The sequence below is a fragment of the Gordonia sp. SGD-V-85 genome (assembly GCF_001456905.1).
Classification (GTDB): Bacteria; Actinomycetota; Actinomycetes; order Mycobacteriales; family Mycobacteriaceae; genus Gordonia; species Gordonia hongkongensis.
This window is the reverse complement of sequence record NZ_LNQO01000006.1, coordinates 169,191-226,051: the sequence shown is the minus strand read 5'-3', so window position 1 is coordinate 226,051 and position 56,861 is coordinate 169,191. Positions and strand designations below refer to the sequence as shown.

Genomic DNA, 56,861 nt, shown 5'->3' with positions numbered 1-56,861 from the left:
ATCCGAGCGGGACACCGGCCGGATGACGTCGAGGGCGCCGACGAGATCCTCGGTGCGCAGCGACGGCGCGGACTTCTCGGCACTCGCGCGCGTCGCGGCGCGCAGCGCGGCCTCGCGGGCCAGCGCGGCGAGATCCCCGGCGACGAAACCGGGGGTGCGCGAGGCGACCGACGTGAGGTCGAGGTCGCCGTCGGTCGGGACGTTCGACAGGATCGCCGAGAGCAACCGCGCCCGGGTCGCGGCGTCGGGGAGGCCGATGACCAGTTCCCGGTCGCAGAGCGACGGGTCGCGCAACCGGGCGTCGAGGCGTACCGGTTCGGCGGTGGTCGCGATGAGTGCGATGCGGCCGTCGGCGATGCCGGAACGCAGTTCGTCGAGGATCAGTGCGGCGACGGGCTCGGGTTCGGCGGGTAACAGCGCGTCGACGTCGGTGATCAGCAGGACCCCGGCGGCCGCCCGGGTGCGGGCCACCGCGTCGGCGACCGTCCGCAGGCGGGTGTTGGCCTCCGTCGCGCCGACCGTCGGGCCGTCGATGGTCACCAGCGTGCGCGACGCGCACACCGAACGGACGAAGGTCGCCTTGCCGCCGCCGGCCGGGCCGGTGACCAGGACGCCGAGACGCGGTGTCGCACCGAGGGTGCGCAGCACCTCCGGCTCGTCGAGGGTGATGGTGAGCCACTCGGTGAGCTTGGTGATCTGGGAGTCGACGCCGACCAGCTCCGACACCGGCCGGACCGGGATCTCGGGCTCCCGGGCGGGCTCGCGGACCGGGCTGGGCGCGGCGGCCGGCCGCGGGCGGGAGTCGGACTCCGACACCATGCCGAGGGCGCCGGGGATCCGGGGTGAACCGGGACCGGTCCGATCGCCCAGCGGTGCCACCTCGCCCGCGGTGGTCGACCACAGCACGGCGGTGTTGGTCTGCACGCTGACCGGCGCCGACACCCGGCCACCCGCCGGCGGGCCGGGCTCGGTTGCCGTGACGGTGAGCAATTCGGTGGTCCAGGTGATCCCGACCGACCTGGCCAGCGCACGCGTGGCCTCGGTGGCGGCGAGCTCGGGACCGAGGTCGCGGGGGAGGAGCGAGACGGCGTCACCGACGGACAAGACCTTCCCCAGCAGCGCGCGGCGCAGCGTCGACTCGGTGATCGACTGGGTGGCCAGCGCCGAACCGCTCACCACCACCCGGCTCGCGCCCTGCACCTCAACGGGCGCCAGCACGACCGTCGAGTTCTCGCGGACACCGGCGTTGGAGAAGGCGATCTCGTCGAGGAGGGCGACGCCGGTCGGCGCGGAGGCCTCGGTCGCGGCCACCACGGCGGCGGTGACCCGTGCGCCGGTGATCGACACCGCGTCCCATTCCCGCAGCGAGAGGGCCGTCAACACCTCGGGATGCACGCGGATGATGCCGCGCCGCGCCTCGGCCGCCGAGGGATTGTGCCGCGCGGTCAGCGTGAGGGAGGCCGGTGTGCTCATTCGGACTCGCTTTCGGTCGTCTCGCCGGGCGCGCCGACCACGGACCGGCCGGGGCCGGTGGGACGGTTCAGGCCCATGCGGCCGAGGGAGTTGATGACCGGCCGACGGCGTCGACCTCCGGGCGACGTGGCACGCAGGGCCCGACGCTGCGCCCGACGTTCGGCCGGCTTGTCGTCCCAGTGCTCGGGCCGGGAGGCGACCCAGCGGCGCGCGCGCCACGCGTACGGGATGTGCAGGACGTATCCGGCGATGGCGATCATCATCAGCACGTACGGGAAGGTCACCAACAGTGCCGCGGCCGCGGCGACCAGCACCAGCAGGCCGGTCACCGCGCGAGCCGGGATCGATGCGGTCTTCAGCGAGGACGTCGGGACGCGACTTACGGCCAGGAAGGCGACGAAGATCAGCCACCCGCCGACGGCCGGCAGCGACGTCCACCACCCGTCGCCGAACTGTTGTTCCAGCCCGATGGGCAGGAGCGCGCAGATCGCCGCGGCGGGCGCGGGGACACCGACGAAGAAATCCTTGGTGTACGCGGGTGCCTCGTCGTCGTCGAGCAGGGTGTTGAACCTCGCGAGGCGCAGGACGATGGCGCAGCAGTAGATCAGCGCGAGCACCCAGCCGAGGTCATGCCCGTCGATGAAATAGAAGTAGATGATCATCGCCGGGACCACACCGAAGTTGATCGCGTCGGCCAGCGAGTCGATCTCGGCGCCGATCCGGCTCGTGGCTCCCATCAGGCGTGCGACCCGACCGTCGATGCCGTCGAGGAACGCGGCCGCGACCAGGAGAGCCATCGCGGTGTCGACGTCGCCGTTGATCGCTGACCGCATGGCCGTCAGGCCCGCGCAGATCGCGAGGATCGTCAGCGACGACGGGATGACGATGCGGCTGGCCTGTGCCTGGCGCCGCAGACGCCGGCGCTCCGGCTCCCGCGGAACCGGATGTGTCTGTGCGTGCCGGCTGGCCGAGCGCGCGGTCGGGTTGCGCGCGGTGCGCGAGCCGGGGCGTCGCCGGCCGGGGTTCGTGCCGGGTGAGGTCATGTCGGTCGGGTTCACCGGGCCGGAGTTCACTGATCCAGGTACGCGAACGGGGTCTCGCCGCCGACCGCGCGCTGGCCGACCGAGACGCGGGGCCGGGTGCCGGCCGGGAAGTAGACGTCGACGCGCGATCCGAATCGGATGAGCCCGTAGGTCTCGCCGATCGTCAGCGAGTCCCCGACCGACGGCTCGCACACGATCCGACGGGCGACGAGACCGGCGATCTGCACGACCGCCAGCTCAGGGCCGGGCGTGCCGCCTGCGGCGGTGGTGCGGATGGTCATCGTGGTGCGCTCGTTGTCGCGGCTGGCCTCGGGGAGGTCGGCGGAGACGAACGCGCCGGGCGTGTGGGTCACAGTGGTCACCGTGCCCGCGATCGGCACGCGCTGCACGTGGACGTCGAAGATCGACAGGAAGGTCGAGACCCGGGGCAGCGGCTGTGTGCCCAGGCCGGACTCGGCGGGCGGGACAGCCTCGTCGACCAGGGCGATGGTCCCGTCCGCGGGGGCGACCACCACGCCGGGTTCGGTCGGGGTGACCCGCTTCGGATGCCGGAAGAAGGCTGCGCACGCGGCGGCGGTCAGCGTGGCCGGTCGGGCGATCCAGCGGTGTCGACGCCCGAGGAGCGCGACGGCTGCAGGCGCGGCGACGAACGGCACACCCGCCGGATGGATCGGAGGGATGGTCTCTCGGGCCAGATCGAGAAAATGGGCGACACGGCCGGTGTCACCGGAGCCGTCCGGACGCGGACGTCGGGCCACGATCAACCTCCTCTGGCCTGTGTCCAGGCCGGATAAATGGTGCGCACCGCATCGCCGGGTGCATCGGCGTCCACTCTAGAGCGCCGCGCCCGGAGACCTCGTCGTCAGCGCAGGACCAGCACGTCCACCAGGGTGCCCGCCTCGACCGCCTCGACGTCGGCGGGGACGTCGATGAGCGCGTCGGCCTCGGCGAGGTAGCGCAGGTGATGGGACGCCGGCGGGCCGATCGGGTCCACCCCGACCACCCCGTCGCGAGGCCCGGCGTCGAGCACGCCCCGCAGGAACTGTCGTTTGCCGCGGGGTGAGCGGATGTCGGCACCGAGACGAGCTCGGATTCGTTCCCGGTCGGCGGGCAGTGCCATCGCGGCCCGCAGCGCGGGCCGGATGAAGACCTCGAAGGACACGAGTGCACTGACGGGATTTCCCGGCAGCGTGATGATCGGCACGCGCCGGCCGCGGGAGGAGGGGAAGTGGCCGCACCCCTGGGGCATGCCCGGCTGCATCGCAACCTTCACGAACTCGACGGTCCCGGTCGCCGACAGTGCGTCCTTGACCACCTCGAAGGCGCCGGCGCTGACACCGCCCGAGGTGATGATCAGATCGGCGTCGTCGGCGACCTCGTCGAGCCGCGCGGCGAAGTCCGCGGTGTTGTCGGGCACGAAGTGCAGGTGACGGCCGGCCGCGCCGGCCTCGATGACCGCGGCGGTCAGCATCGCGCCGTTCGACTCGTAGATCTGCCCGTGGCGCAACGGTTTTCCGGGTTCGACGAGTTCAGAACCGGTGGACAGCACGACGACCCGCAGCCGCCGGGCGACGGTGATCTCGGCGAGGCCCAGTGCGGCGAGCAGGCCGATCTGCGGTGCGCCGATCACCGTGCCGGCCGGCAGCGCCCGGGTGCCGGCCTCGATGTCGGAGCCGCCGCGCCGGATGTGCCTGCCGCGCTCGGGTGCTGCGGTGAACGTGACGGTCGGCGCCGCGGCCACCGGGCCCACCACGGCGTCGGTCAGTTCGACCGGGACGACCGCGTCGGCGCCCGCGGGCATCGGGGCGCCGGTCATGATGCGGTGCGCGGTGCCCGGCTCGAGAGTGAGGTCGTCGGTACGGCCGGCGGGGATGTCCGCGGCGACCGGCAGGGTGACCGGCTCGTCGGCGCTCGCGTCCGCGAGATCGTCTGCGCGGACCGCGAATCCGTCCATCGCGGAGTTGTCGAAGCCGGGCAGCGACAGCGGGGCGTCCACGTCGGTGAACGTGGCGAAGCCGAGCGATTCCGGCACGGCGACCTCCGACGGTTCGGCGGGGCCGAACAACGCCGCGACGATGCGCTGATGCTCTACGACGGTACGCATCCGCTCAGCATGCCAGGTGTCGACGGAGACCATGGCGTCGTCCCGGCAGGTGACCGGGCCGTCCTGCGACGCCGCTGGGCGAGGACTACATTCGTGCGCATGGCGCTGGGTCTGCTGTTCGACATCGACGGGGTGATGGTCACCTCGTGGCAGGCGCTGCCCGGCGCGGTCGAGGCGATCGCCGATCTCGCCGACCAGGGCATCCCGCGGATGTTCTTGACCAACACGACGTCCCGCTCGCGTGGCGAGATCGCCGAGGCGCTCAACGAATGCGGTTTCGAGGTGAAGCCGGACGAGATCCTGTCGGCCGCCAAGCTGACCGCCGAACACGTCGCCGCCACCTATCCGGGCAAGCGCGTGTGGGTGCTCAACCAGGGCCCGATCGCCGAGGACATGACCGGCGTGGAGTTGACCGACGACCCGGCGTCGGCCGAGGTGGTGGTACTCGGCGGTGCCGGTTCGGTCTTCACGCACGCCACGCTGTCCAAGGTCCTGGAGATGATGCTCGACGGGATTCCGGTGATCGCGATGCACCGGTCCATGACCTGGTCGACGGCGGACGGCTTGAGCATCGACACCGGGGTGTACCTCGAGGGTCTCGAAAAGGCTTCGGGCGCAAAGATCAAGGCGATCGGCAAGCCCTCGCCGGTCGGTTTCCGGGCGGCCACCGAGGTCCTCGGTCTGGAGCCGACCCAGGTGGTGATGGTCGGCGACGACATGCACAATGACGTTCTCGGTGCCCAGGCGGCGGCGCTGATCGGGGTGTTGGTCCGTACCGGCAAGTTCCGCGAGGAGGCGCTGCATGCGTTGCAGCGTGACGAGTTCGGGCCCTACCCCGACCACATCATCGACTCGGTCGCCGACCTCCCCGAGCTCATCGGCAAGCTCGGCGGAGCCTGATCCCCGCGCCTAAACCCGAGAGACCGACACAACCATTGCCCCCTGAGGTGCGAGGAGCGAAAGCGACGAGCCACGAAGGGTTGGCGACGCATCGCACAGGACCCTTCGTGACGGCCTCCGCAAGCTCCGGCCTCCTCAGGGAGCAGGGGGCGAGCGTCTCCCCGCTCCCTGAGGAGCGAGCTTGCGAGCGTCTCCCCGCTCCCTGAGGAGCGAGCTTGCGAGCGTCTCGAAGGGTCAGTTGGACTCGGCGGCGCGCTTGATCTTGCCCAGCGTCTCGGCCATCCCGAGCTTGAGCTCCTCTTCGAACGACTCGGCGCCGCCGAAGAGCTTGTCGACGAGTACCGACGACACCTTGGTGGTCGACCCGTTGACCTCGCGCCGCTCGGTGACCGTGACCCCGGCGTCCTTCGGGGTGATGGTGTAGCTCCAGATGGTGTGGTTCTCCGCGACCCGGAAGCCGAGTTCCTGGTTCGGGGTGAACCGGACGACCTTGGAGGTGGTCGGCCACACCAGCGGGCCCCGGCGGTTGATGTTGATGGTCTTGGTCCCCAACCCGACGGTGCCGCCGCGGATGATCATCTTCTTGCACTGGGGGCTCCACTCGCCCATGCGCTTCAGATCGGAGATCACCGACCACACCTGTTCGGGCGTGGCGTCGATGTCGATGGATTCCTCGATGAGTGCTGCGGTCATGGTCGCTCACCCTATGTGCTTGTTGGCCGAGGGTCAATAAGCATGTTCGGGTGCCCGAGTCAACCCCGGAAAACGCGTGGACCAGCGATGTCGCGCCGAACTCAGACCAGCAGGGTGATCCCGATGACGGCACCGATGGCCAGGAAGACGGCGGCGGTGATCCACCCGGCGGGGTGTTCGTCGGCGGCCCGGCGGCCGGTGGTCACGGCGTCGTCGGGGGTCTCGTCACTGCGCGGCGCGCCGTCGAAGAGCAGCGTGCCGAGCTTCCCGGGTGTGAGCCAGTCGATCAGCACGAACGACCACATCATCACCGCGATCGCCAAGACCGTGTACGCGACGGTGTAGAGCAGCGCGCGCCACAGTTCCAGGAGTTCGGTGTCGATGACCGAACAGACCAGCACGATCGCGAGGCCGATGACCATCGATGTGGTCAGCAGCACCGCGTTGCGGTTGTGCTCGATCCACACCAGCTGCCGCAGCCGGCCCGGTGTCACCAGGTCGAGGGCGGCGAAGCCGAGGACGAGCACGGCGATCCCCACCAGGCTGAACGATGCCCCCGCGGCCAGGTTGTCCCGCAGCAGTTCCATCCGGCTCCCTCTCGCCTCGCATCGACATCAGCGGGCTGCCGCCCGACTGCAACACCTCGAGCGGGCTGCCGCCCGAAAGGACTTCAGCGAAGGCCTGCGCGCGAGAACGCGCAGGGCCTTCGCTGAAGGACAGTAGCCGGTATCAGCCGACGCTGAGCATGTCGTAGGTGTCGATGTTCTCCGCCAGGCGGGTCACATGGTCCGACGCGTCGCCCAGGGTGTGGCTGATCGCCGTCAGACGGCTCACGTAATGGGCGATCGGGTACTCGGCGGTCATACCGATACCGCCGTGCATCTGGATCGCTTCCTGACCGATCAGGCGCGCCGAGCGGCAGATCTGCAGCTTGGCCCGCGACGCGATGATGGGATCGGCGATCCCATCCGCCAGCGCCGACGTCGCGTAGAGGCTCAGGCTGCGAGCGAGTTCGAGCTGGACGTACATGTCGGCGGCACGGTGGGTCAGTGCCTGGAAGGCCGACAGCGTGACGCCGAACTGCTTGCGCGACTTGAGGTATTCGACGGTCAGGTCCAGGCTCCGCTCCATCGCGCCGACGGCCTCGGCGCACAGTGCGGTCTGGATGCCGACCTCGGCGTCGGCGATGGTCTGCGACGCGTCGCCGGTGCCCAGTCGCGTCGCCTTGACGTCGCTGAACTCGATCTGCGCGCCGCGACGGCGGTCGTGCGTCCGGTACGGCGTCCGGGTGATGCCCTGGGCATCGGCGTCGACGAGGTAGAGGCCGACGCCGTTGTCGTCGCGCGCCGACACGATCAGCTTCGCAGCGCAATCGCCATGTCCGACAAGGCTCTTGGTGCCTTTGAGGACGCCGTCGGCCGACGCGGTGGTCTCCACCCGCGCCTCCGGCCAGCGGTCGCCCGGCTCGGTGTGGGCGAAGGCCATCAGCAGTTCGCCCGACGCCAGCGCGGTCCGCAGCTCGGCGCGGGTCGCGTCGTCGGCGAGGCCGAGGAGCGAGCCGGGGACGAGGACCGAGTCGAGGTAGGGCTCAGGTGCCAGTGCGCGGCCGAGTTCGGTCATGACACTGGTGAATTCGACGGGGCCGGCGTCCATGCCGCCCTCGTCCTCCGGGAAGGTGAGGCCGAGGATGCCGATCTCGGCCAGCGACTTCCACACCTTCTCGCTCCAGCCGAGATCGGTGTCGGTGACCTTGCGCAGCGTCTCGACGTCGTAGGTCTTGGTGAGGACCTCGCGAACGGTGTCGCGCAGCATCCCCTGCTCTTCGGAAAGCTCGAAATCCATGGTGTTCCTTAGTGAAAGGTCGAAAGGTGCGGGGTCGGCGCTCAGAGGCCGAGGACAGCCTTGTCGATGATCTGGCGCTGGACCTCCGACGACCCGCCGTAGATCGTGACCTTGCGGTAGTTGAGGTAGGTCGGGGCGGCGAGCTGGGCCCATTCGGGGGCGCTCACCTCGGCGCTGCCATTCGGAGCCGAGGCGTCGAGCTGGGCGACCGGGAGCGAGTCGGGGCCCGCGATGTCGGCGAGGAGTTCCATGGCGGCCTGCTGCAACTGGCTGCCGGTCAGCTTGAGCAGCGACGATGCCGGGTTCGGCTTGCCGTCGGCCGACGAGGCGGCGACGCGCAGCTGGGTGAGCTCGAGGGCGAGCAGTTCGTTCTCGACCTCGGCCAGGCGGGCGGCGAACAGCGGATCGTCGAGGAGGGTGCCCTTGGCGGTCCGGGTCTGCTTGGCGAGTTCCTTGGCGCGGGCGAGCTTGGCCTTGGTGTAACCGACGCGGGCGATGCCGTTGCGCTCGTTGCCGAGCAGGAACTTCGCCTGGGTCCAGCCGCTGTTCTCCTCGCCGACCATGTTCTCGGCGGGCACGCGGACGTCGTTGAAGAAGACCTCGTTGACCTCGTAGCTGCCGTCGATGAGCTGGATCGGGCGGATCTCGACGCCCGGCGTGTCCATCGGGAACAGGAACATGCTGATGCCGGCCTGCTTCTTGACATCGGGGTTGGTACGCGCGAGGCAGAAGATCCAGTCGGCGAACTGTCCGAGTGTGGTCCAGGTCTTCTGTCCGTTGATCACGTAGTCGTCGCCGTCGCGGACCGCGCGGGTCTTCAGCGAGGCGAGGTCGGAGCCGGCCTCTGGCTCGGAGAAGCCCTGGCACCACCAGATGTCGAGGTTGGCGGTCTTGGCCAGGAAGCGTTCCTTCATCTCGTCGGAACCGAACTGGGCGATGACCGGGCCGATCATGCCGACGTTGAACGGCAGCATGTCGGGGACGAACGCGAGGCTCATCTCCTCGCGGTAGATGTGATGCTGGATCGGGGTCCAGTCCTTGCCGCCGTGCTCCACCGGCCAGCTGGGGGTGGCCACACCGTGCTCGTTGAGGATGCGCGTCGTGGTGACGAGGTCCTCGGGGTACTGGAGCTTGCCCTCTTCGCACCGCTTGCGGACGTCTTCGGGGACCTTGGCGAAGATGCTGCGCAACTCCTCGCGGAAGGCCTCTTCTTCAGGACTGAATTTCAGCTGCATGGGTTCTTCTCTACTCCTGTCGAGGGTGTCCGTACCCCGGGCGGTGTGGTCGAACTGGGGACCTCTGCCGTGTGCACCCAAGCTGGGGAAACCCAACCGAGCCACGAATGACTAAGCGCTTGCTTAGTGATAGGTTGCACTATGCCGCGCGGGCTGGATGCTGTCAATCACGGGCTCGTCGCGATGACCAGTCCGACCGTTCCGAGAAGGTGACCGTGGGCCCGTCTGCCGATCCGACGCCCGAAGTCCGGCCCGTGGCCGCCCGGGCCCGGCTCCTGCGCGCCGCCGTCGAGGCGTTCGCCGCCAAGGGGTTCAACGGGACGACCACGAGAGACATCGCCAACGGCGCGCAGATGAGTTCGGCGGCGGTCTACGTGCACTTCCGCTCCAAGGAGGAGCTGCTGTTCGAGATCTCCGACGCCGGGCATCGCGCGATTCTCGCGGCGATCGACGACGCCGACGATCCGTCGGCGTCCCCCGGCGACCGGCTGCGGGCGATCTTCCACGCCTTCACCGAGCACCACGCGCGCGAGCACGTGGGGGGTCGGGTGGTGAACTACGAACTCAACGCCCTCGCGCCCGACCATCTGGACACGGTGATGGCCATGCGTCGCGAGATCACCAGACGGGTGCGCGAGATCATCGAAGCCGGGATCGCATGCGGGGACTTCGATGTCGCTGACTCGCTCGCCACCACCAACGCGATGCTGTCCATGGGGATCGATGTCGCGCGCTGGTATCGCGACGGGGGGTCACTCTCGCCCGAGGAGATGGGGGGCTTCTACGCGGAGCTGGCCACGCGGATGGTGGGATGGCGACCGCCCGTCGGCGGGTGACTCAGCCCCTGCATGCCGGTTCCGGTTGCGACGGAGAGACTTCGACTGCGTTCCGGGCTGCGGATGCTGCCCGGCGGCGCACTGTCACCGCGAATACCGCCGCAATCATCACCATCGCGAGAACGTAACCGACGTAGCCGATGATGGTGTCGCGCAAACCGATGTGCGAGACGACGATCCCGGCGATCACGGCCGGGACGCTGAATGCGAGGTAGCTCGCCACGAACACCGACGAGAAGACCTGACCGCGCATCGCGGGAGGTGTCGCGGCGGTGATGTTGTCCATCGCGGAGAGGAAGGTGGCGGCCCAGCCCGAGCCGGCCACGATCGAACCGACGATGTAGAAGGGCAGGGATTCGATGAGGACCCCGGCCAGTGAGATCACCACGCCGGCGGCGAGTGCGGGAAATCCGTACGCAGCCTTGATCGTCGACGAGCGATCGGTGATGAACAGGGACGTGACGGCCGCGCAGGCGAAGAAGACGAACAGGATCGCGCCCGCCGCGCCGTGGTTGCCCACACCGAACACACGGGAGACCACCGACGACCCGAGCGAGAGATACAGGCCGCCGAGCGACCAGGTGGCGACGAGCGCGGGAACTGACGCCAGGAACACCGTGCGGACCTCGCGAGGCACGCGCACCTGCGGCGCGAGCGTGCCGGCCAGGTGCCGTCGAGAATCGAAGCCGATTCGCTCGCGGGTCTCCGGGACGACGAGAAGTGCGATCAGCAGTGCGGCGAACAGGCCGAGGATGATCTCGTAGATCAGCACGCGGGGTGCGGGTGCGTACTCGACGAGCACCCCGGCCACGGCGACGCCGCTCGCCAGGCCGACCGCCGGGGCTGCGCCGACGATCGTCGATCCGGCACGGGCCGAGGGCTGCAGATCGACCGTCGTCGCGGTCAAGGTGCCCATCGCCGCGCCGGTGGCCAGGCCTTGCAGGGCGCGCGCGGCGAGTAGGGTGCCGACGTCCTCGGCTACGACGAACAGCACCATGCTCGCGATGAGCAGGACGAGCGCGACGGCGAGGACAGGCCGCCGGCCGACATGATCGGACAGAGACCCGACCGTCAGGAGGCTCACCAGCATGGTCACCACGTACACCGCGAACACGAGCGTCAGTGTGAGCGCGGAGAATCCCCACAGTTCCTGATACACGGGGTACAGCGGCGACGGTGCCGCGGACGCGAACAGGACCATCATGTACGTCGCCGCGATCAGCCAGAACGCGCGATGTGGGTGCAGTGGCGCCACGAGGTCTCCTTAAAGCAAACAGGTTTGCATTCAGAAACTAGCCCGGACTGCGTTCCAAAAGCAATCAGCTTTGCAATAATGGCTTCCATGACGACGGCCCGCACCCCCGACAGCCCGATTTCTGGTGCTCCCGCCTCGCCGACCCGTCGTCCAGGTGGTCGTAGCGCGCGCGTGCAATCGGCGGTCTACACGGCAGTCGGTCAGCTCGTCGGGGCCGGACGCCGCGAGACGATGACGATCCCCGAGGTCGCCGAACTCGCCGGGGTGAATCCGACCAGCATCTATCGACGCTGGGGAACGATCGACGCGCTTCTCGGGGAGGTCGCCGTTGCGGCGTTGACGCAGGGCGAACCCCTGCCCGACACCGGCACTCTCGCCGAGGACCTGTCCGAGTGGGCGCAGATCATCGCCGCCGACATCGCACGCCCGAAGCGCCGCGCCTACCTTCGGGCCATGGTCGCCGCGCGCGAGGACATCGTCGAGGTCTGCCCCTGCTGGGAGATCCGGCGTGGGCACGCCGAACAGATGATCGCGCGGGCGCGGGACCGCGGCGAACCCACGCCGTCGGTCCGACAGGTGCTCGACCACGTGATCGCCCCGCTGTATCACCATGCGGTCTTCGGACTCGAGCTCGACGCCGATCATGCCGCCGGCCTGGTCGATGACGTCTTGTCGATGATCGGAGCTGCGCCGAGAAGGTAGGCCGAGACGATAGGGTCCCGGGAATGAAACACGTTCACGCGTTCACCGACGACGCACTCGGCGAGCACGACGCGGTCGGCGTCGCCCAGGCCATCGCATCCGGAGAGATCTCCGCTTCCGAGGCGGTCGAGGCCGCGATCGCGCGGATCGATGCCGTCAACCCGCACCTCAACGCCATCGCCTTCGACGATCGCGAGCGTGCGCGCAAACGCGCGGTCGACAACGACTTCCCGCTGGGATCGTTCATCGGGGTGCCGTCGATCATCAAGAACAACACCGACCTCGCGGGGCTGCCGACCTGTCACGGTTCGGCTGCGGTGCCCCAACGACCGGCGAAGGCCAACGAGGCGTTCACCAATCAGTTCCTGGCGAGCGGCGTCAATGTGGTCGGCGCGTCGACGATGCCGGCCTTCGGGCTGACCTCGACGACGGAGTTCGTCGACCGCGAGCCGACCCGCAACCCGTGGGACACCGACTACTCGTCGGGCGGCTCGTCCGGTGGTTCCGCGGCGCTCGTCGCGGCCGGTGCACTGCCGATCGCCCACGCCAACGACGGTGGCGGATCGATTCGCATCCCCGCCGCCATCTGTGGGCTGGTCGGACTGAAGCCGAGTCGCGGGCGCGTCGAGGCGTCGAAAGAGACACGGGACGCGCCGATTGACCTCGTGTCGAACGGGATCGTCAGCCGATCGGTGCGCGACACCGCCCGATTCCTCGCCGACACACAGGGTTTCCGGCCCGCGCCCGGGATGCCGCCGGTCGGGCTGGTCGAGGGGCCGGGGACCAAACGGCTCAAGATCGCGCTGATCACCGAGCCGCTGACCGGCTCGCTGCTCGACCGGGACACACAACGGTGTGTCACCGAGGCCGCCGAGCTGGTCGAGTCCCTCGGACATCGCACCGAGATGGTGCCGCTGCCGGTGGACCGGGACTACGTCCGGGACTTCATCGACTACTGGTCACTGCTCGCACTGGCGCTGGACCGATTCGGAAAACGGGTGGTCGACAAGGGCTTCGACCGTTCCCAGGTGGACTCGTTCACCCGTGGGCTCTCGCGCGGCGCGCTCCGGCACTTCTACCGGCTGCCCGGGGCGGTCCGCGGGCTGCGGAGGTCCACGGCCGCGATCCGCGGACTGCACGACACCTTCGACGTGGTCCTCAACCCGACCGTCGTCCACGCGACCCCGGAGATCGGATACCTCGATCCCGCACTCGACTTCGACGAGGCGATGGGCCGGCTGACCCGGTTCATCGCCTTCACCCCGGCCAACAACACCGCGGGCACCCCGGCGATCAGTCTGCCGCTGGGACAGACGGAATCGGGCATGCCCGTGGGCATCCACTTCGCGGCCGACCTCGGCCAGGAACGCACCCTCCTCGAGTTGGCCTTCGAACTCGAGGCGGCCCGGCCGTTCGCGCGGATTCAGGACGCCTGAGATACGTAATTCGTTCCCGCGGTGACGTTTCCGTCGCGCTTATTGGATCCTATAAGCACGACGGAAACTGCGCCGCGGGAGTGTTGGTCGGCCTGGGGACGCGCGACTGACCGAGATGCCGAACTCCGATAGTCTGCCCGGCAGCACCGAATGAGTTCAGTCGACGGGGGTGGGATGAACGGTCATGGGATGGCGCAAGAGTCCGAGACGATCAGCGCCGGACATTGTGGCGTCACGGTGGGCGGAAGTTATCGAAGGTCGTCCGCCGCATCCCGCTTCGCCGGCTACGTGACTACTGTTTCCGCGGTTGCCGGAATCGTCCTCTCCGGGCTGGCGTTTGTTCAACGGGCTCCGTCGGGTCGGGTGTCTGACGGATTCTGGACCGGACCACAATGGGCCGCAACAACACTCGTGCTCGGAGTATCACTCGGGTTGTCGCTCGTGATTGGTGTCGTACTGCTCAGCTTCGTCGGTCGCGGTCCGGCAATCGGGTCGGCCCTGGTCTCGGGGGTCTGCCTCGCCTATTCGGTCCGATCCGAGGCGGTCGATACCATCGCGGCGCTGACGGGAGGCCCGGGCGGACATGACGTGGTACGAACGGTCCTGGCGGCGTGGGCGTGCCTGCTCGTCGCCGCGGTCGCGGCGACGTTTCGACGAGATCGATTGTCTCTAAGAGAGGTCGGCGCAATCGCCGTTGTCGCTCTCGTCGTGACACTGGCGATCGGTCTCATGCCGTTCGAGCGCAGTGGAGCGACGGGGGCCGACGCCATTCGGATTCCCGAAGTGCCGCCTTCGGTCACCGGGGAACCAGCCTACCGAGTGGATGATGTCGATCCCTGGTCGATCACCCCGGCCGGCCCGGGCTTCGCCGCAGTCGTCGATGACATCCTGGTCGCCTACGACGGCACGACGGGCCGACCACGGTGGAGCCTCACTCCCGATGGCGTCGGAGCGGCGAATTGCGCTGAGCGAGGGTTCGATCGCGTCACCAGTACCGGAACGGGAACCGATTCAGTGGTCGTGGTCGGTTGTGACTACGCCCGCGCAGGGCGGGTGGGGTATTTCACGACCGGGATCGATGCGATGACAGGACAGGTCCTCTGGACCAACGATTCGCCGTGGATTCTGATTTCCGACGTACCACGCGCCGGACGCGTCGATCAGCCAGTGGCTGTGATCCGTGACGGCGAGATGGCAGTTCTCGAACCTCGGAGCGGAGAGGTCAGATGGCAGCGACGTGTGTCGCCGCCGACCGGACGTGATGAACCGAACCCGCATCCGCGCTCGGTCTTCGCTGCCGGTCATCATGTGGTCTATGTGACTCCTGACAGGGGTCATGTGAAGGTCGTTGTCTTCGACGCCCTGACCGGAGCGGATCGGACCCATCGCATCGCAATCACGGCGGCGGACGAGCGGTTCGACGTCAGCGTCGGCGAGACAGGCGACTCCGAGTTCGTGGCTCACCTGTGGGACCTCGATGACGTCCCCCGGGCATTGGTGGTCTCCATAGCGAACGGCGGACACGAGCCGGTGGACAGATGGTGGTGGGGTTCAGATGCTCGAGGGCGCCGGATGACGGGGATCCATGTGAACGCGCAGCCGTCCTGGGGTATGTACTTCGACCAGCCCGGGGCGGTAGTCATCGGACATCTGGATTCTCGCTCGTCGACCCGCGTCACGATCCCGAAAGGTACCGACTGGCCACGCGATCCGATCCCGGAGTCGCAGAGCTGGGTTCTTCTGCACGACTCCGTGGTGACGGCCCAACTGAAGCGACCTCTCGAGAACCAGGGGCGGTACGACCTGACGACGATCCACCCGGGCGGTTCGATCGCGTCCGTACCGTCGCCGTGCGGGCAGACGTTGGGTGGCGTCGTACCCGTTCCGGGAGCCGTGCTGGTCACATGCTTCGGCGATCCCGGTGATCTCAGCTCACCGGTGAGTGTGGCGGCACTTCGCCCGGATAGCTGAGCGTGCCCCCACAAATCCACCCCTGTTCCGCACACCCACCGCCTTGCAAGGCAGTGGGTTCACGGAACAGGGGTGGGTTTGCGAATGACCTAGTGCTGCACGGCCTTCTCGGCCCCGATGCCGGTGAGGGAGCGAACCTCCATCTCGGCGTTGCGTTCCGGGGTGCCGTTGTCCGACGGGCTGGTCAGCGTGCCGACGATGCCGAGGACGAAGGCCAGCGGGATCGAGATGATGCCCGGGTTGGCCAGCGGGAACCAGGCGAAGTCGGCGCCGGAGATCATGGCGGTCGACGACCCGGAGACGGCGGGGGAGAAGACGATCAGCACGATCGTCGAGATCAGGCCGCCGTACATGCTCCACAGGGCGCCGCGGGTGTTGAACCGCTTCCAGTAGAGCGAGTAGACGATCGTCGGCAGGTTCGCCGCCGCGGCGATCGCGAAGGCCAGCGCCACCAGGAAGGCGATGTTCTGGCCGTTGGCGAGGATGCCGAGCACGATGCTGACGATGCCGAGGACCACGACGGTGTATCGCGAGACGCGGACCTGGTCGGCCTCACTCGCCTTGTTGCGCTTGATCACCGAGGCATAGATGTCGTGGGCGAACGACGCCGACGCGGTGATGGCGAGGCCGGCGACCACGGCGAGGATCGTCGCGAAGGCGACCGCCGAGATGATGCCCAGCAGGACCACGCCACCGAGTTCGAACGCGAGCAACGGTGCGGCCGAGTTCTGTCCGCCGGCGGCGTCGAGGATCTTGTCCGGTCCGACCAGGGCGGCCGCTCCGTAACCGAGGACCAGGGTGAACAGGTAGAAGGCGCCGATGAGGGCGATGGCCCAGACCACCGACTTGCGAGCCTCTTTCGCGGTCGGCACGGTGTAGAACCGCATCAGCACGTGCGGGAGGCCCGCGGTGCCGAGGACGAGCGCGATGGCGAGCGAGATGAAGTTGATCTGGCTCGTCAGTGACCCGCCGTACTGGGCGCCGGGAGCGAGAACGTCACGCGCGGCGACCTTTTCGCTGGTCGAGTCGGTCACCGCGTCCTGCGCCGCACCGAGGATCGACGACAGGTTCATGCCGAACTTGGCCAGCACGATGACGGTCATGATGCCGGCGCCCGCGATGAGCAGGACGGCCTTGATGATCTGCACCCAGGTGGTGCCCTTCATGCCGCCGATGAGCACGTAGACGATCATCAGCGCACCGACGACGGCGATGACGATGGACTGGCCGAGGCGCCCCTCGATGTCGAGGAGCAACGCGACCAGGCCGCCGGCGCCGGCCATCTGGGCGAGCAGGTAGAACAGCGACACCGCGAGGGTGGAGATCGCCGCGGCCAGACGCACCGGGCGTTGCTTGAGACGGAAGCTGAGGACGTCGGCCATCGTGAACTTGCCGGTGTTGCGCAGCAATTCCGCCACGAGCAGCAGCGCGACCAGCCACGCGACGAGGAAGCCGATGGAGTAGAGGAAGCCGTCGTAGCCGTAGACCGCGATGGCGCCCGCGATACCGAGGAAGCTGGCCGCCGACAGGTAGTCGCCGGCAATGGCGACGCCGTTCTGCGGTCCGGAGAAGCCGCGGCCGCCGGTGAAGAAGTCGGCGGCGGTGCTGTTGTTCTTGCTGGCCTTGATGACCACGAACATCGTGACCGCGACGAACGCGGCGAAGATGGCGATGTTGGCGGCCGGGCTGCCGACGGTCGCCGCGAGGACGGTCACGTCGGTGGTGGGTACGGCAGTGGTGTTCACAGTGCGGGCCCGCCTTCCATCTCGTTGCGGATCGCCTCGGCCTTCGGGTCGAGATTGCGATTGGCGAAGCGTACGTACATGCCGGTGATGACGAAGGTGCTGACGAACTGCAACAGACCGAGGATCAGGCCGAGGTTGATGTTGCCCCAGACCTGGGTCGCCATGAAGTCATGGGCGAAGGCGCCGAGCAGCACGTAGAGGGCGTACCAGATCAGGAAGAACGCGGTCAGCGGGAAGACGAACTTCCGCAGCGTCCGCCGCAGCTCCTGGAACTCCGGACTGGCCTGCATCTCGATGAACTCTTCGCCGGTCGGCGCGTGTGGCGCCGGTGGTGGTTGGTCGACGGTCGACACGTTTCCTCCCAGGGTGACGTGGCCACATGTGTGATGGCTCTACGGAACTCAGCCTGAATGAGGTGCAGATCACAGACAATCGGGTGGCCTGGGTCACACGCCGAAACCCGCCGTCCGTGCGCCGGACGGTCGGTGAGATCCGACGAACGGCGAACGGTCACCTGTCCGAACGGTCAGGTCGTCCGCTCGTCCGGGGCCCGTCCCGGGGTGCGATCGAGCCCCATCCCGACTCGTTCCGGGACGTGCATCCGGGCAAAGGTCCGTGCGAGGTCGACGGGTACCCGTCCCCGGGTTGCCTTGCTGACCAGCACCATCGTGCCGAACGCGAGTGGGACCGTCACGGCGGCCGGGTAGCCGATCACGACCGCAAGCCACCCGCCCAGCACGTCGTCGTCGACGACCCCGGCGATCGCCAGCATCGTCGCCGACCCCGACGACGCGCCGCCGACGACGAGTCCGGCGATCGCGCCGACGGCCGTGAGTCCACGCCACCAGATCCCGAGGACCAGCAGCGGGCACAGCGTCGACGCGGCGACGGCGAACACCAACCCGACGGTCCGGGACAGTTCCAGGGACGCGGCGGCCAGCGACAAGCCGATCGGGATCAGTCCGCCGATGACCGCGGCCACCCGGAAGTCGCGCACCCGGCCGCGCAGCAGGTCGGTGGCGAGCGCCCCGGCGACCGACACCAGCAGTCCCGACGACGTGGCGAGGAAGGCGGCGATCGCCCCGGCGGCGACGAGCGCGGCCAGGATCTGACCGGCGATCCCGCCGACCGCCGCGCTCGGCAGCAACAGGACCGCGGCGTCGGCGGTGCCGGTGATCAGCAGTTCGGGGACATAGAGCCGTGCGAACACCCCCAGCAGGATGGGGAACAGGTAGAACAACGACAGCAGTGCGATGACGGCCAGCGCGGTTCGCCGCGCCGATCGCCCGTCGGGGTTGGTGTAGAAGCGCACCAGCACGTGGGGCAGACCCATCACGCCGAGGAACATCGCGATGATGAGCGACAGCACCTGGTACAGCGGGTGACTGCCGCCGAAGCCCCCGCCGGGGGCGATCCAGTCCGCGTTCTGTGCCGGCGCGCCCGCGACGACCGGGGTGGCCGCACCGGCGTCGAGGAAGATCGTCGAGCCCGCGGAGATGACGTGGGGTCCGGTGGTGTCCACCGGCGCGTCGTCGACGACGACCCCGTCCAGCGTCCCCGTGACCCGCACGCCGGTGGTCTCGGCGACGGTGACCGAGACGTCGGTGGTCACGTCGACGGTCGTCGCGGTGGTGATGCGCGGCGGCGCGGTTTCGCCGACGGGCGTGGGGTCCTGGGCGAAGACGCCGATCAGGACGAGCGCGGGAACCGCGATCGCGGTCAGCTTGAGCCAGTACTGGAAGGCCTGCACGAAGGTGATCGACCGCATGCCGCCGCCCACCACGTTCACGATCACGATCAGTCCGACGCCGACCACGCCTGCCCACACCGGTGCGCCGAGAAGGATGTTGAGGGTGAGTCCAGCGCCCTGGAACTGCGGGATCAGGTACAGCACGCAGACGACGACCACGACGAGCATCGCGGTCTTCCGTGCCGCCGGCGAGGCGAGGCGGAACTCGGCGAAGTCGGGCACCGTGTAGGCCCCGGAACGACGCAGGGGCGCGGCGACGAACAGCAACAGGCCCAGGTAGCCGGCGGTGAACCCGACGGGGTACCAAAGTGCGTCGGCGCCGTACTTCGCGATGAGGCCCGCCACGCCGAGAAACGATGCTGCCGACAGGTATTCACCGGACACCGCGGCGGCGTTCCAGCGTGAGCCGACCGACCGGGACGCCACCAGGAAGTCCGACGTGGTCCGTGAGAAACGCCCACCCCACGCGCCGACCGCGATCGTGGCGATGGCCGCGGCGAACAGGCCGATCGCGGTGAGGACGTGGACGTCGGTCGTCACGGCGGACCCGGTTCGGGCGCGTCGGACAGATCGTCATCCACGAGGCCCATGAAGTCGCGTTCGGCCTGCTCGGCGAGATGGACGTAGAGCCGTCCGGTCAGATACAGGAGTGGGAAGGCGAGCACTCCCAGCATCAGCCAGATGAGTCGAATCCCGAAGACGTCGGCGTCGGCGATCCCCGGAAACGCCCAGGCGGCAACGGGTATGGCGGCAGCAACGGTGAGCAGGGCACCCCCGAGCCGGAGGCCGAGACCGAGTTGGGCGCGCATGAGACCGCGGACGAGCGCGTCGCCGACCTCGGTCTGTTCCTGGACCTCGACGCGGGTGCGGACCATTCGCGCCCCGCGGCGGGAGGCGAGCACCACCCGTTCGCGCTGGGGCGGGTGCTCAGCCATCGTCCCGTGCGGTGGGGGAACGGTACTGGCGGAGCGGGTCCCGAATGAGACGATCCTTGAGTTCGCGGACCTGTCGGCGGCTCACGGGCAGCTCGACGGCCTCGGATGCGCCGTTCGCGCGGACACACACCACCGTGCCGCCGCCGACCGTCCGCAATCCGGTGACCATCGGCAGCGCGACGAGGTAGGACCGGTGTACCCGGGCGAATCCGGTTTCCTGCCAGCGGGATTCGAGCGTCGACAACGGGATGCGGACGAGATGTGCGCCCGAGTCGGCGTGCAGTCGGGCGTAGTCGCCGACGGCCTCGACCCAGGAGATCGAATCGCGCCGGACGAGCGAGGTCACGCCGCTCATCTCCACCGGGATGACCTCGTCCGATACGGCGCGGCGCTCCGGTCGAACGGTCGGTTGCGCGGGCTCGGGTGCACGCTCTCGACTGTCGAGGCTCGCGCGGACCCGGTCGACCGCCTGGGTGAGACGTTGTTCGCGTAGGGGTTTGAGCAGGTAGTCGACCGCTCCGACCTCGAAGGCGTCGACGGCCCGGTCGTCGTGGGCGGTGACGAACACGATCGCCGGGGGCGAGGCGTATTTCGCGAGGACGCCGGCGAGTTCGAGTCCCGACAGGCCGGGCATGTTGATGTCGAGGAAGATCGCGTCGATGCGGTGCTCGTTGAGTTCGCGGAGGGCGCCGGTGGCGTCGGACGCGGAGCGGACCTCGGCGACGTCGTCCTGCCGGTTCAACAGGTAGCCGAGCTCGTCGAGAGCTGGTGGTTCGTCGTCGACCGCGAGTACGACCAGTGCGGTCATGGAACACCTCCCGCCTCGACGACAGCCCGCAGTTTACCGCCTGGGAGTTCGGGCACCGCCGGAACTCGGGCGTTGCGTTTCACGCCCGGATGCCCGCGCGGAACTTCGGGACACGCATCCCCACCTTGGTGCCGGCGCCGACCGCCGTCTCGACGACGAGTCCGTAGTCGTTGCCGAACGCGGCGCGGAGCCGGTGGTCGACGTTGGTCAGGCCAACGTGGGCACCCTCGCTGTGGTCGAGGGCGTCGAGAGCGCCGCTGCGCAGGAGCTCCGGTTCCATGCCCACGCCGTCGTCCTCGACCGTGATGACACAGTCGGTGCCCTCGTCGGCCGCGACGATGGTGATGGTCCCGCCGCCCTTCGACGCCAGGCCGTGCCGGACGGCGTTCTCGACGAGCGGCTGCAACGCGAGGAACGGCACGACGACGTTCAGGACCTCCGGTGCGACATGCAGTTTGACGTCCAGGGCATTGCCGAAACGGGCTCGTTCGAGGGTGAGATAGCGGTCGATGTTCCGTAGCTCGTCGGCCAGCACGGTGTATTCGCCGGCGGCCCGGAAGGAGTATCGGGTGAAGTCGGCGAAGTCGAGGACGAGATCGCGCGCCCGGTCGGGGTCGGTCCGCACGAACGAGGCGATGGTGTTGAGCGCGTTGTAGATGAAGTGCGGACTGATCTGCGCGCGCAGGGCGAGGACCTCGGCGCGGTTGAGCCGTGCGCGAGAGGCGTCGAGGTCGGCGAGTTCGATCTGGCTCGACGCGTACCGCGCGACTTCGGCGATGGCGCCGAGCATCCCGGGTCCGGGGCGTCGCGTGGTGGCGACCACGAGGACCCCGACTCCGACGTCGTCGGCGAGGAGCGGCTGGGCCACCAGCGCGCGCACGGGCGACTCGGCGCCGCTGGGGTCGGTGAGCAGGACGCGCCGGAGGTCACCCAGCGCGGACGACGCCGCACGGTCGGCGTGACCGAGCATCTCGGCGTCCCAGATGGCCTCGCCGTCCGGCTCGTGGGCCAGGCGGCTCGGTTCGCCGTCGTACAGTGCGACCGCTTCGGCGCCGGTCAGGGTGTGCAGGTGCGGCAGTGCTTCGCGAGCCGACTCCGCCGACAGTCCGGTGCGCAGTGAGCGGGCGGCGAGCGAAGCGGTGTGCAGGGCCAGATGAACTGCCCGCTCGGCCGGGGTCCGCACGACGCGACGGGTGCGGATCAGCGCGACTGCGCCGACGCACGCGAGCACGCCGAGGAGAACGAGAGCGATGGTCACGCCGCTAGACATCGATGCCCCGATCGGCGTCCGTGGTGTGCGGCAACGACGACACGGCGAGGTCGATGAGGGTGTGCCGGTCGGCGTGCCACTTGTCGGGCGGCAGATGGCCGTGGGTGTCGAGGTCGGTGAGGCCGTGGGCCGCCGCGAAGAGCAGCGCTGCGTGGTGTCGCGCGGCATCGGCACCGACGATGCGACTCACGAGGGACACCAGGCCGTCCTGAGCGCGTGCCGCTGCGGGGATCGCCGGCGCGCCTGCCGGGGTTGCGAACATGAGCCGGTACAGGTGTGGCCGGTGCACGCCGAGGTCGGACAGCGCGTGCAGGGCCGATCGGACGGCATCCTCGGGCGACGGTTTCGGGTCGGCGGCGATGGCGTCGAGACCGTCCGCGACGACCGCCCATGCGTCGGTGGCGAGGGCCGCCAGCAACTCCTCTTTCCCGATGAAGTGGCGGTAGGCGGCCGAGCGGGAAACCCCGGCGCCACTGCCGACTTCGCGTAGGGTCACCGCCTCCGGCCCGCCGTGGTCGAGAAGTGCCGACGCCGCGGCCAGTAGTGCCTGCCTGGTGTGTGCCGCGCTCTCCGCTCTCGTGGTCATCACCCGACCCTACAGTTGACATCGTCAACCGAATGGCGTCTTCTTGTGTTGACAACGTCAACTCAAACGGCGGGAGCCGCTATGACTCGACCACTCACCCCGAATCCGGACTGGACGCTGGTCATGACGGGAGCCACCCGCGGGCTCGGTCTGGTCGCCGCCCGGTCCATCGTGTCGACGGACCGGTCATGTCATCTCGTGGTACTCGCTCGCGGCGGCGGACCCGCGGGATTCGTCGACGGCTTCGGCGAGGGCGCCGGGCGCGTCATCGCCGTCGACACCGATCTCGCCGACACCGCCGGGACGATGAGGGCGGCGGCGGAGATCCGGCAGATGCTCGACGACGCGACGTTGCCGCCGCTGCGCGGGCTGGCGGGCAACGCGGGCATCCAGTACCTCGACGACGAGCACGTCACCGCCGACGGACTGGAGGCGACCTTCGCGGTCAACGTACTCGCGAACCACCTGCTGATCGGTGAGCTCGTCCGACATCTGACCCGTGGCTCCCGGATCACCATCACGGTGAGCGACACGCACTTCGGCGATCTCCGGCACAACCTCGGGATGGTACCCGCGCCGCGGTGGACGAGCCCGGCACGCATGTCCCGCCCGGGTGCGTTCGGGCGTTCGAGTCCGGCCGCCGGCCGCACCGCGTACTCGACCAGCAAACTGGCGGCCATCCATCTCGTCCACGAGTGGGCACGCCGGCTCCCCGACGGCGTCGAGATCGTCTCGTACAACCCGGGTTACGTGCCCGGTACGGACCTGGCCCGGGCGGCGAGCGCACCGCAGCGTCTCGCGAACAGATGGGTCCTGCCGGGTCTGACCCTGGTCGGCCCGTTCGATCGGGTGCCGACGGCCGGTCGACGCCTCGCCGAAACGATTCTCGTTGTACCGCAGGCGGACACCGGTGCCTACATCGATCGCGGACGGGTGTCGGAGTCATCCGCGGACAGTCGTGACCCCGATCGTGAGCGCGACCTGTGGGATCACCTGGAGTATCTGCGCGTGGAGACGTTCCGGCGTCAGTAGGTCGCCCACTCGCCCTGTGCGTACCGGAGAATACGCGGGTCCATGAGGGTCGACGGCGGCAGATCCAGTCGCTGCCGATCCAGTGGGAAAACCGTTGCTGCTGCCAACTGTTCAGGACTGAGGAACCGGAGGGGTCCGGGTGCCGCCACGGTCGGGGTCACCCTGCCCCCGGCGCCGGCCAGGTGGAATCCCCAGTCGCCGAAGGCCGGTACGTCGACGTGGTACGGGGTCGGGTCCAGTCCGGCCGCGCGCATGGTCGAGGCCACGCACCAGAACGACTTCGGCGCGAAGTACGGGGACCCGGCCTGGACCACGGTGCGGCCCGCCTCGGCGAGATGCGCCCGGACCATCGCGTAGAACTCGGTGGAGTACAGCTTCGCGGTGGCCGAGTCGTCGGGGTCGGGCATGTCGACGATGATGACGTCGAACCGGCGGTCGGTGCCGCGCAGCCAGGAGAAGGCGTCGGCGGCGATCACCTCGGCTCGGGGGTCGGTCATCGATCCCCGGTTCAAGGTGGTGAGACGCTCGTCGGTCCGGGCGAGTCGGATCATCTCCGGGTCGAGTTCGACGAGCGTGACGTCGCGGGCGTCGGGGTAGGTGAGCACCTCGCGGAGCGCGAGTCCGTCACCGCCGCCGAGGATCAGCACGGAGTCGTGGTTCCCGGACATCGCCGGATGCACCAGCGTCTCGTGGTAGCGATGCTCGTCGACCGAGGAGAACTGCAGGTCGCCGTTCAGGTACAGGCGGGTGTCGGCCGTTGCGCCGAAACGGTTCTCGGTGATGACGATGTCCTGGTACGCACTACGTTCGGCGGCGACGATGGGATCGCGGTACAGCGCTTGGCGTGCGGTGATCTCGAAGCGGCCGGACAGCAGCATGCCGGCGATCAGGACGGCGACGACGGCGACGGCCGACGCGGAGAGGACACCCATCTGGGTGCGCGACAACGACTTGCGGAAGATGACGAAGACGAGGAAGCAGCCGGCCGCGGCGTTGACCAGCCCGACCACCAGAGCACCCCGCAATTGGCCGAAGAACGGCAGCAACAGGAACGGGAAGCACAGGCCGCCGATGAGGGCGCCGATGTAGTCGACCGCGAACATGTCGGCGACCGCCGAACCCGCCTCCTGGCGTCGAATCCGTTGCAGCAGAACCATCAGCAGCGGGATCTCGGCACCGATCAGGATGCCGAGCACGAAGGCCACCAGGACGAGGGCGGGCGTGTACAACTCCAGGTAGGCGAACGCCGCGTAGAGCGCCATCACCGACAGTCCGCCGATGAGGGCGAGCAGCAGTTCGATGACCGCGAAGGCCGTGACCGATTGTGGCTGGAGCGGTTTCGCGGCGAGTGACCCGATGCCCATCGCGAAGACCATGACCGCGAGGACGATCGACGCCTGCGTCGCGGTGTTGCCGATCAGGAACGAGCCGAGCGAGACCAGCGCGAGCTCGTACACCAACCCGCAGGCGGCGCAGACGAAGACGACGGCCAGCAGTCCGGCGCGGGCGAATCGCGGTCGCATCGCCAGCGCGTCCGGAACGGGTTCGGTCGTCACCGGTTCGGCGTCGGCGGCAGCGGAGTCGTGACCGGTCACGGACAAGCGGGGGAGTGCGGGAACCCGGTCACAGGATGGAGGCGGCCACGATGATCGACACCCCGATGTGTGCGACGCCCTGCACCCACACCGCCGGGTGGCTCTCCGGGTGGACCAGCAACTCGCCGAGATTGCCGGGGGTCAGCAGGTCGATGACGAGGAAGGTCACCGCCATCACGACCAGGCCGATCGCCGAGTACACCGCGGTGTAGGTGAGCCCCTCGAGCAGTCGTCCCTCGCTCGCGACGATGGCGGCGGTGACGATCACGGCGACGGCGAGCATGTTGGAACCCACCAGGATGCCGGCGTTGCGGTTGCGGTCCGTCCACAGCTGCGAACGGAGCTTCCCGGGCGTGAGCAGGTCGAGGATGCCGAACGAGATGATCATCAGGATCACGCCGACACCGGCGTAAGCGCCTGCAGCGTAGGCGTTCTCAGCGATATCAGCGAGCATGGTCTTCTCCGTTGATTGGTCGGACGAATTCGATGGCACGTGCCGGACGGACGACGATCATTTACCGCCACCACCGCTCCCGCCGCCGCGGTTTCCGCTGCCGCTACCCGCGTAGCGGGGGGTCGGGACCCAGAACGCGCCGACGTAGGGGTGGTAGTGGTGATACCCCGACCGGTAATCCCGGCTGAGCATCACCCGGGTGGCGCCGGCCGCCAGCGGGAACAGGCCGACGAGGTAGTCGGGGTATTGGAGGAACTGCGTGCCGGCGATGTTGCCCGTGCCGGTGGCGCCGCTCCGCTGGTCGCTGGGACGTTCGGCGTCGCGGATCTCGGCCGCCACCTGCTCCGGGGTCCCGTTGGCGACATAGGCGTCGACGTCGCCCTCGTCGAGGGAGGTGTCGCGCTCGTAGTTCTGCGTGATGTAGTCGCGCGCCGACCCCCCGATGCCGCCGCCACGGGCAACTCGCGCGGTGCAAGCACCGATCAGCGCGAAGATGGTGAGCACGACGATCACGCCGATGATGATGTTGCGGGTCTTGTTCAGACGGCGGCGCGGGTCCGGTGGGCCGCCGGGCGGTGGTTGCCCGGTCATGGGCGGGCCACCGGACCGCGGTCGATCCTGCTGGAGGTGATCACGACCTCGGCGGCCTCGGGATAGGTGTGCCAGGTGCGCCAGCTGATGGAGTCATCGGTGGACTCCGACACGATCGCGGTGACGGCGTGCGGCTCCCCCGGGAAGCGACCCATCACGCACGGATGTCCGGTGGCCAGCTGTTCGGTGACGCGAACGCTCAGCTGTTCGACGAGTGCGGCGAGCTGGTCGGGATTGACATGTTCGACACGGGAACTGAAGTAGTAACCGCTCTCCTGGAAACTCTCCGGCAGTGCCGAGGTCACCTCCGGCAGGCAGGCGACGGTCTCGCAGATCCGCTGCACCCCGTCCTCGACGAGTACCTGATGGCTCGCGCCGAGCAGCCGCACCGACACCCTGATGCCGTCGATCTCGCGATCCTCTTGTGCCAGGGGCTCCTGCAAGGGTGCGCTCAGCGAGAAGCCGAGCTGGCTCGCGCTGGTGTCGGCGTAGGCCACCGCGAGTTGCGCGGCGGGGTCGCCGGGATGTTCGGAATTCTCGGTCATGCGGTGTGGGGTCTCCGTGCTCAGGGCGTCGTGTGGATGGGCGGGCGTCGGGGCCGCCGTCAGGGTGTTTCCGGAGCCGGGTTGGTGGGGTAGATGCGGTAGTCCGCGCGGGACAACAGTTCGCCGCGGGCGCATTCCCAGCCGCTGCCGTAGTCCTCGAAGGACAGACGGTCGTCGCCGGCCTGGTAGTCGTGATAGGCCATCCGGCCCGAGGTCGCGACGCCGGTGGTCCCCGCGGAGGTGAAACGCGCCGAGCCCGCCTCCTCCGACTGGTATCGACGCCCCTCGAGCTCCACGGTGTCGGGGCCGGGGGTGACGGCGGCACCGGGTACCTCGTGCCACAGCACGACCTCGAGGTCGGGATCGTCCTCGACCGAGACCCAGGCCTTGGACCCGACACCGGTGTCGAGGAAGTTCTCGGTCCAGGTGTAGCCGTCCTGCGTCAGGCGCAGGGTGCCCCGGACCGCGTAGGTCTGACCGCGCAGTTCGACGAGGTCGCCGGGTTTGAGATCGCGGGGGTCGCCGTAGACGGAGTCGTCGTCAGCAGACGAGAAAGGATCGCCGGGGCGATAGGTCCGCTCACGCAGGGCGTCCTGCTCGGCCTGCCGGGCCCGCCGATTGCCCAGGAAGTTGAAGATGACGACCACCGCGATGATCGCCAGCAGCGCCACGATGATGATCAGCAGGAATTCCACGGTTGTAGACCCTAGTCGACCGGCGGCTTGCGGGACGTCGGTCGTCGGGGGTGCGAATGACCGTGACCGCCTCACCGCCCTCCGGCGTCGACGGCGTGCAGCTCCGCGATCACCGGGGCGAAACCCTCGAGCGCGGGTTCGAGCACGGTGAGATAGCTGATCCCGGTCCGCTCCCGGAGGTCGACGAGGCGGGCGGCGATGTCGGAGACCGATCCGATGAGCACCGACGGCAGGCCCAGGAACTCCTGAGCGCTCATCGACAGTTCGTGATTCGCGATGAGCTCGTCGGCCACCGCCGTCGGATCATCGGTCACGGTGACGATCTGTAGCAGGAGGTTCCACTCCACCTCGACGGCGCGGTCCCCGGCCGCGGCGCGTGCGAAGCCCACCCGTTCGTCGAAATCGCCGGCGGACAGCGGTTCCAGATCGCCGTCGGGTCCCGTTCGGGCCGCGGTGAACCCGACGATGTCGGCGTGTTCGGCGGCCATCGTCAGCACGCGGTCGCCGTTGCCGGCGAGCAGGAGCGGAATCCTCGGCTGCACGGGTCGGGGCTGATGATCCTCGTCGGCGAGCAGCTCTGTCACGCGGGCGGCGGTCGCCGACAGGTGATCGACGCGCCGGCCCGCGGACCGGTATTCGATCCCCGCTGCGTCGAACTCCTCCCGGGCGTAGCCGGTGCCCAGTCCGAGTTCCACGCGGCCGTCGGACAACCGGTCGACGGTGGCGGCGTCCCGGGCGAGCAGCGCGGGGTTGGTGAACGCGGCGTTGAGGACGAACGGGCCGACGCGCAGGCGTTGCGTCGCGGTGGCCGCGACGGCCAGTGCCGGCCACGGGCTCGGGATGCCCAGGTGGTCGGGGACGAGCAGGACGTCGTAGCCGAGTTCCTCGACCGATCGGGCACGCGTCTGCCACGACGACGCGGTGTCGGCCGCGAGCATGTTGACCCCGAACCTGAACTCCCTGGAGGCGAGTGACATGTCCTCAACGTAGTCAGCGTCGCGGCGGCCGACCACGCAGCCGACCGGGACACCTGATCCAGCCTTGCACTCGCACTGGTCGAGTGCTAAAAACGAGGTTGGCACTCGCGAGCTGTGAGTGCCAGGTCGGGACGGTGAGGCCGGTACCGAATGACACACCGGTCGTCCGTCGCGGGCACCGAGTTCCGGCCATACGAACCTAGTGTCACCCCCTTCGGAGGATCACTTACCCATGGCCAAGCAAATTGCGTTCGACGAAGAGGCCCGTCGCGGCCTCGAGCGGGGCCTCAACAGCCTTGCCGACGCCGTCAAGGTGACGTTGGGACCCAAGGGTCGCAACGTCGTCCTGGAGAAGAAGTGGGGCGCCCCCACGATCACCAACGATGGTGTGTCCATCGCCAAGGAGATCGAGCTGGAGGACCCGTACGAGAAGATCGGCGCCGAGCTGGTCAAGGAAGTCGCCAAGAAGACCGACGATGTCGCGGGCGACGGCACCACCACCGCCACCGTTCTCGCCCAGGCTCTCGTCCGTGAGGGTCTGCGCAACGTCGCCGCCGGCGCCAACCCGCTGGGTCTGAAGCGCGGCATCGAGAAGGCCGTCGAGGCCGTCACCGAGTCGCTGCTGAAGAGCGCCAAGGAGGTCGAGACCAAGGAGCAGATCGCTGCCACCGCCGGTATCTCGGCCGGCGACGCCTCGATCGGCGAGCTCATCGCCGAGGCGATGGACAAGGTCGGCAAGGAAGGCGTCATCACGGTCGAGGAGTCCAACACCTTCGGCCTGCAGCTCGAGCTCACCGAGGGCATGCGCTTCGACAAGGGCTACATCTCGGGTTACTTCGTCACCGACGCCGACCGCCAGGAAGCCGTCCTCGACGACCCGTACATCCTGCTGGTCTCGGGCAAGGTCTCGACCATCAAGGACCTGCTGCCGCTGCTGGAGAAGGTCATCCAGGCCGGCAAGCCGCTGCTGATCATCGCCGAGGACGTCGAGGGCGAAGCTCTCTCGACCCTCGTCGTCAACAAGCTCAAGGGCACCTTCAAGTCCGTCGCCGTCAAGGCCCCGGGCTTCGGTGACCGCCGCAAGGCCATGCTGGCCGACATCGCCATCCTCACCGGTGGCGAGGTCATCAGCGAAGAGGTCGGCCTCTCGCTCGAGGGCGCGGGCATCGAGCTGCTCGGTACCGCTCGCAAGGTCGTCGTGACCAAGGACGAGACCACCATCGTCGAGGGCGCGGGCGATCCCGACGCCATCGCCGGTCGTGTCGCCCAGATCCGCGGCGAGATCGAGAACAGCGACTCCGACTACGACCGTGAGAAGCTGCAGGAGCGTCTGGCCAAGCTGGCCGGCGGTGTTGCGGTCATCAAGGCGGGCGCGGCCACCGAGGTCGAGCTCAAGGAGCGCAAGCACCGCATCGAGGACGCCGTCCGCAACGCGAAGGCTGCCGTCGAAGAGGGCATCGTCGCCGGCGGTGGCGTGGCCCTGCTGCAGTCGGAGCCGGCCATCGACGCACTCTCGCTCGAGGGTGACGAGGCCACCGGCGCCAACATCGTCAAGGTCGCCCTGTCGGCTCCGGCCAAGCAGATCGCGATCAACGCCGGCCTCGAGCCGGGCGTCGTCGCCGACAAGGTCCTCAACTCGCCCACCGGCACCGGCCTCAACGCCGCCACCGGTGTGTACGAGGACCTGCTCAAGGCCGGCATCAACGACCCGGTGAAGGTCACCCGCTCGGCGCTGCAGAACGCAGCCTCGATCGCGGCTCTGTTCCTCACCACCGAGGCCGTCGTCGCCGACAAGCCCGAGAAGAACGCCGCACCGGCCATGCCGGGTGGCGACGAGATGGGCGGGATGGGCTTCTGATCTCCTGATCAGATCCCTGCGTCCACTCACGCAGCACCAACCGAAGGCCGGTCACCCAAGCGGGTGGCCGGCCTTCGGCGTTCCGAGCACGGCTTCGGCGACTTCCTGCGACCACTGGACATACTCGAGGACCGCACCGTCGGGATGGCGAAGGTAGGCGAATCGTCCAGTCGCGCTCTCGGATCCGGCTCCGCCGCTGACCTGCGAGATCAAGGCGTCGAGATCGTCGACGATGACCGGTCCGACGGTCGACCGGTAGGCCTCGACGTCGTCGTCGGCTCCCGCGATGAGGAGGAAGTCGCCGACGGCGGCGAGTTCGGCCCTCTCGAAAGCGAATCGGAGATCGGCCGATGCACCGACGATCGTCTCGTACAGCGGAAGCGACTCGTCGAGGTCGGCGACGAATATCCTGGCGTAGGTCTTCAGCACTCGCATCGACCCCACGCTAGGAGCGCAGGCGGATGAGCGGCAGTACGCACTTCGAGGTGAGCGGGGACGCCGCGCCGTCGTCCGAGGCCGAAGAGCGCGCCCGGCAACTCGCGCGGTCGGTGTTCGCCGTCGTGTCGACGAAATGGGGTCTGACCGTCCTCGAGGAGGTCCGGCAGCGTCCCCGCCGGTTTCGTGAGTTGAAGCGGTCGATCGGGACGATCAGCGACAAGGTGCTCACCCAGACGCTGCGCGATCTCGAGGCGCACGGCCTGATCCATCGGCACGACCATCGCAGCGCGAATCCGCGGGTGGACTACACCCTGTCGGATGCCGGCCGCGACCTCGTCTCGACGGTCCACGGCCTGTGCGACTGGTCGCGAACGCATCTCGACGACCTGCTCGACGCGCCTGGGGCGGCTGATCGGGTGTGACGCACTCCGGGAACGTTCTCGATCCGCGAGGTGTTGAGAGGGCAATGAGCGCTCCCATCACCGTCGACATCTGGTCCGACATCGCCTGCCCCTGGTGCTACATCGGCAAACGCAAGTTCGAGGCGGGCCTCGCCGAGTTCGACGGACGCGACGACGTCGAAGTGACCTACCACAGCTTCGAGCTCGCACCGGATACGCCGGTCGACTTCGACGGTTCAGAGGTCGACTTCCTCGTCCGGCACAAGGGCATGCCGGCCGATCAGGTCCGGGGGATGCTCGACCAGGTCCGCGGGATCGCCGCCGAGGTCGGTCTCGACTACGACTTCGACCGGCTGCAGCACACCAAGACGCTGAAAGCGCACGAGGCCCTGCACTTCGCGAAAGCGCATGGCCGACAGGCGGATCTGGCCGAGCGTCTGTTCCAGGCGTACTTCGAGCAGGGGCGCCACGTCGGCCGCGCCGACGAACTCGCCGATCTGGCGGCCGATGTCGGTCTCGATCGCGACGCCGTGCTGGCCGCGCTCGAGTCGGGCGAGTACGCCGCGGCCGTCGAAGCCGACATCGACCAAGCCCGTGCATACGGGATCAGCGGGGTTCCCTTCTTCGTGATCAACGGCAAGTACGGCATCTCCGGAGCCCAGGCGCCGGAAACCTTCGCGCAGGCCCTCGACAAGGTCCGCGCCGAGGAGCCCGATCGTGTCTGACCCGGTGGTGCCCTTCGAGATGATCGGCGACGACGACGCGGCGGTCTGCGTCGACGGCGTGTGTGCGGTGCCGGAGGTCGGGACCGACGCGTCGGACTCCGCATCCGACTGAGCCCCGAAGTCCGCGCGTCGATCACCTCTTCGAGGCCATCGCGGGCTTCGGCTGACGCCGCGCGGCAGTAGGTCGCACCCGCCGCTGGTTGAGCCGGTCCGGGTGTGACGCCGGGGCCGGGATCGCCGATCTTCGGTAGCAGCTGACAACTCTGAGTTCGGCGCCGCGCGGCTCCGCCGGGTGTGAGCGCCCGTCCGAAGTGGGTATGCGAGCGCCATGCAGACGTTCCTGCCCTACCCGGACTTTCGACGCTCTGCCGAGGTCCTGGACCCCGCGCGCCTCGGTAAGCAGCGTGTGGAGACGTTGCAGATCCTGCGGGCGCTCGAACTCTTCGATTACGGCTGGGCCAGCCATCCCGCGGTCACGATGTGGCGTGGGCACACTCCGGCGCTGGTCGCCTATGGGCTCGCTTTCGTCGACGTGTGGACCAGCGGCGGTCGTGCGGACACCACTGCTCCGATGATCGCCGAGTTCGCGCCCGAGGTGGTGGGTGCGTCCCAAGCCGAGCTGACCGCGCAGGGCCTGATGCCCGCGTGGCTCGGCGACGACCGACTCCATCGCAGTCACCGTTCGGCGCTGCTCCGCAAAGCGCCGGACTTCTACGGCTCCGTGTTCGACGACGTCGACATCGACGACGAGATGCCCTACTTCTGGCCGGATCCGCCGGCCACCGACGCGCACGATCTGGACGAACCGACCCGCACCGTGTGGATCATCCGGGCCGGATCCGACGAACAGTTCGCTCAGTTCCGACGCCGGCAAATCGTCGGATTGGGCGTCGAATCCGGCATCGATACCGACGCCTCGGTGGGCACCGAGACCGGCCTGCGCGTGTTGCTGAAGGAGCGAAGTCCCGGGCGGCGGCCGGGCAAGGACCTCCGCGTGCTCGCGTCGTTCGTCTCCGATCTGCGGGTGGGGGACGAGGTCGCCGTCGTCGACCCCACCGACCCGAACGTGCTGCCACTGGGGACGTTGATCGGCGAGTACGAGTTCTCCCGTCGAGGCAGGGCGCTCACCCCGCATCGGCGTCGGGTCCGCTGGACCGGCACGCTCGAGCGGTCGGCCGTCGCCCCGCCGGCGCTGCTCCAGAATCCACGAATGCTGTTTCCGGTGTCGGTGCGATCAGAGGCGGTCCGGTTGTAGTCCGATCGGCCGAATCTGGCACCGGGTGGTCGGTGAAAGCGTTCCCTGCGCCTTTCGAAGTGGCCGGTCGTTTTCGACGGCGGAGACGATCACGGCCGGCGCACTCGCACGAGATCAGCTGTTCAGGAGCACGACACCTCGACCGGCCGGGATCAGTCATCGTGAATCGCCTCCAATAATGACCATGGTGTGCGCAATCGCGAGGTGAACAGCGATGGCCCCGGCCGTGGTAATCCGGACGGGGCCGTCTCCGGTGCGTATGGTGAAACGTATTCGGATCGATATCGGCGTGTGTGAATTCCGTTGTCGAGACGGCGGCGCGGTAGCGATGTGAGCATGTAGTGATGTGAAGGGACTGTGATGTCCGCAGTGGGTGGTCAGTTCCGCCGACGCCTGGTCGCCACAACGGTCTCGATCGTTGTACTCGTTGTCGCGCTTGCGGTTCCGTCGTTCGCCGGCGCCGAGCCGGGAGATTCCTCGTCCCGGGCGAAGGCGCTGGCCCGCGCTGTCGCCGATGGCCGGGTCCTGGACCTGTCGGTGTATTCGCCGTCGATGAAACGTCACGTACCGGTCCGGGTTCTCGTGCCGGCCGACCGCTCGATGCCCCGACCGACGCTGTATTTGCTGAATGGCGCGGGTGGCGGAGAGGGCACCGGACACTGGTTCGAGCAAACCGACATCGTCGATTTCGTCGCCGACAAGAATGTGAATGTCGTCGTGCCGATGCGCGGCGCGTACAGCTATTACACCGACTGGGTGAAAGTCGACCCGGTGCTGGGGCGAAACAAATGGACAACGTTCCTGACCAGCGAGTTACCGCCGCTCATCGATCGGGAGCTGAACACCACCGGCGTGAACGCGATCGCGGGGATCTCCATGGCGGGAACGTCGTCGTTGAGTCTCGCCGAAGCCGCACCTCAGCTCTACCGCGCGGTCGCCTCCTACAGCGGTTGTGCCGAGACGAGTACGAATCTCGGCCGACTCGCCATCCGCGCGGTCGTCGAAGGACGTGGCGGTGGCGACATCGCCAACATCTGGGGTCCGGTCGGCTCCCCGGGGTGGCGGGCGCACGACCCGGTCGTCAACGCCTACAAGCTGCGCGGCAAGGCGATCTACATCAGCACCGGCACGGGGGTCCCCGGACCGCACGACCAGTTGCAGGGCCAGGGAATCGACGGGAAGACCACGATCTACATCGACCAGATCGCGGTCGGCGGCGCCATCGAGGCCGCCACCCACCAGTGCACGCTCAATCTCGATCGTCGACTCAAGCAACTCGGCATTCCTGCGACCGTCGACTATGCACCGGGGACGCACGCCTGGCCCTACTGGCAGGACCAGCTCGTGAAGTCGTGGCCGATGCTCGAAAGCGCGCTCACCGACTGACCGCCGCACAATCTGTCACGATGTGACCGTGACTGCGACCCCCGGCGCGCCCAGCCCCATCTCCAGCCTGCCCAACCTCCGCGATCTCGGCGGCTGGCGGACCGGGGACGGGCAGACGGTTCGATCCGGCGTCCTGTACCGGTCCACGGATTTCTCCGCGCTCGACACCGCCGACGTCTCCGCGCTCGAGTCGCTCGGTCTGAAGACCGTCTACGACCTGAGATCGGCGCACGAGAGCGAGGCCATTCCCGACCCCGTCCTGCCCGGTGCGTCGAACATCGCACTCGATGTCCTCGCCGATGCGCAGATGTCGATTCCCGCCAACATCGGTGCTGTCCTCGCCGACCCTGCCGTCGTCGCGCAGGCCGACGAGATGCTGTCCGGCGGCAAGGCGCGCGAGATGATCTGCGGGACCTATCGCGAGATGATCACCCTGCCCAGTGCGACGGCGTCGTACACGCAGTTGTTTCGTGGACTGATCGACGGCTCGACGCCGGCCCTGGTGCACTGCACCACCGGCAAGGACCGAACTGGTTGGGCCGCAGCATCTCTGCTGACACTGCTCGGGGTGCCGAAGGACGACGTCTATCGCGACTACCTGCTCACCAATGAACGTCTGATCCCGTCGCTCAAACCCATCTTCGACGGGTTCGCCGCCGCCGGGGGCGAACCCGAGCTCCTCGTCGGCGTGCTGGGTGTCGACTCCGGCTACCTCGACGCCGCGTTCGACGAGGTGGACAAGCGGTACGGCGGAATCGAGGGTTACTTCGGCGAGGCGTTGGGTCTGGGTGCCGCCGACCAGAAGGCGCTCCGGGACCGATATCTGACGTAGGGGCTGGCCGCCCGAGACGCTGTGGCAGCGAGGTGTCACCCGCACGGGTGTCATCTGGTCGTCGTGCTTTCACCCGATGAGGGGATATCCGCGGATGGCAGGTCGCGTTAGCGTCGGAACCACCCCCGAAACGACTCGACTGCCGGAGAAATCGATGCGCACAACCACTTTCGTTCGAGCTGCCCTCATCCTGGCCGCGACGGCGACCGCTGCGGTCGTCCCGGCCGCGATCGCCGATGCCGCGCCACTCGAGTCCGGGAGCCTCGACGGCGGAAGCGTCGACGGGGGCAGTCTCGAGGAATACGGTCTGGGCGGCCTCGACTATTTCGGGAGTCTCGGGGGCAATCAGGCTCCGCCGTCGACCCAGCGGTGCAACTCCGAGACCAAGTCCGGCGGCTACGGTGTCACCGAGACCCGGCACATCCTCGGCCTGCGAGGCCCGACGAGCTTCACGCTGAACTACGACACCTACGACATCCCGGACGAGATCCGGGTGTTCTACAGTGGCCGGCAGATCTACAACACCGGTTACGTCGGAGACGACATCAACCAGGGAACCGGCAGTGTCCGGGTCACCGTGCCACCCGGTGGCGACACCTCGGTCGTGGTGCGAGTGACCGGGCCGGACCGGAACACGGAGTGGGAGTACACCGTGAACTGCCCGGGAGCGAGCTGACCGCCCGACGATCGTCGGTAGTGTCTTGGAGTGAGTGAATTCAGCTTGACCGAGAAGGCCGCGTTGGGCAGCGGCGCCGATTTCTGGACCACCAAATCGGTCGGTTCCGTTCCCGCGCTGACACTCACCGACGGTCCGCACGGGGTCCGGAAACAGACCGGCGCCGCCGACCACCTCGGCCTCGCCGGCAGCGAACCCGCCACCTGCTTCCCGCCCGCGGTCGGTCTCGGCCAGAGTTGGGACACCGGGCTGATCCGTCGTGTCGGCGAAGCGCTCGGACGCGAGGCACGCGGTCTCGACGTCGACGTGCTGCTCGGCCCGGGCGTGAACATCAAGCGAGATCCCCGGTGCGGCCGCAACTTCGAGTACTTCTCCGAGGATCCGTTCGTCACGGGCCGGCTCGGCGCGGCGTGGGTGAGCGGCGTACAGAGCATCGGGGTCGGCACGTCGCTCAAACACTTCGCGCTGAACAACGCCGAGGACGACCGGATGCGGTCCAGTTCGGACGTCGACCCGCGCCCGATGCGGGAGATCTACCTTCGCGCCTTCGCGCACATCATCCGCACGGCGAACCCGTGGACCGTGATGTGCTCCTACAACCGCATCAACGGCACGTACGCGGCGGAGAACCGGTGGCTCCTCACCGACCTGTTGCGGGGTGAGTGGGGCTACGACGGCGTGGTGGTCTCCGACTGGGGTGCGGTCGCCGACCGCGTTCGGGCGGTCGCCGCCGGCCTGGATCTCGAGATGCCCGGCCCGGGGGACCGCACCGACGCGCAGGTCGTGGACGCAGTCCATAACGGAACCCTCGACGAGGCGGCGCTGGACCGGTCGGCCCGGGCGGTCCGGCAACTCGCGGAGCGGGCCGCCGCGGGCCGGACGAACCGGTCCGTCGTCGACTTCGATCTCCACCATCGCCTCGCGCGCGAGGCCGCGGCTCGGTCAATCGTCCTGCTCAAGAACGACGGCGATCTCCTCCCGTTGAGCCCCGGACGCTCCGTCGCGGTCATCGGCTCGTTCGCGCACGACCCCCGTTATCAGGGCGGCGGCAGTTCGCACGTGAACCCGACGCGCCTCGACGTACCGGTGGACGAGATCCGGGCAGCCGGCGGCACGGTGATCTACGCCCCGGGTTTCAGCACCGACGGCTCGCGGGTGGATACGGCGGGCGCGATCGCCGCGGCGGCGGGCGCCGATGCCGCCGTGCTGTTCCTGGGACTGGCGGCCGCACAGGAGTCGGAGGGCTTCGACCGCGACGACATCGAACTGCCGGCGGACCAGGTCGAGTTGCTGACCGCGATCCTGGCGGTGCAACCGCGAACGGTGGTCGTGCTCGCTCACGGAGGCGTCCTCCGCCTCGGATCGATCGCCGCGGCCCCTGCAATCCTCGACGGCGCGCTCCTCGGCCAGGCCGGGGGCGGGGCCATCGCCGACGTGCTCTTCGGGGTCGTCAACCCGTCGGGTCGGCTCACCGAGACCGTGCCGGTCAGGTTGCAGGACACCCCGGCGTATCTGAGTTTCCCGAACGAGAACTCGCACATCCGCTACGGCGAGGGCATCTTCGTCGGCTACCGCTGGTACGACGCCCGGGACATCGAGGTCGCCTATCCTTTCGGACACGGATTGTCCTACACGACTTTCGAGTACTCGGATCTGTCCGTCGCATCGGATGATCCGGGCGTCACCGGTGTGGTCGTCGGGGTGACGGTGACCAACACCGGTTCTCGGGCCGGGCGTGACATCGTCCAGGTCTACACGTCGAAGCCGGACTCACATGTCGGACGACCGCCGCGCGAGCTGACGGGCTTCGCGACCACCCGCGGCCTCGAACCCGGTGAGTCGCAGATCATCTCGATCGCAATCGACCGCAACGACCTGGCCTACTGGGACACCCGCGTCGACCGCTGGATCGTCGAACCGGGTGAGTACGGCGTCGAGGTCGGCGCGTCGAGCCGGGACATCCGGCTGACCACCACCGTCGAGATCGCGGGCGACGAGGTTCGCCTCGCGATCGACGAGAACTCGACCCTCGGCGAGGTCCTGGCGAATCCTGCTGCGGCGCAAGCGCTCGCGTCCCGATTCGAGGACAACCCGCTGACGAGCTCCGACGACGCCCTGGGCGTCGACATGGCACGGATGATGGCGTCGATACCGCTCGGACGCCTCGCCGGGTTCGGGATGCGGGACGAGGACATCGCCGCGATCATCGCGGCGGCACGCGCGGACTGACCGGCCGGGTACCTCCGACACCACGCCGGCGATTCAAGGTTGCATCTGGAGTCCGCTGAGGAGACCGTGCTGATGCGCCAGCGTTGCCAGTCCGACGCGGTTGGCGACCCCGGTCTTGCCGAGTAGATGCTCTATGTGGCGGCCGACTGTCTTGGCGCTGATGACGAGCGCAACGGCGATCTGCGCCGAGGTCAGACCGTTCGCCACCAGGGTGAGGACCTCCAGCTCCCGTCCGGTGAGGTCGAATGGGAGCGGCTCGGGCGTGGCGAAGGTCAGGGCCACGGGGGTGGCGGCCCGATATCGCGGCGTCGCCGGGAGCAGCCGGACCAGATGCCAGGTTCCCCCGGGGTCGCACCATCGGAACTTGCGCTCGGTACCGGCGAGTCGTGCGACGATCGAGAGCAGTTCGGGGTCGACATCTGGTATGAGCTGATCGTGCAGGGCCCGGCAGTTTCCCGACCTGTCGATGAGCCACGCGGGGCTCCCTGGAGAGAGGAAGTCAGCCACCATCACCGGACGCATCGTCGTGTCGAGAAGCGACGCGACACTGCTGCGGAGCTCGTTGATCTCGGTGACGTCCACGTCGCGGGGGTAGCGGCGGTCGTCGGAATTGACGTGCAAGGTCCCGGCATAAGTGCCTTGTGCGGTGACCAGGCGGGCGGACAGTCCCTCGTCGAATCCGGCCGGGGTGAACACGTTGGTGACCGAGTGGGTCCGTCGGTACCCGGGGAAGTCACGCCAGCGCAACGCGCCGGAGCGGGTTCTCTCCATCTCTTTGAACAGCGGGTCGTTCGAGACGAACCAGCTGTTGAAATGGCTCATGACCGAATCGGGATAGTCGTGATTGGCGAGGGTCAGGTGCCGGCCCGCGACCGGATCCCACAGACTGATCGCGCTTGCCGACGACGACACGCGCTCACCGAGCGCGCACAGCAGTTCGTCGGCACGCGTGTTGAGGTCGGCCGCGCTCCCCAGTGCCTCATGATAGGGCCCGGTGGTCGACGATCTCATGCGCTCTCCGTAACCCCCCGACGATGATCATTCGATGGGTTGCATTGTTCCGCAAGCGCGTTTCGGCGATGTTTCCCATCAGGCCGGCGACGCAACACTCGTTGTCGATCTAGAAACCAGCAGTTAACAATCGAAGTGGGAAAGATGGGGAATTCTCCCGATTCGCGCGGCAGGTCTCGGTCCTTAGATTCGAGGCACGGGTCGCACACCGCTGTGCGGCCGGTGACCGATTGATCTCAGACGGCCCGGAGCAGCAACTCCGGCCGACAAGCCAGGAGTTACCGATGACCACGGACTCTTCACGTGAACGTTCCCGATGGCGCATGACGATGTCGATCACCGCTGTGGCGGTGGCCGGTGTCATGCTGTCCGCGTGCGGGAGTGCGGCTTCCGACAGTGACAGCGCCGCAGGCCGCGTCGACTGTCTCGATACGAGCGGAGATTCGGTCGCGGTGGGATCGATCAACTCGCTCAGCGGTGGCACCGCAGTGAGTGAAGTCGTGATCCACGACGCCATTACGCTCGCCGTGGAGCAGATCAACGCGGAAGGAGGTGTACTCGGAAAGCAACTGCGGCAGATCTCCGAGGACGGTGCCTCCGATCCCGCCATCTTCGCTCAGAAGGCCCAGAAGCTCGTTGCGAGCGACTGTGTCGCAGCAGTTTTCGGCGGATACACCTCTGCCAGCCGGAAGGCGATGCTTCCCGTGTTCGAGGACACCGGTGCGCTGCTCTACTACGGCCAGCAGTACGAGGGGCTGGAGAGCTCTCCGAACATCTTCTACACGGGTGCCACGACCAATCAGCAGATCATCCCCTCACTGGACTACCTCCGCGAACAAGGAGTGAAGTCGATCTACCTCGTGGGCAGTGACTACGTCTTCCCCCGCACCTCGAACGCGATTGTGCGTGCTTATGCGGAGGAGAACGGAATGACCATCGCCGGTGAGGATTACGCTCCGCTCGGCTCCACCGACTTCTCCACGATCGTCAACAAGATCCGTCGATCCGACGCCGATGCCGTGTTCAATGTGGTTGTCGGCGACTCGTTGGCCGCATTCTTCCGCGAGTACAACAACGTCGGCCTGAACGCTTCGACGATGCCGGTCATGTCGATGTGCGTCGGCGAGGAAGAGGTCAGGAGCATCGGAGCCCAGAATCTCGTCGGTCAGTTGTCGTCGTGGAATTACTACCAGTCACTGGACAATCCGGTGAACAACGAGTTCGTTGCCGACTTCAAGGAGCGGTTCGGGTCGTCGAGTGTGACCTCGGATCCGATGGAATCGGCCTACACCGCTGTGCACCTGTGGAAGCAGATGGTCGAGAAGGCGGATACGTTCACACCGGAAGAGGTGTCCGCTGCTGCAGCCGGCGTCAGTTACGAAGCGCCCGAGGGACTGGTCACCGTCGACGGCGAGAACCACCATGTCACCAAGACGGCACGGATCGGCCGAGTGACCGCAGACGGTCAGTTCGATGTGGTGTGGAGTTCTGACGGACCGATCGAACCCGACCCTTTCCTCGACAGTTATCCGTGGGCTGAGGGCGTCGGGGCCTGACCTGCTAACCCCGGACGTGTCGGCCATCTGAGAGGGAACACCTGTGCATCTCACACCGAAGGACGAGGACCGGCTGCTACTCTTCCTCGCAGCTGAGCTCTCACGCAGACGCCGGTCGCGCGGACTGCGTCTGACGTATCCGGAAGCGCGTGCGCTCATCGCCGACGAGGTGGCGGAAGCCGCTCGTGGGGGAGCCAGCGTCTCGGAGGCGGCGGCACTCGGTGCGTCGCTCCTCACCGATGACGACGTGGCCCCCGGGGTCGCAGCCCTCCTGGGGTCGGTGCAGGTGGAGGGATTCTTCGACGACGGCCAGAAGCTCGTCACCGTTCACGACCCGATCCGGCCGGGAACCGGCCCTGCGCCGACGCGACTGGCCGGTGACGAGCACACGCCCGGGGAGTATCTGCTCGTCGACGAAGACGTCGTGATCAACGACGGGCGGGACACGGCAGCGATCACGGTGGTCAACACCGGTGATCGACCGGTCCAGGTCGGCTCGCACTTCCACTTCTTCGAGGCCAACCGGGCGCTGCTGTTCGATCGACGGGAAGCCTTCGGGATGCGTCTGGACATCCCGTCGGGCACCGCTGTCCGGTTCGAGCCCGGGGCCGAGCACGATGTCGAACTCGTCGCCTTCGGCGGCGAGCGCGTCATCACCGGCCTCAACGACATGACCAACGGCCCAACCGATGTTGCGCTGCCCGCCGCGACGTTACGCGACCTGCGCGCAGCGGGATTCCTGGACACGTCCGCGGGAGATGTAGCCGGGAGGACCACTTCAGGAGGGGACTATGGTGCAGAGACTGACGCGTAGGCACTATGCGGAGCTGTTCGGGCCGACGACCGGCGACAGGGTGCGTCTGGCCGACACCGAACTCCTGGCGCGCGTGGAGTCCGACGCCACCGTATACGGCGACGAGTCGGTGTTCGGCGGCGGCAAGACCATGCGTGAGGGCATGGCCGTGCACAACGCGATCACGAATGCCGAAGGCGCACTGGACTTCGTGATCACGAACGTCCTCATCATCGATGCTGTGCTGGGGATTCGTAAGGCCGACATCGGGATCAAGGACGGGCGCATTGCCGGCATCGGCAAGTCCGGCAACCCCGCCACCATGGATGGGGTCGATGCCGAGCTGGTGATCGGCGCCGGCACCGACATCCGCTCGGGTGAAGGCATGATCGCGACCGCGGGAGCCATCGACGTCCACGTGCACTTCGACAGCGCCGGACTGGTCGAGGAAGCCATCTCGAGCGGTATCACCACCATGATCGGTGGGGGCCTGGGTCCGGTCACGGTGGGGATCACCAGCTCGGGGCCACACAATCTGGCAAGGATGCTTCGGGCAGCAGAGGCATTCCCGATGAACTTCGGCTTCATCGCGAACGGAAGTGCCGCATCCACAGCACCGTTGATCGAGCAGGGACTCGCCGGTGCGATCGGATACAAGATCCACGAGGACTGGGGTGCGACGCCGGCATCGATCCGCGCCTCGCTCGACGCGGGCGACGAACTCGACCTACAGGTGCAGATCCACAGTGACACCCTGAACGAGTCGGGCTTCTATGAGGACACCATGCGCGCAATCGGTGGGCGCACGATCCACACCTATCACGCCGAAGGTGCGGGCGGTGGACACGCCCCGGACATCATGCGGGTCGTGGGTGAGCCGAATTGCCTTCCGTCGTCCACGAATCCGACCAACCCGTATACGCTCAACACCTTCGACGAGCATCTCGACATGGTCATGGTGTGCCATCACCTCAATGCGCGGATACCGGAGGATGTGGCTTTCGCCGAGTCGCGTATCCGGCGAGAGACGATCGCCGCCGAGGACGTCCTGCACGATCTTGGCGCCATCTCCGCGATCGGGTCGGACTCGCAAGGGATGGGCCGCATCGGCGAAACCATCGCCCGTACATGGCAACTCGCCTCGCACATGCGCGCCACGCGTGGGCCGTTGCCGGACGACGCCGGTACCGGCGCGGACAATCAGCGCATCTTGCGTTACATCGCCAAGCTGACGTTGAATCCGGCGAAGATGTTCGGCATCGACCACGAGGTCGGCTCGCTGGAGCCCGGCAAGCTCGCCGACATCGTGCTGTGGGAGCCGAAGTTCTTCGGTATCCGTCCAGAAGTGGTGTTCAAAGGTGGCTTCCCGGCGTGGTCGGTGATGGGCGAATCGAACGCCTCGCTGATGACCTGCGAACCGCTGAAGTATCGCCCGCAATGGGCGGCTTTCGGCAAGTCGCCGGTTGACGTGTCGGTCAACTTCGTCGGACGTGCGGCCCTCGACTCGGGCCTCGGGGAACGACTCGGCCTCGACACCCCGCTGATCGGCTGCACGGGATCGAGGGCCTTGACCAAGGCGGACTTCGTCCACAACGACCACCTGCCCGAGATCTCCATCGAACCCGATACCTACCGGGTGGTGGTGAACGGGGAGATCTGCACGAGCACACCGATGTCGAGCGTCCCGCTCGGACGCCGGTACACGCTCAAATAGGAGGAGAGCATGAGTTCGGATCCGATCCGTATCGGAATCGGCGGACCGGTCGGCTCCGGCAAGACCAGGCTGGTCGAGTCGTTGGTCCCCGTCCTCACAGAACGCGGGGTCGATCTCGCAGTGATCACCAATGACCTGGTGACCGACGAGGACGCCCAGCGTGTACGACGCAGCGGCATCATCGACCCCGCGCGGGTCCGAGCCGTCGAGACCGGTGCGTGCCCGCACACCGCGATCCGCGAGGACCCATCGGTCAATCTGGCCGCCGTGGATGACCTGGCGGCTGCCTACCCAGGCCTCGACGCGGTGCTGATCGAGTCCGGCGGAGACAATCTCGCTGCCACGTTCAGCAGTGATCTCGTCGACTACTGGATCTTCGTCATCGACACCGCCGCCGGCGACGACATCCCGCGGAAGCAGGGTATCGGCCTTCTGCAGGCTGACCTGCTCCTGGTGAACAAGATCGATCTCGCCGAGATGGTCGGAGCCGACCTGGATCGCATGCGACACGACTGTTCGGTTGCCCGGCCGAGTAAACCCACACTGTTCACCGACCTACGGCACGAGGTGGGCGTTGTCGAGGTGGCCGACGAGATAGTCAAGGGAGCAATGCTTCCCACGCCACCGAGGGCATGATCGAGCCGGGGGTTCTCGATGTCGACGTGGTCGCCGATATCTGCGGAAGGACTCGGGTGCGGCATCTGCGGCAGGCCTACCCGCAACGGGTCACCACACCGCTGTATGTCGACGTCGACCCACGGATCGCCTATCTCTGCGTACAGAATCCGTCCGGCGGGATCTTCGCCGACGACTCGTTGCACACGACTGTGGCGGCCGGCCCCGGCAGCCATCTCCTGTTCACGTCCCAGGCGGCAACCCAGGTGTTCGACGGGCACGACGGACCGGGGGCAACCCACCACCAACGGATCCGGGTCACAGATCGATCGGTGGTCGAGTTCGTACCGCGCGAGATCATTCCGCAGGCCGACTCCCGGTTCGCTCAGTACACCGAGATCGACGTCTGGGGTTCGGGGCTCTTCGTCGGATGGGAGATGCTCGCTTCCGGGCGGATCGGCCGTGGGGAGCGGTTCCGGTACCGGTCTCTCGTCTGCCGGACCACGGTGCGGGTCGACGGTGAGGTCGTTGCGCGGGACGCGCTTCGGTTCAGTCGACCCGAAGGGCGGGTCGACGACGCCGGTTCGCTGCCGGAGCGGCTGATCGGCGCGAACTACTGCGCTACGTTGCTGGTAGTAGCTCCCACGAGAAGCACCGGTGCATTACAGAATGCACTGCAATCGGCCCTGGACGCGTTGGATGTGGTCAGCGGCGTCAGCGCACTGCCGGGCGAGAGTGGTGCGATCGTGCGCGTGCTCGGCACGAGAGCACCCGCGATGCGTGAGGCGCTCGCCGTGTGTCTGGCGTCAATCCGGTCCGAACTGTTGATGCTGGCACCGCCCCCAAGGCGATTGATCTGAGAGGACACCCCATGATCACTGAATCCACCGAGCAGGCGCGGGAAGTGACCCACCTCCTGGGACGTGAGTGTGATGAAGAGTTCCACGGACGTCGACTCGACCTCGTCGAGATCGGTTGGGGGGACGCGCGTAAGCACCGACAGATGCTCACGACCGCATCGGGATCGACGGTGCGGCTCCGCCTCCCACGAGGTTCCTTTCTCGACGACGGCGCGGTCCTGGCCGACGACGGCGAGACCATCACCGTGGTACGTCGTGCTGCCGAGCCCGCCATCGTTGTCGACTTCGATGCCAACGGCGGACCCGACGGTGCGCGGCGAATGCTGTTGCTGGGTTATCTGCTGGGCAACCAGCATGCCCCGCTGGATGTCTCGGCGCACCAGGTGTCGACGCCGCTGATGACGAGCGCGACGACCGCGAAGGACACCCTCGCCGCACTGCGTCTGCAGGGTGTGGTGGCCGACGTCCCGCTCGCCTCACACGGATGGTCGAACACGTCGGCCGATCATCACCATCATCACCATCATGACTGATCGACCCGTCATCAGTTGCTGCCCGAATTATCGGACCGCGATCGACTCCGCTGTGTCCGATTGCTCTGTGCCCGATTCCTTCGCGGCGGCCGTCGGCTGGTTGAACCTGCACGACAGCGCTTTTCCCGCAGGCCGTCTGGTCCACAGCAACGGCATCGAGAGCTGGCTGCGTGCGTTTCCCGACGCCGGGCCCGATCAGATCGTCGAGCTCGTCGTGGATTACGTGGCGACCTCGGTCGCGACACTCGATGCGGTTGTCGGTGTCCACGCTTGGGCGAGTGACGATCTCGCGATGCTCACGGGCCTCGATCGGGAGTTGCTCAGCTACAAGACCTCGGAGAACGCGCGAGACGCGTCGCTCAAGCCGGGGCGTCAGCTCGCCGACACCGCAGCTCGTGTCGGGATGATCTGCGGAGTGCCGGACTGTGCTCGCGCGGATTACCTGCGCGCGGTGTCGTCGGCGAATGCACCGGGCAATCTGGCCGTCGTCGAAGCCGTGGTCCAGGCGGCACTCGGGATCGACCGGCGCATCGCGACCCTGGGGACGCTGCGTTCGTCGATGGCATCCGCGTTCAGCGCGTGCGTACGTCTCGGCAGGCTCGGTTCGCTGGGCGCACAGCGTGCACTGGTCGCGGCGACACCCGCTCTCGTCGACCTTGCCGCCGACGTCGAGCGGGCTCCGCTCGACGCCCTGAGCTCCAGCAGCTTCGCGCTCGAGCTGTTCGGCATGCGACATGCACAGATGTCGCCTCGGCTCTTCGCCAGCTGATGCAGCCGGACTTGGATCCGGCTACCGGAACACGATGCAGGTGGTGGTCCCGTGGGCGACGAGCTTGCCGTCGGCGGAGAACACCTTGCCCTCGGCGGTCGCGGTGGTGCGGCCGGCGTGGATGACGGTACCCACGCCGGTCAGCTCCCCGGCGTCCACGGCGACCGAGCGGATGTAATTCACCTTCAGCTCCAGCGTCGTGTAGCCGACCCCGGCGGGCAGGGTGGTGTGGACGGCGCACCCCATCACCGAGTCCAGCAGCGTGGCGCAGATACCGCCGTGAACGGTGCCGAGAGGGTTGGCGAAGTCGGGCTGCGGAGTCACGGCGAAGGTGACCGCGCCCTCGTCGATCTGCTTGGGCACCATGCCCAGGAGGCGGCCGATGCTCGGACGGTCGGAGCCCGCGCCGCCCGCCTGCCAGGCTCGCAGCAGCTCGAGTCCGGACATGGCGGTGGGGTCGGTGGGTGCGTCAGTCGTGGTCGTCATGACTATGCATGGTTGCATACTCCGTCGTGGTTATGAAGGTCTGCATATCGGCGAGGCCGCGCCGCATACGGGATGACCTCGGCCGATGCTATGTATGCTGGCCACGACATCGGTTGTATGAGGGTCGGCATAGGAGTTGTTGCTGCATGGCGTCACATCCCGCCGAGTCCGTGATCACCGGCGCGGACGACCGCGGCCCCCGCGAACGCATGGTCGTGCACGCGGCCGATCTGATCGGCCGCGACGGGGTCGCCGCCACCTCCATCGGCGACGTGATCTCGGCGAGTTCCGCACCACGGGGATCGATCTACCACCATTTCCCCGGCGGTAAGACCCAACTGATGACCGAAGCCGTCCGGTACGCCGGTGAGTTCATCGCCGAACGCATCGGGCGTCCGACCACGATGACCCCGGCCGACACGGTGCGCGAGATCGGCGGGGTGTGGCGGCGACTGCTGGTCAACACCGACTTCCAGTTCGGCTGTCCCGTGCTGGCCGGCGGCCTCGCCCGACGCAGCGAACCCGCGGTGGCGGACGCATCCGCCGAGATCCTGCAGCGCTGGGCCGACCTGGTCACCGCGCGGCTGGTGGTCGACGGCGTCGACAGCGACCGTGCCGACTCACTGGCCAACCTCATCATCGCGGCGGTCGAGGGAGCGGTCGGACTGTGCCAGACGCGGCGCAGCGTCGAACCCCTCGATCGCGTCATAGCCGAACTGGCGAGCCTCTGCGACGCGGCCGTCGATCGGGTCTGATCCGGGGCGAGACGTTGGACACAGGTGTGCTCCGTTAGTAGGTTCACCATGTCGTCACCGCCGTGGTGGCGTCTGGCCTGCATCCGTTCATCGTCGGGGCGGGCTCGAATCGGTGGGTGAGCTCGGGGAGGTTGCGCCATGACGCCGGTCTTCCGGCATGCGCTGGGTTCGGACTTCGACCGTCTGCATCCCAACGTCGCATGGCGCTACGGCATCGACTCGACTTCCGGTGTCGCGCAGGTCTGTAGCGGGATCTACGAGTCGGTCTACGTGTCGTCGGCGCTGCCGCCGCCCGCCCTGTGGCATTACGCCAAGCGCAATGCGCTGCCCTCGAAGACCAGTCGCATGGTGCCGTTCACCCAGGGTTACTACTGCTACTCCGACGAGCTGGGGCGCGAGTCGCTCGCGGTGCTGCGGAACTTCCAGTACACGACCGGCCCGCGCAAGCTGAATTCCCTGCTGGTGGCCGGGCGCACGGGCCTGGTCGACTACTTCGGCGACGGCCCCGAGTTCCTGTATCCGATCGAGCCGTCGGTGACGCGATCCGGCGAACTGCTGCTCGAGAGCGGACCGATGCGCTGGCTCGGACGCGGACCCAAGGTCGGGATGAAGGGGCTGTTCACCGCTCAGATGAAGTACATCGAGGGGTGGGACGAGAAACGGGATCGATTCCGCTGCGACGCGACCGTCCGCAACCCGGTCATCGGCGAGATCATGCACTTCCGCGGCTGGTTCACCGCCGTCGACCAGGCGTGCTCGTTGCGTGACATCCCGGACGAGGCGTGGCCGGTCAACCTGGTCGACCGCGAGAGCTGAACGGTTCGATCCAGGGCGACTCCGTCGCGGCAATCCAGGGCGACTCCGTCGCGGCTCGACACAGCCTCGACAGTTCGTTGCATCGGCGGCCAGGGCGCGCGGTAGGTTCAGCGCATGGCTGTCTCAGCGAACATCGAATTCGACGTCGCCGCCCCCGTCTCGGTGGTGATGGAAGTGCTCATGGACATCGAGTCCCTACCGGACTGGTCGGGACCGCACAAGGAAGCCGAGATCCTGTCCAGTTACGACGACGGCACGCCGCAGAAGGTGCGGATGGTCGTCACCGCCGCGGGTATCTCCGACGAGCAGACCTGCACCTATGACTGGACCGAGAACTCGTGCGAATGGCACCTCATCGAGTCGAATCAGTTGAGCGAGCAGCACGGCAAGTACACCGTCACCGAATCCGACAAGGGTGCCCATGTCCGCTTCGACCTGGCCGTCGAGCTGAAGATCAAGCTGCCCGGACTCATCGTGAAACGCGCCCAGAAGATGGCCGTGGACACCGCGCGCAAGGGACTCACCGCGGAAGTGGAGAAGCGCGCGGCGGCCTGAGGACGATCGTGACCGGGACGTGACGAGTCGATCGTCTCCTCCACGGCGCCGGCCCCTGTACGCTGAGGGCGTTCCTTACCGGGCGCCCGAGCTATGGAGGCCAAAGCAGTTGAGAATCAAGAAGTTTGCCGTTCGCGGCCTGGTCCTGGCGGCGGGGCTCGCCGGATGTGTTGGTTTCGCCGGGTTGTCGGGCGAAGGGGTCGCCGCGGCGGACACGCGTTGCTCGGTGTCGAACGGTCATCAGGTCGAGCGTGTCGAGGGGCGCAGCGGTTGCGGCGCCAAGGCCGGAGTCGGCAGTCGCGCGAGTGCCGACGAATACAGCGGTCGGGGCACCGCGGTCTCGGTCTCGGACAACGGCGGCAACGCCGCGGCCTACAACCTGCAGCCCGGTTCGACGGCGCTCGCCGGCGCCAACAGCCGGGGCAACGCCTATTCGGTCACGACCGGCCCGAGCGCGCTGTCCGTCGCGCAGGCGCGTCGCGGCGGTACGACGGTCGCGATCGGCGGTTGGGGCGGCGAGGCCTACGCCGGTCCCGAAGGTGCCCGCTGCAGTGGCGGTTTCGCGACCGCGTTCGACACCAGCACGGGTAAGGCATGTCTGCACGCCGGTTCGATCGACCTGCGGAACTGAGCGGCTCCACCTCACGACACCTGAGAGACAGAACACGCCCGGCGCGACGGTAGTTCACCGGAGCGTCGGGCGTCGTTCGCCGCTTCGACCTATCGTTGTGGAGTGACCGACCTCCACGATCCCGAGACACAGATCGGCCCCGACTTCAGCGTGCTCAACGGCCGCGAAGCACTTCAGCAACTCGTCGACCTCCACGACACCACGCACTTCACGGTCAACGACGACGATGACGACGACCCGGTCCTGCTGACCCTGCCCGAACGGAATGTCGTCGACACCTGGCGCGAGGACTACCCGTACGAGGAGCGCATGAGCCGCCGCGAGTACGAGGTCACCAAGCGGCGGCTGCAGATCGAACTGCTGAAGCTGCAGAAGTGGTCCAAGCAGACCGGGCAGCGGCATCTGCTGGTCTTCGAGGGCCGAGACGCGGCGGGCAAGGGCGGCACCATCAAACGATTCAACGAGCACCTCAACCCGCGCGGCGCACGCACGATCGCCCTGGAGAAGCCCAGCGAACGCGAGGCCACCGAGTGGTACTTCCAGCGGTATGTGCAGCACCTGCCCGCCGGCGGGGAGATGGTGTTCTTCGATCGCTCCTGGTACAACCGCGCCGGCGTCGAACGGGTCATGGGGTTCTGCAGTCCGCAGCAGTACACGCAGTTCGTCGCCCAGGTCCCGGCGTTCGAGAAGATGCTCGTCGACGACGGGATCAACCTGGTCAAGTTCTGGTTCTCGGTCACCCCGCTCGAGCAGCGGACCCGGTTCGCGATCCGTCAGATCGACCCGGTGCGCCAGTGGAAGCTGTCGCCCATGGACCTGGCGTCGCTGGACAAGTGGGATGCCTACACCGAGGCGAAAGAGGCGATGTTCGCCACCACCGACACCGACCACGCACCCTGGACGGTGGTGAAGTCCAACGACAAGAAGCGGGCGCGCATCAACGCCATGCGTCACGTGCTGAGTCTCTTCGACTACGACGGCAAGAACGAGTCCTTCGTGGGCACGCCCGACCCGCTGATCGTCGGCCGCGCCGCGGATGTGATCGGGGAGTAGTTCCCCGGCTCGGTAGCCTCGTGGCTGTGCGTAGCTTCCTGAGTGCCCTGTTGACACTTGTCGCGATCGCGGCGACCGTTCTCGCCGTACCGTCTTTCTGGCTGGATCAACGCATCGTCGACCAGGCGGGGTTCGTCGCCACGGTCGCGCCGATGGCCGAGAACCAGCAGGTCAAGGACTACCTCGCAGATGAGATCGCCGCGCAGGCGACCGCGCGGACAGACCTGCCGATCGCCGGCGTCCTGGTACGGCCGCTGGCGGGCCGCTACACCGAGAGTGAACAGTTCCAGCAGGACTTCGCCGATGTCGTCGGCCAGCAGCACGCGTTCCTGTTCGAGGAGCCGGCACCCGGTTCGGACACCTCGGTGATGCAACTCGACATCACGAACATGATCAACCGCTCCCTGAACCTGACCGGTGGCAACGCGATCCAGGGGCCGGTGGTCGTCGAGTTGACCAACGGCTCCTCGGGCCTCGAGGCGGGCCGGTACGCGGAGGTGGGTAGCCAGATCACGCTGCTCGCCTGGGGCTCGGCGGCGGTGGCCGTGATCGCAGCCGTGCTCGCGCTGCTGATCGCCCGACGACGCGGAACCGTCTTCGCGTGGCTCGGGCTCGGCGTGCTTGCAGCCGGCGTCTCGACCTGGGCCATGGGCCTGTTCTTCGCCGACCGCGCCAAGCAGGAGGTGGCCGGCGCAGAGCGCTCGGGCCGCCAGGTCGCCGAGCTCATCATCGACGGCGCCTACGACGACGTCACCCGGGTCGCACTGATCGTCGGCGGCGTGGGCGTCGCGATGTTCGCCGTCGGGATCCTGGGACGGCTGATCATCGGGCGGCGCTGAGGGAGGGTGCGTCAACCCTGCTCCCAGATCCGAAGAACGACATGACCATTGGTCCCTGAGGTGCGAGGAGCGCCGGCGATGCCTTCCCTCTGCTCCCTGAGGCGCGAGGAGCGCCGGCGATGCCTTCCCTCTGCTCCCTTAGGCGCGAGGAGCGATAGCGACGAGCCTCGAAGGGTTGGCGACGCATCTCGCCAGGACCCTTCGTGACGGCCTCCGCAAGCTCCGGCCTCCTCAGGGAGCGGAGTTCTTTCGTCTCCACGACGGGTCGCCAGGCCTCGGATACTGAGGATTGCCCGGAGTGTGCGTCACGCCCGTTCCCTGAGGAGTGGCCGGAGCTTGCGGAGGGCGCGTCACGCAGGGTCCGCCGAGCACCCCCGGCTGATGGACCTCAACTCGACCGATGGACTTCGATCGAAGTGCATCCGTCGAGTTCGAGTTCATCGGTCGGAGCCGGATGCAGTGCGAGGTCGGGCCGGCTCGCTGAAGCAGTTCGTCTGAGCTCTACCACGGTGGTTGTTGGGTCGCAGACGCTGACCCTATGTGACTGGTGGGGTTTTTGTTCACCACAGTTCATCACCGTTCACCGCTGAGACGTGAGTGACAGCGACTGCGGTGCAACAGGATTCGATGACAACGAGGGCTGTGGAGAAATCTCGTCGTCGAACGTGATTGCGAGTAGCTTGGTGTCATGCCCTCGATCACCGAACTACGCGACACCCTCATCTCACTGCAACAGCCACCCGACGACGGCAGTGGCCGTGCTCTGCACGAGCGGCTCGACGAGCTGCGGATGCTGCGTAACGTGCTCGATCACCAGATCGCCGTACATACAGCACTTTTCGACGCCACGGGTGCGGCAGCGCGGGCGGGGTCGACCACACGGAACTCACTGATCGAGATGGGCATGCCCCCCGCGGCCGCGTACCGCTATGTGCGGATCGCCGGCGGGCTGGAGTCGGTGGCGAAGGTCGCCGACTGTGCTGCCGAAGGCTATCTGTCTGCCGAGTGTGTCGACGCGGTGATCCGTGGAATCACCCTGGTGAACAAGCGATCCGCGTCACCGCTGTTCGACGACGAGCGCAGCGGATATGAGAGCGAGTTGCTTGCGCAGGCATTCTCCGGCGCCACCCCGACCGAGATCGACGACCACGCCCGCGGGATCGCCCAGCGGGTCGCCGACACCGATCCCAGCACCGTGCCGGCGGCCGATGACGCGTCGCTGAACACCGTGCACACCAGGATCACCGAAGACGGGCGGGTCGCGATCGCCGGAGATGTGACCGCGGTGATCGGAGAGAAGTTCGTGTCCATGATCGACGAACGGTCCTGTCCGCGTCCCGAACCCGACGGCGCTGCCGATCGTCGCGGTGCGGCCGAGCGACGCGCCGATGCGCTGGAGTTGCTGTTGGATCAAGCCGCGATCGGCGCGGCGATGACCACCGCCGGCGCACCCCGCACCCAACTGATGGTGACCATCCCCGCCGACGGCGCTGATCCGGCACGGCTGCCGTGGATGGGGGCGGTCTCGGAGTCGACGACAAGACGGCTGTCGTGTGATGGTGGGGTGGCCGAGATCGTCCTCGACGACGAAGGCGTGCCGCTACAAATGGGCACCACGAAACGCCTGTTCCCGCACCATCTGCGGCAGGCGATCATCGTGCGCGATCGGTGTTGTGTGAAATGCGGTGCGCCAGCAGCGCATACGCAAGTTCACCACTTGGTCCATTGGGTCGATGGTGGTCCCACAGATCTGGACAACGGGTGCCTGTTGTGCCAACGCTGTCACACCCAGGTTCATCATCACGGCTGGCAGGTGGTGATGGGTCCCGACCGGCACCCGTGGTTGATCCCACCCGCCGACATCGACCCCCGACGCCTGCCCCGACCCGCTTACAACCGACGCACCATGCGACTCGACGACGCCCTCGTATAACTGCCCCGCGCAGACCAGACCCTCCGGCGTCGACACCCCGGCGCCACACGACCTTTGACAACTCCACAGTGTGAGGCGATCCCGGCGGGGTCAGTGCCCGGCAAAGGCCTCCGCGAGCCACCAGGCGCCGCCGTCGTCGGTGATCTTGGCGTCGATGACGAGAGGCCCGGAAGGTTCGGGTGAGGGCAGCGAGGCGACCCAGTCCCGTACCTCGTCGAGGTCGTCGAGGCCGGTGACCGTCACGCCCGTCGCGCCGTGTCCACGGGCGATCGCGGCGATGTCGACCTCAGGGAACGTCACCGTCGTCATGTCGGCGTCGCCGAAGTGGTGCACCTCGGCCCCGTAGGCGGAGTCGTTGTAGACGATCACGACCAGCGGCAGTGCCAGACGTACGGCGGTCTCCAGTTCGGCTATGGCCATGAGGAATCCGCCGTCGCCGGTGCCGAGGACCGGGACCCTGTCCGGTTGCGCGAACGCCGCGCCGATGGCCGTCCCGAGGCCCAGCCCGATCGACTGGAAGGCCTGAGTGAAACAGAAGCCGAACTCGTCTGGCACGGACAGATGCGTCGACGGATAACCCATGAAGTTGCCGGAGTCGATGGAGACGACGCGGTCGGCGGGCAAGATCTCGTCGAGCGCGATGGTCAGTGCCCTCGGATCGACCCGGCCGGCGGTCACCTCGCCGGTGACGGGGACGTCCTGCCACCTCGATGACACCGAGATCCGTTCCCTGACTTCCTCGGTGCGATAACCGGTGGGGCCGCCATCGGCCGCGAGGATCGTGTGCACATCCGTCGCCGTTGCACCGCAGTCGCCGACCACCCCGAGGTCGATCGGGCGATGCGCGCCGATGGCGTCGATGTCGACGTCGACCTGCACCACGGTCGTGTCCGTGCCGATGAGTCGGCCGTGCCGCATCGTCCACATGTTCAGGGCGCAACCCCATCCGACGATGAGGTCGGCGTCGGCGATCAGCTCGGCGGTGGTGGGGGAGGAGAAGCCGCCGGAGATGCCCAACGAGAACGGGTTTCCCGCGAACAGGCCGTTCGCGACCGCCGACGTCGCCACCAGCGCACCGGCGGCCTCGGCCAGGGCCGCGATTTCGGGACCGGCGGAGCGCGCCCCTCGGCCCGCGACGAAGACGGGACGCCGCGCACCGCGGATCGCATCGGCGAGGCGGGCCGCCGACCGGGTGTCGGGACGCGGCCGCGGCGGTTCGACGGAGAGCTCGACAGGTCCCTCGAAACCCGCTGCGGCGGCGGCGATGTCGATCGCGACGTGCAGAACGACCGTCCGGCGCTGGGTGACCGCGGTGCGGAAAGCGCGGGTCACATCCGCCACCACCGTGCCCGGTCCGTAGACGCGGTCGTTCACGGCGCCGACGCTCGCGGCGAGCGCCTCCTGGTCGATGCGGAAGTTCGACCGCAACGCCGACGCGGGTGCATCGGCGGTGAGCACGATCATCGGCGTGCGGCTCTTGGCGGCCTCGGCGATGCCGGTCATCGCGTTGGTGAGCCCACAGCCCTGGTGCACCGACAGCACGCCCACCCGTCCCGACATCCGCGCATAGGCGTCGGCCATGCTGGCCGCGCCGCCCTCGTGGCGGGCGGCGGTGAACGAGACACCGCCGGCCCGAAGGGCGTTGGTCAGCACGAAGTTCCCGCTGCCGACCACACCGAAGGCATGGCCGACGCCGAGATCGGCGAGAACGCGGCCCGCGACGTCGGCGACCGTCGGGCCGTAGCGGCCGGGTGCCGCCATCAACTCTCGACGATCGCCAGCACGCGCGACGGACTGCCCGTGCCGCCGACGATCGGCAACGGACTCACGACGATCACCGCGCCGGTCGGCGGGAGCGAGCCGAGGTTGCGCAGCGAGGTCAGCCCGTACTTGTCGTTGCCCAGGAAGTGGTAGTGCACCGGGAACGCGGGATCGAAACCGCCCGCGAGACCTGCGTCGACGCCGACGGTCTCGACGCCGAGGCCGGTGATCTCGCGCTCGGTGGCCAGCCACTGCGCGCACTGCACCGACACCCCGGGGGTGTGCGACCCGGTGTCGTCGGCGTTGAGGAACTCGGCTTCGGAGCCGCCCCGCGACTCCCAACCGGTCCGCAACAGCAACCAGGTGCCGGCGGTGAGGCGACCGTGTTCGGTCTCCCAGGCCTCGACCTCGGCGACGCTCAGGAGATGATCCGGCTCGTCGGCGACCTCATCGGTCAGGTCGAGGACGGCCGCCGGGCCGATCAGCCGTTGCACCGGGATCTGCGAGACGTCGTCCCCGTCGCGTCCGCTGATCCAGTGGATCGGTGCGTCGAGATGGGTGCCGATGTGCTCGCCGGTGTGAATGTTGTTGTGCCGCCAGTACGGTCCCGGCTCGTTGTAGGCGCTCACCTCTTCGAGTCTGAAGTCGATCAGGTTCGCGAACGGGGCGGGCAGTCGCAGCGCGGGCGTCGCCGCACTGAGCGGGGTCGTCAGGTCGATGACTCGCAGGGAGCCATCGGCCAGACCGGCGACAAAGCTGGCCAACCGGTCGGACGTCGTGGAGTCGGCCACTACTTGCGCGCTCCGCGCCAGTTCATGCCCCAGCCGTACGCCTCGTCGACCTTGTCCTGTGCCCCGCGGATGTAGCGCACCTCGCGGTTGAGAACCAGCTCGCCACCACGGTTCTCGAACAAGGCGATCGCGCACGAGAGCGCCGACTGATCCGCTTCGTCGAGCCGGACCTCGATCTCCGGGCCGTTGGCCGGGAACAGGGTGACGACGCCGTTGGCGCCGGCCCAGTTCGGGGTGCCCTCGTAGATGTAGGCGAAGATCAGGATCCGGCGGATCCGGTCGGTCGCGGAGAGGTCGATGTACATGTTCTCGCCGCCGGAACCCGACCGGTCGTCGCCGTCGAGGTAGATGATCGGTTGTCCGTCACGGGGCGCCCGGAACGAGTTGCCCAGGGCCTGCACGATGCCCTTGCTCCCGTCGGTGAACTCCCACAGGCAGGCGAGGTCGAGGTCGATACCCTGCGCCTTGCGGAAGAGCCCGCCGCCCTTGGAGTTCGACGTCCAGCTCAGATTGACACGCACCTGACCGGAGGTCGCACCCTGCTTGCTCAGCGAGATGCTCGGCGCCGACTTCGTGAGGGTGATCTTCGACAGCGAGACCGGCGGCGCGGGCGGCTGCTGACCGTAGCCCGCGGGGGTGGGCGGTTGCTGGCCGTAACCCGCGGGAGCGGCCGGGGGTTGGGCGGGCGGCTGCGGCGGCTGGGCCTTCGGACGCTTCGTGTAGTCGATCCCCATCTCGGTTCCTCATCTCGTCGTGGTGACATCGTCGTCGGGTGCGATGATCGGACGGCGAACACACACTCGCCGCAGGTGTTGGCGCCCAGCGTAGTGGACCATCGTCAGCGGCCGGTGTCCGTTGCCGGGGCGTGAGCCCGCGCGGACGGACCGAAACTCGATGCGACGTCGAGCTGCCCCTGCGGATTCCGGCGGCAGCTGGCCACGGCGACATGGCACGGACGTGGGACGTTCGCGGGGATCGGGTAGCCGTCGTCGATCTGGTACCGGGTGTTGGTGATCTTCGACGCGACCGCCGCCGGGTCGGCGGGGTGTTCCGGAGCGGCATCCGCCCGAATGACCACCATCGCTTCGGTGACACCGGCCGGCCACTCGAAGCGCAC

Annotated in this window: 57 protein-coding genes (2 of these 57 cut by a window edge); 28 read left to right on the top strand and 29 right to left on the bottom strand. The window is 67.8% G+C overall.

Annotated elements, in window-relative coordinates:
* The 4 genes from AS181_RS09550 to moeA all read right to left on the bottom strand — a co-directional run.
* Positions 1-1,473 carry the 5' portion of an AAA family ATPase gene (locus AS181_RS09550; protein ID WP_058251342.1) on the bottom strand. Its footprint begins 822 nt before the window's first position, so only the first 1,473 of its 2,295 coding nucleotides appear in the window; its start codon is at positions 1,471-1,473; its stop codon lies beyond the left edge, outside the window.
* Positions 1,470-2,516 (bottom strand): CDP-alcohol phosphatidyltransferase family protein, encoded by a 1,047-nt coding sequence (locus tag AS181_RS09545; RefSeq protein ID WP_231742352.1) that lies wholly within the window; start codon positions 2,514-2,516, stop codon positions 1,470-1,472. Before AS181_RS09545 ends, AS181_RS09550 begins: the two co-directional genes overlap by 4 nt.
* A gap of 26 nt (positions 2,517-2,542) precedes the next feature.
* Positions 2,543-3,274 (bottom strand): phosphatidylserine decarboxylase, encoded by a 732-nt coding sequence (locus AS181_RS09540; protein ID WP_058251340.1) that lies wholly within the window; start codon positions 3,272-3,274, stop codon positions 2,543-2,545.
* A gap of 104 nt (positions 3,275-3,378) precedes the next feature.
* Positions 3,379-4,620 (bottom strand): molybdopterin molybdotransferase MoeA, encoded by a 1,242-nt coding sequence (gene moeA, locus AS181_RS09535; RefSeq protein ID WP_058251429.1) that lies wholly within the window; start codon positions 4,618-4,620, stop codon positions 3,379-3,381.
* 99 nt (positions 4,621-4,719) lie between these two features.
* Between moeA and AS181_RS09530 the strand changes: the two genes are divergently transcribed.
* Positions 4,720-5,520, top strand: a complete 801-nt coding sequence (locus tag AS181_RS09530) for an HAD-IIA family hydrolase (RefSeq protein ID WP_058251339.1) — start codon at positions 4,720-4,722, stop codon at positions 5,518-5,520.
* Positions 5,521-5,754: 234 nt separating this feature from the next.
* On the opposite strand, the gene AS181_RS09525 is transcribed toward AS181_RS09530, so the two are convergent.
* From AS181_RS09525 to AS181_RS09510, 4 genes are all read right to left on the bottom strand, one after another.
* Positions 5,755-6,213, bottom strand: coding sequence for an SRPBCC family protein (locus AS181_RS09525; RefSeq protein WP_058251338.1), 459 nt, complete (start codon positions 6,211-6,213; stop codon positions 5,755-5,757).
* 101 nt (positions 6,214-6,314) lie between these two features.
* A complete protein-coding gene (locus AS181_RS09520) occupies positions 6,315-6,800 on the bottom strand; it encodes a DUF350 domain-containing protein (protein WP_058251337.1) in 486 nt (161 codons plus the stop codon).
* A gap of 142 nt (positions 6,801-6,942) precedes the next feature.
* Complete coding sequence (locus AS181_RS09515) at positions 6,943-8,055, bottom strand: acyl-CoA dehydrogenase family protein (RefSeq protein ID WP_058251336.1); 1,113 nt, start codon at positions 8,053-8,055, stop codon at positions 6,943-6,945.
* 41 nt (positions 8,056-8,096) lie between these two features.
* A complete protein-coding gene (locus AS181_RS09510; RefSeq protein ID WP_058251335.1) occupies positions 8,097-9,290 on the bottom strand; it encodes an acyl-CoA dehydrogenase family protein in 1,194 nt (397 codons plus the stop codon).
* A 209-nt stretch (positions 9,291-9,499) separates the two neighbouring features.
* Here AS181_RS09510 and AS181_RS09505 point away from each other — a divergent pair, with 209 nt between their 5' ends.
* A complete protein-coding gene (locus AS181_RS09505; RefSeq protein ID WP_058251334.1) occupies positions 9,500-10,126 on the top strand; it encodes a TetR/AcrR family transcriptional regulator in 627 nt (208 codons plus the stop codon).
* 1 nt (position 10,127) lies between these two features.
* On the opposite strand, the gene AS181_RS09500 is transcribed toward AS181_RS09505, so the two are convergent.
* Positions 10,128-11,381 carry an MFS transporter gene (locus AS181_RS09500; protein ID WP_058251333.1) on the bottom strand — a complete coding sequence of 418 codons (1,254 nt, stop codon included), beginning with the start codon at positions 11,379-11,381 and terminating at the stop codon, positions 10,128-10,130.
* A gap of 87 nt (positions 11,382-11,468) precedes the next feature.
* Here AS181_RS09500 and AS181_RS09495 point away from each other — a divergent pair, with 87 nt between their 5' ends.
* The 3 genes from AS181_RS09495 (at position 11,469) to AS181_RS09485 (ending at position 15,490) form a co-directional block, all read left to right on the top strand.
* On the top strand, positions 11,469-12,083 hold the full coding sequence (locus tag AS181_RS09495; RefSeq protein WP_068970598.1) for a TetR/AcrR family transcriptional regulator: 615 nt from the start codon (positions 11,469-11,471) through the stop codon (positions 12,081-12,083).
* Positions 12,084-12,106: 23 nt separating this feature from the next.
* On the top strand, positions 12,107-13,519 hold the full coding sequence (locus AS181_RS09490; protein WP_058251331.1) for an amidase: 1,413 nt from the start codon (positions 12,107-12,109) through the stop codon (positions 13,517-13,519).
* 588 nt (positions 13,520-14,107) lie between these two features.
* Positions 14,108-15,490, top strand: a complete 1,383-nt coding sequence (locus AS181_RS09485; protein WP_165630640.1) for an outer membrane protein assembly factor BamB family protein — start codon at positions 14,108-14,110, stop codon at positions 15,488-15,490.
* 89 nt (positions 15,491-15,579) lie between these two features.
* Here the strand turns inward: AS181_RS09485 and AS181_RS09480 are convergent, their stop codons facing one another.
* The 7 genes from AS181_RS09480 to AS181_RS09450 form a co-directional block, all read right to left on the bottom strand.
* Positions 15,580-17,205: a solute symporter family protein gene (locus AS181_RS09480; RefSeq protein WP_058251428.1), complete on the bottom strand. Its 1,626-nt coding sequence runs from the start codon at positions 17,203-17,205 to the stop codon at positions 15,580-15,582.
* Between the two features lie 26 nt (positions 17,206-17,231).
* On the bottom strand, positions 17,232-17,588 hold the full coding sequence (locus tag AS181_RS09475) for a DUF485 domain-containing protein (protein WP_058251329.1): 357 nt from the start codon (positions 17,586-17,588) through the stop codon (positions 17,232-17,234).
* 173 nt (positions 17,589-17,761) lie between these two features.
* Positions 17,762-19,525 carry a sodium/solute symporter gene (locus AS181_RS09470; protein WP_058251328.1) on the bottom strand — a complete coding sequence of 588 codons (1,764 nt, stop codon included), beginning with the start codon at positions 19,523-19,525 and terminating at the stop codon, positions 17,762-17,764.
* Positions 19,522-19,920: a hypothetical protein gene (locus AS181_RS09465; protein ID WP_058251327.1), complete on the bottom strand. Its 399-nt coding sequence runs from the start codon at positions 19,918-19,920 to the stop codon at positions 19,522-19,524. Before AS181_RS09465 ends, AS181_RS09470 begins: the two co-directional genes overlap by 4 nt.
* Complete coding sequence (locus tag AS181_RS09460) at positions 19,913-20,728, bottom strand: LytR/AlgR family response regulator transcription factor (RefSeq protein ID WP_058251326.1); 816 nt, start codon at positions 20,726-20,728, stop codon at positions 19,913-19,915. Before AS181_RS09460 ends, AS181_RS09465 begins: the two co-directional genes overlap by 8 nt.
* A 79-nt stretch (positions 20,729-20,807) precedes the next feature.
* Positions 20,808-21,998: a sensor histidine kinase gene (locus AS181_RS09455; RefSeq protein ID WP_058251325.1), complete on the bottom strand. Its 1,191-nt coding sequence runs from the start codon at positions 21,996-21,998 to the stop codon at positions 20,808-20,810.
* Positions 21,991-22,584, bottom strand: coding sequence for a TetR/AcrR family transcriptional regulator (locus AS181_RS09450; protein WP_058251324.1), 594 nt, complete (start codon positions 22,582-22,584; stop codon positions 21,991-21,993). The genes AS181_RS09455 and AS181_RS09450 overlap by 8 nt, the downstream gene beginning before the upstream one ends.
* Positions 22,585-22,665: 81 nt before the next feature.
* Between AS181_RS09450 and AS181_RS09445 the strand changes: the two genes are divergently transcribed.
* Positions 22,666-23,616, top strand: coding sequence for an SDR family NAD(P)-dependent oxidoreductase (locus tag AS181_RS09445; protein WP_058251323.1), 951 nt, complete (start codon positions 22,666-22,668; stop codon positions 23,614-23,616).
* Here the strand turns inward: AS181_RS09445 and AS181_RS09440 are convergent.
* From AS181_RS09440 to AS181_RS09415, 6 genes are all read right to left on the bottom strand, one after another.
* Positions 23,610-25,139 (bottom strand): polyamine aminopropyltransferase, encoded by a 1,530-nt coding sequence (locus tag AS181_RS09440; RefSeq protein ID WP_058251427.1) that lies wholly within the window; start codon positions 25,137-25,139, stop codon positions 23,610-23,612. The two genes, AS181_RS09445 and AS181_RS09440, sit on opposite strands and share 7 nt — an antisense overlap.
* A gap of 100 nt (positions 25,140-25,239) precedes the next feature.
* Positions 25,240-25,665, bottom strand: coding sequence for a DUF350 domain-containing protein (locus tag AS181_RS09435; RefSeq protein ID WP_058251322.1), 426 nt, complete (start codon positions 25,663-25,665; stop codon positions 25,240-25,242).
* A gap of 57 nt (positions 25,666-25,722) precedes the next feature.
* A complete protein-coding gene (locus tag AS181_RS09430) occupies positions 25,723-26,256 on the bottom strand; it encodes a DUF4247 domain-containing protein (protein WP_058251321.1) in 534 nt (177 codons plus the stop codon).
* The gene (locus AS181_RS09425) at positions 26,253-26,801 is read right to left on the bottom strand and encodes a DUF2617 family protein (RefSeq protein ID WP_058251320.1); all 549 of its coding nucleotides are present in this window, start codon (positions 26,799-26,801) and stop codon (positions 26,253-26,255) included. The genes AS181_RS09430 and AS181_RS09425 overlap by 4 nt, the downstream gene beginning before the upstream one ends.
* Before the next feature lie 59 nt (positions 26,802-26,860).
* Positions 26,861-27,496, bottom strand: coding sequence for a DUF4178 domain-containing protein (locus AS181_RS09420; RefSeq protein ID WP_058251319.1), 636 nt, complete (start codon positions 27,494-27,496; stop codon positions 26,861-26,863).
* Positions 27,497-27,567: 71 nt separating this feature from the next.
* Positions 27,568-28,473 (bottom strand): TIGR03621 family F420-dependent LLM class oxidoreductase, encoded by a 906-nt coding sequence (locus tag AS181_RS09415; RefSeq protein ID WP_058251426.1) that lies wholly within the window; start codon positions 28,471-28,473, stop codon positions 27,568-27,570.
* A 232-nt stretch (positions 28,474-28,705) separates the two neighbouring features.
* Here AS181_RS09415 and groL point away from each other — a divergent pair, with 232 nt between their 5' ends.
* Positions 28,706-30,331, top strand: a complete 1,626-nt coding sequence (gene groL, locus AS181_RS09410) for a chaperonin GroEL (RefSeq protein WP_058251318.1) — start codon at positions 28,706-28,708, stop codon at positions 30,329-30,331.
* Between the two features lie 51 nt (positions 30,332-30,382).
* Here the strand turns inward: groL and AS181_RS09405 are convergent, their stop codons facing one another.
* Positions 30,383-30,766, bottom strand: a complete 384-nt coding sequence (locus AS181_RS09405; RefSeq protein ID WP_058251425.1) for a VOC family protein — start codon at positions 30,764-30,766, stop codon at positions 30,383-30,385.
* A 26-nt stretch (positions 30,767-30,792) separates the two neighbouring features.
* On the opposite strand from AS181_RS09405, the gene AS181_RS09400 reads away from it, so the two are divergent.
* The 7 genes from AS181_RS09400 (at position 30,793) to AS181_RS09370 (ending at position 38,273) form a co-directional block, all read left to right on the top strand.
* Positions 30,793-31,191: a winged helix-turn-helix transcriptional regulator gene (locus tag AS181_RS09400; RefSeq protein WP_058251317.1), complete on the top strand. Its 399-nt coding sequence runs from the start codon at positions 30,793-30,795 to the stop codon at positions 31,189-31,191.
* Positions 31,192-31,235: 44 nt separating this feature from the next.
* Complete coding sequence (locus tag AS181_RS09395; RefSeq protein ID WP_058251316.1) at positions 31,236-31,895, top strand: DsbA family oxidoreductase; 660 nt, start codon at positions 31,236-31,238, stop codon at positions 31,893-31,895.
* 328 nt (positions 31,896-32,223) lie between these two features.
* Entirely contained in the window at positions 32,224-33,150 is a 927-nt protein-coding gene (locus AS181_RS09390) for an MSMEG_6728 family protein (RefSeq protein WP_058251315.1), read from the top strand.
* Between the two features lie 360 nt (positions 33,151-33,510).
* On the top strand, positions 33,511-34,536 hold the full coding sequence (locus AS181_RS09385) for an alpha/beta hydrolase (RefSeq protein WP_058251314.1): 1,026 nt from the start codon (positions 33,511-33,513) through the stop codon (positions 34,534-34,536).
* A 28-nt stretch (positions 34,537-34,564) separates the two neighbouring features.
* Positions 34,565-35,368, top strand: coding sequence for a tyrosine-protein phosphatase (locus tag AS181_RS09380; protein WP_058251424.1), 804 nt, complete (start codon positions 34,565-34,567; stop codon positions 35,366-35,368).
* Between the two features lie 154 nt (positions 35,369-35,522).
* Positions 35,523-36,044 (top strand): hypothetical protein, encoded by a 522-nt coding sequence (locus AS181_RS09375; RefSeq protein ID WP_058251313.1) that lies wholly within the window; start codon positions 35,523-35,525, stop codon positions 36,042-36,044.
* 30 nt (positions 36,045-36,074) lie between these two features.
* Complete coding sequence (locus tag AS181_RS09370) at positions 36,075-38,273, top strand: glycoside hydrolase family 3 C-terminal domain-containing protein (RefSeq protein WP_058251312.1); 2,199 nt, start codon at positions 36,075-36,077, stop codon at positions 38,271-38,273.
* A gap of 33 nt (positions 38,274-38,306) precedes the next feature.
* Here AS181_RS09370 and AS181_RS09365 read toward each other — a convergent pair whose 3' ends face one another.
* Complete coding sequence (locus tag AS181_RS09365; RefSeq protein ID WP_058251311.1) at positions 38,307-39,284, bottom strand: helix-turn-helix transcriptional regulator; 978 nt, start codon at positions 39,282-39,284, stop codon at positions 38,307-38,309.
* A gap of 284 nt (positions 39,285-39,568) precedes the next feature.
* Here AS181_RS09365 and urtA point away from each other — a divergent pair, with 284 nt between their 5' ends.
* The 7 genes from urtA to AS181_RS09330 all read left to right on the top strand — a co-directional run bounded on the left by urtA (position 39,569) and on the right by AS181_RS09330 (position 46,124).
* Complete coding sequence (urtA, locus tag AS181_RS09360) at positions 39,569-40,840, top strand: urea ABC transporter substrate-binding protein (RefSeq protein ID WP_058251310.1); 1,272 nt, start codon at positions 39,569-39,571, stop codon at positions 40,838-40,840.
* Between the two features lie 43 nt (positions 40,841-40,883).
* Entirely contained in the window at positions 40,884-41,654 is a 771-nt protein-coding gene (gene ureB / locus AS181_RS09355; protein WP_082652900.1) for an urease subunit beta, read from the top strand.
* A complete protein-coding gene (gene ureC / locus AS181_RS09350; RefSeq protein WP_058251309.1) occupies positions 41,632-43,347 on the top strand; it encodes an urease subunit alpha in 1,716 nt (571 codons plus the stop codon). The genes ureB and ureC overlap by 23 nt, the downstream gene beginning before the upstream one ends.
* A 9-nt stretch (positions 43,348-43,356) precedes the next feature.
* Entirely contained in the window at positions 43,357-43,983 is a 627-nt protein-coding gene (gene ureG / locus AS181_RS09345) for an urease accessory protein UreG (protein WP_058251308.1), read from the top strand.
* Positions 43,980-44,822 (top strand): urease accessory protein UreD, encoded by an 843-nt coding sequence (locus AS181_RS09340; protein ID WP_058251307.1) that lies wholly within the window; start codon positions 43,980-43,982, stop codon positions 44,820-44,822. Before ureG ends, AS181_RS09340 begins: the two co-directional genes overlap by 4 nt.
* An 11-nt stretch (positions 44,823-44,833) precedes the next feature.
* On the top strand, positions 44,834-45,355 hold the full coding sequence (locus AS181_RS09335; protein ID WP_058251306.1) for an urease accessory protein UreE: 522 nt from the start codon (positions 44,834-44,836) through the stop codon (positions 45,353-45,355).
* Between the two features lie 67 nt (positions 45,356-45,422).
* Positions 45,423-46,124, top strand: coding sequence for an urease accessory protein UreF (locus tag AS181_RS09330; RefSeq protein WP_058251305.1), 702 nt, complete (start codon positions 45,423-45,425; stop codon positions 46,122-46,124).
* Between the two features lie 21 nt (positions 46,125-46,145).
* Here the strand turns inward: AS181_RS09330 and AS181_RS09325 are convergent, their stop codons facing one another.
* On the bottom strand, positions 46,146-46,628 hold the full coding sequence (locus tag AS181_RS09325) for a PaaI family thioesterase (protein WP_058251304.1): 483 nt from the start codon (positions 46,626-46,628) through the stop codon (positions 46,146-46,148).
* A 128-nt stretch (positions 46,629-46,756) separates the two neighbouring features.
* Here AS181_RS09325 and AS181_RS09320 point away from each other — a divergent pair, with 128 nt between their 5' ends.
* From AS181_RS09320 to AS181_RS09290, 7 genes are all read left to right on the top strand, one after another.
* A complete protein-coding gene (locus AS181_RS09320) occupies positions 46,757-47,365 on the top strand; it encodes a TetR/AcrR family transcriptional regulator (RefSeq protein ID WP_058251303.1) in 609 nt (202 codons plus the stop codon).
* 138 nt (positions 47,366-47,503) lie between these two features.
* Positions 47,504-48,181, top strand: coding sequence for a DUF4166 domain-containing protein (locus AS181_RS09315; protein ID WP_058251302.1), 678 nt, complete (start codon positions 47,504-47,506; stop codon positions 48,179-48,181).
* A gap of 114 nt (positions 48,182-48,295) precedes the next feature.
* Positions 48,296-48,736: an SRPBCC family protein gene (locus AS181_RS09310; RefSeq protein ID WP_058251301.1), complete on the top strand. Its 441-nt coding sequence runs from the start codon at positions 48,296-48,298 to the stop codon at positions 48,734-48,736.
* Positions 48,737-48,845: 109 nt separating this feature from the next.
* On the top strand, positions 48,846-49,367 hold the full coding sequence (locus AS181_RS09305) for a DUF6764 family protein (RefSeq protein ID WP_058251300.1): 522 nt from the start codon (positions 48,846-48,848) through the stop codon (positions 49,365-49,367).
* Between the two features lie 102 nt (positions 49,368-49,469).
* Positions 49,470-50,420: a polyphosphate kinase 2 gene (ppk2, locus tag AS181_RS09300; protein WP_058251299.1), complete on the top strand. Its 951-nt coding sequence runs from the start codon at positions 49,470-49,472 to the stop codon at positions 50,418-50,420.
* Between the two features lie 26 nt (positions 50,421-50,446).
* Positions 50,447-51,259, top strand: a complete 813-nt coding sequence (locus AS181_RS09295; RefSeq protein WP_058251298.1) for a hypothetical protein — start codon at positions 50,447-50,449, stop codon at positions 51,257-51,259.
* A 688-nt stretch (positions 51,260-51,947) separates the two neighbouring features.
* Positions 51,948-53,192, top strand: a complete 1,245-nt coding sequence (locus tag AS181_RS09290) for an HNH endonuclease (RefSeq protein ID WP_058251297.1) — start codon at positions 51,948-51,950, stop codon at positions 53,190-53,192.
* 90 nt (positions 53,193-53,282) lie between these two features.
* Here AS181_RS09290 and AS181_RS09285 read toward each other — a convergent pair whose 3' ends face one another.
* From AS181_RS09285 to AS181_RS09270, 4 genes are all read right to left on the bottom strand, one after another.
* Complete coding sequence (locus AS181_RS09285) at positions 53,283-54,953, bottom strand: thiamine pyrophosphate-binding protein (RefSeq protein ID WP_058251296.1); 1,671 nt, start codon at positions 54,951-54,953, stop codon at positions 53,283-53,285.
* The gene (locus AS181_RS09280) at positions 54,953-55,744 is read right to left on the bottom strand and encodes a cyclase family protein (protein WP_058251295.1); all 792 of its coding nucleotides are present in this window, start codon (positions 55,742-55,744) and stop codon (positions 54,953-54,955) included. Before AS181_RS09280 ends, AS181_RS09285 begins: the two co-directional genes overlap by 1 nt.
* Entirely contained in the window at positions 55,744-56,478 is a 735-nt protein-coding gene (locus tag AS181_RS09275) for a TerD family protein (RefSeq protein ID WP_078111705.1), read from the bottom strand. Before AS181_RS09275 ends, AS181_RS09280 begins: the two co-directional genes overlap by 1 nt.
* Before the next feature lie 104 nt (positions 56,479-56,582).
* Positions 56,583-56,861 carry the end of a hypothetical protein gene (locus AS181_RS09270; RefSeq protein ID WP_058251294.1) on the bottom strand. 1,899 nt of this gene lie beyond the right edge of the window, so the window shows 279 of its 2,178 coding nt (coding positions 1,900-2,178); its start codon lies beyond the right edge, outside the window — the gene reads right to left on this strand; its stop codon occupies positions 56,583-56,585.

Excerpts from the sequence above, each read along its gene's own strand:
- AS181_RS09375 (WP_058251313.1), top strand. The coding sequence starts at position 35,523 with ATGCGCACAACCACTTTCGTTCGAGCTGCCCTCATCCTGGCCGCGACG.
- AS181_RS09290 (WP_058251297.1), top strand. The coding sequence starts at position 51,948 with ATGCCCTCGATCACCGAACTACGCGACACCCTCATCTCACTGCAACAG.
- AS181_RS09510 (WP_058251335.1), bottom strand. The coding sequence starts at position 9,290 with ATGCAGCTGAAATTCAGTCCTGAAGAAGAGGCCTTCCGCGAGGAGTTG.
- AS181_RS09285 (WP_058251296.1), bottom strand. The coding sequence starts at position 54,953 with ATGGCGGCACCCGGCCGCTACGGCCCGACGGTCGCCGACGTCGCGGGC.
- AS181_RS09455 (WP_058251325.1), bottom strand. The coding sequence starts at position 21,998 with ATGTCTAGCGGCGTGACCATCGCTCTCGTTCTCCTCGGCGTGCTCGCG.
- AS181_RS09385 (WP_058251314.1), top strand. The coding sequence starts at position 33,511 with ATGTCCGCAGTGGGTGGTCAGTTCCGCCGACGCCTGGTCGCCACAACG.
- AS181_RS09430 (WP_058251321.1), bottom strand. The coding sequence starts at position 26,256 with ATGACCGGGCAACCACCGCCCGGCGGCCCACCGGACCCGCGCCGCCGT.
- ureC (WP_058251309.1), top strand. The coding sequence starts at position 41,632 with ATGGTGCAGAGACTGACGCGTAGGCACTATGCGGAGCTGTTCGGGCCG.
- AS181_RS09325 (WP_058251304.1), bottom strand. The coding sequence starts at position 46,628 with ATGCAACCATGCATAGTCATGACGACCACGACTGACGCACCCACCGAC.
- ureG (WP_058251308.1), top strand. The coding sequence starts at position 43,357 with ATGAGTTCGGATCCGATCCGTATCGGAATCGGCGGACCGGTCGGCTCC.
- AS181_RS09275 (WP_078111705.1), bottom strand. The coding sequence starts at position 56,478 with ATGGGGATCGACTACACGAAGCGTCCGAAGGCCCAGCCGCCGCAGCCG.
- AS181_RS09530 (WP_058251339.1), top strand. The coding sequence starts at position 4,720 with ATGGCGCTGGGTCTGCTGTTCGACATCGACGGGGTGATGGTCACCTCG.
- AS181_RS09450 (WP_058251324.1), bottom strand. The coding sequence starts at position 22,584 with ATGACCACGAGAGCGGAGAGCGCGGCACACACCAGGCAGGCACTACTG.
- AS181_RS09425 (WP_058251320.1), bottom strand. The coding sequence starts at position 26,801 with ATGACCGAGAATTCCGAACATCCCGGCGACCCCGCCGCGCAACTCGCG.
- AS181_RS09340 (WP_058251307.1), top strand. The coding sequence starts at position 43,980 with ATGATCGAGCCGGGGGTTCTCGATGTCGACGTGGTCGCCGATATCTGC.
- AS181_RS09435 (WP_058251322.1), bottom strand. The coding sequence starts at position 25,665 with ATGCTCGCTGATATCGCTGAGAACGCCTACGCTGCAGGCGCTTACGCC.
- AS181_RS09335 (WP_058251306.1), top strand. The coding sequence starts at position 44,834 with ATGATCACTGAATCCACCGAGCAGGCGCGGGAAGTGACCCACCTCCTG.
- AS181_RS09495 (WP_068970598.1), top strand. The coding sequence starts at position 11,469 with ATGACGACGGCCCGCACCCCCGACAGCCCGATTTCTGGTGCTCCCGCC.
- AS181_RS09365 (WP_058251311.1), bottom strand. The coding sequence starts at position 39,284 with ATGAGATCGTCGACCACCGGGCCCTATCATGAGGCACTGGGGAGCGCG.
- AS181_RS09490 (WP_058251331.1), top strand. The coding sequence starts at position 12,107 with ATGAAACACGTTCACGCGTTCACCGACGACGCACTCGGCGAGCACGAC.
- AS181_RS09515 (WP_058251336.1), bottom strand. The coding sequence starts at position 8,055 with ATGGATTTCGAGCTTTCCGAAGAGCAGGGGATGCTGCGCGACACCGTT.
- AS181_RS09520 (WP_058251337.1), bottom strand. The coding sequence starts at position 6,800 with ATGGAACTGCTGCGGGACAACCTGGCCGCGGGGGCATCGTTCAGCCTG.
- AS181_RS09315 (WP_058251302.1), top strand. The coding sequence starts at position 47,504 with ATGACGCCGGTCTTCCGGCATGCGCTGGGTTCGGACTTCGACCGTCTG.
- AS181_RS09525 (WP_058251338.1), bottom strand. The coding sequence starts at position 6,213 with ATGACCGCAGCACTCATCGAGGAATCCATCGACATCGACGCCACGCCC.
- AS181_RS09445 (WP_058251323.1), top strand. The coding sequence starts at position 22,666 with ATGACTCGACCACTCACCCCGAATCCGGACTGGACGCTGGTCATGACG.
- AS181_RS09320 (WP_058251303.1), top strand. The coding sequence starts at position 46,757 with ATGGCGTCACATCCCGCCGAGTCCGTGATCACCGGCGCGGACGACCGC.
- AS181_RS09310 (WP_058251301.1), top strand. The coding sequence starts at position 48,296 with ATGGCTGTCTCAGCGAACATCGAATTCGACGTCGCCGCCCCCGTCTCG.
- AS181_RS09390 (WP_058251315.1), top strand. The coding sequence starts at position 32,224 with ATGCAGACGTTCCTGCCCTACCCGGACTTTCGACGCTCTGCCGAGGTC.
- urtA (WP_058251310.1), top strand. The coding sequence starts at position 39,569 with ATGACCACGGACTCTTCACGTGAACGTTCCCGATGGCGCATGACGATG.
- AS181_RS09395 (WP_058251316.1), top strand. The coding sequence starts at position 31,236 with ATGAGCGCTCCCATCACCGTCGACATCTGGTCCGACATCGCCTGCCCC.
- AS181_RS09405 (WP_058251425.1), bottom strand. The coding sequence starts at position 30,766 with ATGCGAGTGCTGAAGACCTACGCCAGGATATTCGTCGCCGACCTCGAC.
- AS181_RS09465 (WP_058251327.1), bottom strand. The coding sequence starts at position 19,920 with ATGGCTGAGCACCCGCCCCAGCGCGAACGGGTGGTGCTCGCCTCCCGC.
- groL (WP_058251318.1), top strand. The coding sequence starts at position 28,706 with ATGGCCAAGCAAATTGCGTTCGACGAAGAGGCCCGTCGCGGCCTCGAG.
- AS181_RS09415 (WP_058251426.1), bottom strand. The coding sequence starts at position 28,473 with ATGTCACTCGCCTCCAGGGAGTTCAGGTTCGGGGTCAACATGCTCGCG.
- AS181_RS09545 (WP_231742352.1), bottom strand. The coding sequence starts at position 2,516 with ATGACCTCACCCGGCACGAACCCCGGCCGGCGACGCCCCGGCTCGCGC.
- AS181_RS09440 (WP_058251427.1), bottom strand. The coding sequence starts at position 25,139 with ATGCGACCGCGATTCGCCCGCGCCGGACTGCTGGCCGTCGTCTTCGTC.
- moeA (WP_058251429.1), bottom strand. The coding sequence starts at position 4,620 with ATGCGTACCGTCGTAGAGCATCAGCGCATCGTCGCGGCGTTGTTCGGC.
- AS181_RS09460 (WP_058251326.1), bottom strand. The coding sequence starts at position 20,728 with ATGACCGCACTGGTCGTACTCGCGGTCGACGACGAACCACCAGCTCTC.
- AS181_RS09400 (WP_058251317.1), top strand. The coding sequence starts at position 30,793 with ATGAGCGGCAGTACGCACTTCGAGGTGAGCGGGGACGCCGCGCCGTCG.